The 57519-nt window shown below is 62.4% G+C and carries 55 protein-coding genes (1 of these 55 only partly in view); 47 read left to right on the top strand and 8 right to left on the bottom strand.

Features of this window, described 5'->3' with window-relative positions; genetic code table 11:
* From cyoE to VK792_RS12035, 10 genes are all read left to right on the top strand, one after another.
* On the top strand, window positions 1–699 hold the 3' portion of the coding sequence (gene cyoE, locus VK792_RS12080) for a heme o synthase (protein WP_326297762.1). Its footprint begins 255 nt before the window's first position; only the last 699 of its 954 coding nucleotides appear in the window; the start codon falls outside the window, past its left edge; the stop codon is at window positions 697–699.
* A complete protein-coding gene (locus VK792_RS12075) occupies window positions 696–860 on the top strand; it encodes a cytochrome c oxidase system small membrane protein (protein WP_326297761.1) in 165 nt (54 codons plus the stop codon). Before cyoE ends, VK792_RS12075 begins: the two co-directional genes overlap by 4 nt.
* Window positions 857–1438 (top strand): cytochrome c oxidase assembly protein, encoded by a 582-nt coding sequence (locus VK792_RS12070; RefSeq protein WP_326297760.1) that lies wholly within the window; start codon window positions 857–859, stop codon window positions 1436–1438. The genes VK792_RS12075 and VK792_RS12070 overlap by 4 nt, the downstream gene beginning before the upstream one ends.
* Before the next feature lie 26 nt (window positions 1439–1464).
* Complete coding sequence (locus tag VK792_RS12065; protein WP_326297759.1) at window positions 1465–2271, top strand: cytochrome c oxidase subunit 3; 807 nt, start codon at window positions 1465–1467, stop codon at window positions 2269–2271.
* A gap of 156 nt (window positions 2272–2427) precedes the next feature.
* Window positions 2428–3105, top strand: coding sequence for an SURF1 family protein (locus VK792_RS12060; protein WP_326297758.1), 678 nt, complete (start codon window positions 2428–2430; stop codon window positions 3103–3105).
* 5 nt (window positions 3106–3110) lie between these two features.
* Window positions 3111–4499, top strand: coding sequence for a threonine synthase (gene thrC, locus VK792_RS12055; protein ID WP_326297757.1), 1389 nt, complete (start codon window positions 3111–3113; stop codon window positions 4497–4499).
* Window positions 4496–5758: a M16 family metallopeptidase gene (locus VK792_RS12050; protein WP_326297756.1), complete on the top strand. Its 1263-nt coding sequence runs from the start codon at window positions 4496–4498 to the stop codon at window positions 5756–5758. Before thrC ends, VK792_RS12050 begins: the two co-directional genes overlap by 4 nt.
* The gene (locus tag VK792_RS12045) at window positions 5758–6342 is read left to right on the top strand and encodes a GNAT family N-acetyltransferase (protein WP_326297755.1); all 585 of its coding nucleotides are present in this window, start codon (window positions 5758–5760) and stop codon (window positions 6340–6342) included. Before VK792_RS12050 ends, VK792_RS12045 begins: the two co-directional genes overlap by 1 nt.
* A gap of 61 nt (window positions 6343–6403) precedes the next feature.
* Window positions 6404–7222 (top strand): MBL fold metallo-hydrolase, encoded by an 819-nt coding sequence (locus tag VK792_RS12040; RefSeq protein WP_326297754.1) that lies wholly within the window; start codon window positions 6404–6406, stop codon window positions 7220–7222.
* A 52-nt stretch (window positions 7223–7274) separates the two neighbouring features.
* Window positions 7275–8702: an FAD-binding oxidoreductase gene (locus VK792_RS12035; protein ID WP_326297753.1), complete on the top strand. Its 1428-nt coding sequence runs from the start codon at window positions 7275–7277 to the stop codon at window positions 8700–8702.
* Between the two features lie 119 nt (window positions 8703–8821).
* Here VK792_RS12035 and VK792_RS12030 read toward each other — a convergent pair whose 3' ends face one another.
* Window positions 8822–9637 (bottom strand): lytic transglycosylase domain-containing protein, encoded by an 816-nt coding sequence (locus VK792_RS12030; protein WP_326297752.1) that lies wholly within the window; start codon window positions 9635–9637, stop codon window positions 8822–8824.
* Between the two features lie 327 nt (window positions 9638–9964).
* Here VK792_RS12030 and VK792_RS12025 point away from each other — a divergent pair, with 327 nt between their 5' ends.
* The 13 genes from VK792_RS12025 (at window position 9965) to VK792_RS11965 (ending at window position 21312) form a co-directional block, all read left to right on the top strand.
* The gene (locus VK792_RS12025) at window positions 9965–10144 is read left to right on the top strand and encodes a hypothetical protein (protein WP_326297805.1); all 180 of its coding nucleotides are present in this window, start codon (window positions 9965–9967) and stop codon (window positions 10142–10144) included.
* Window positions 10145–10381: 237 nt separating this feature from the next.
* Window positions 10382–10561, top strand: coding sequence for a Flp family type IVb pilin (locus tag VK792_RS12020; RefSeq protein WP_326297751.1), 180 nt, complete (start codon window positions 10382–10384; stop codon window positions 10559–10561).
* Between the two features lie 238 nt (window positions 10562–10799).
* Window positions 10800–10979, top strand: coding sequence for a Flp family type IVb pilin (locus VK792_RS12015; protein WP_326297750.1), 180 nt, complete (start codon window positions 10800–10802; stop codon window positions 10977–10979).
* A 186-nt stretch (window positions 10980–11165) separates the two neighbouring features.
* Window positions 11166–12029 (top strand): Flp pilus assembly protein CpaB, encoded by an 864-nt coding sequence (gene cpaB, locus VK792_RS12010; protein ID WP_326297749.1) that lies wholly within the window; start codon window positions 11166–11168, stop codon window positions 12027–12029.
* A 204-nt stretch (window positions 12030–12233) separates the two neighbouring features.
* Window positions 12234–13664, top strand: coding sequence for a type II and III secretion system protein family protein (locus VK792_RS12005; protein ID WP_326297748.1), 1431 nt, complete (start codon window positions 12234–12236; stop codon window positions 13662–13664).
* Window positions 13665–13681: 17 nt separating this feature from the next.
* Window positions 13682–14338, top strand: a complete 657-nt coding sequence (locus VK792_RS12000; RefSeq protein WP_326297747.1) for an OmpA family protein — start codon at window positions 13682–13684, stop codon at window positions 14336–14338.
* Between the two features lie 291 nt (window positions 14339–14629).
* A complete protein-coding gene (locus VK792_RS11995; RefSeq protein ID WP_326297746.1) occupies window positions 14630–15880 on the top strand; it encodes a CpaE/TadZ family protein in 1251 nt (416 codons plus the stop codon).
* A 19-nt stretch (window positions 15881–15899) separates the two neighbouring features.
* Window positions 15900–17357, top strand: a complete 1458-nt coding sequence (locus VK792_RS11990; RefSeq protein ID WP_326297745.1) for a TadA family conjugal transfer-associated ATPase — start codon at window positions 15900–15902, stop codon at window positions 17355–17357.
* A gap of 3 nt (window positions 17358–17360) precedes the next feature.
* Window positions 17361–18332, top strand: coding sequence for a type II secretion system F family protein (locus tag VK792_RS11985; RefSeq protein ID WP_326297744.1), 972 nt, complete (start codon window positions 17361–17363; stop codon window positions 18330–18332).
* Window positions 18333–18342: 10 nt separating this feature from the next.
* The gene (locus tag VK792_RS11980) at window positions 18343–19383 is read left to right on the top strand and encodes a type II secretion system F family protein (RefSeq protein ID WP_326297743.1); all 1041 of its coding nucleotides are present in this window, start codon (window positions 18343–18345) and stop codon (window positions 19381–19383) included.
* Window positions 19384–19387: 4 nt separating this feature from the next.
* On the top strand, window positions 19388–19930 hold the full coding sequence (locus VK792_RS11975; protein WP_435404850.1) for a tetratricopeptide repeat protein: 543 nt from the start codon (window positions 19388–19390) through the stop codon (window positions 19928–19930).
* A 27-nt stretch (window positions 19931–19957) separates the two neighbouring features.
* Window positions 19958–20809: a tetratricopeptide repeat protein gene (locus tag VK792_RS11970; protein ID WP_326297742.1), complete on the top strand. Its 852-nt coding sequence runs from the start codon at window positions 19958–19960 to the stop codon at window positions 20807–20809.
* An 8-nt stretch (window positions 20810–20817) separates the two neighbouring features.
* A complete protein-coding gene (locus VK792_RS11965; protein ID WP_326297741.1) occupies window positions 20818–21312 on the top strand; it encodes a prepilin peptidase in 495 nt (164 codons plus the stop codon).
* 99 nt (window positions 21313–21411) lie between these two features.
* Here VK792_RS11965 and rpmB read toward each other — a convergent pair whose 3' ends face one another.
* The 3 genes from rpmB to meaB form a co-directional block, all read right to left on the bottom strand.
* Entirely contained in the window at window positions 21412–21702 is a 291-nt protein-coding gene (gene rpmB, locus VK792_RS11960; protein WP_326297740.1) for a 50S ribosomal protein L28, read from the bottom strand.
* A gap of 120 nt (window positions 21703–21822) precedes the next feature.
* A complete protein-coding gene (locus VK792_RS11955) occupies window positions 21823–22629 on the bottom strand; it encodes an alpha/beta hydrolase (protein WP_326297739.1) in 807 nt (268 codons plus the stop codon).
* Window positions 22626–23606 carry a methylmalonyl Co-A mutase-associated GTPase MeaB gene (gene meaB / locus VK792_RS11950; protein ID WP_326297738.1) on the bottom strand — a complete coding sequence of 327 codons (981 nt, stop codon included), beginning with the start codon at window positions 23604–23606 and terminating at the stop codon, window positions 22626–22628. The genes VK792_RS11955 and meaB overlap by 4 nt, the downstream gene beginning before the upstream one ends.
* Window positions 23607–23722: 116 nt before the next feature.
* On the opposite strand from meaB, the gene hrpB reads away from it, so the two are divergent.
* The 5 genes from hrpB to gnd all read left to right on the top strand — a co-directional run bounded on the left by hrpB (window position 23723) and on the right by gnd (window position 31110).
* Window positions 23723–26167 carry an ATP-dependent helicase HrpB gene (hrpB, locus tag VK792_RS11945; protein WP_326297737.1) on the top strand — a complete coding sequence of 815 codons (2445 nt, stop codon included), beginning with the start codon at window positions 23723–23725 and terminating at the stop codon, window positions 26165–26167.
* 54 nt (window positions 26168–26221) lie between these two features.
* Entirely contained in the window at window positions 26222–27145 is a 924-nt protein-coding gene (locus VK792_RS11940) for a bifunctional helix-turn-helix transcriptional regulator/GNAT family N-acetyltransferase (RefSeq protein ID WP_326297736.1), read from the top strand.
* 242 nt (window positions 27146–27387) lie between these two features.
* Window positions 27388–28557, top strand: coding sequence for an aspartate aminotransferase family protein (locus tag VK792_RS11935; protein WP_326297735.1), 1170 nt, complete (start codon window positions 27388–27390; stop codon window positions 28555–28557).
* A gap of 79 nt (window positions 28558–28636) precedes the next feature.
* The gene (argF, locus tag VK792_RS11930) at window positions 28637–29563 is read left to right on the top strand and encodes an ornithine carbamoyltransferase (RefSeq protein ID WP_326297734.1); all 927 of its coding nucleotides are present in this window, start codon (window positions 28637–28639) and stop codon (window positions 29561–29563) included.
* A 146-nt stretch (window positions 29564–29709) separates the two neighbouring features.
* Window positions 29710–31110 carry an NADP-dependent phosphogluconate dehydrogenase gene (gene gnd, locus VK792_RS11925; protein ID WP_326297733.1) on the top strand — a complete coding sequence of 467 codons (1401 nt, stop codon included), beginning with the start codon at window positions 29710–29712 and terminating at the stop codon, window positions 31108–31110.
* A gap of 102 nt (window positions 31111–31212) precedes the next feature.
* Here gnd and truA read toward each other — a convergent pair whose 3' ends face one another.
* Entirely contained in the window at window positions 31213–31980 is a 768-nt protein-coding gene (gene truA / locus VK792_RS11920) for a tRNA pseudouridine(38-40) synthase TruA (protein ID WP_326297732.1), read from the bottom strand.
* A 114-nt stretch (window positions 31981–32094) separates the two neighbouring features.
* Between truA and VK792_RS11915 the strand changes: the two genes are divergently transcribed.
* The 9 genes from VK792_RS11915 to VK792_RS11875 all read left to right on the top strand — a co-directional run bounded on the left by VK792_RS11915 (window position 32095) and on the right by VK792_RS11875 (window position 43094).
* On the top strand, window positions 32095–33510 hold the full coding sequence (locus tag VK792_RS11915) for a YcjX family GTP-binding protein (RefSeq protein WP_326297731.1): 1416 nt from the start codon (window positions 32095–32097) through the stop codon (window positions 33508–33510).
* A complete protein-coding gene (locus VK792_RS11910) occupies window positions 33507–33953 on the top strand; it encodes a GNAT family N-acetyltransferase (protein WP_326297729.1) in 447 nt (148 codons plus the stop codon). Before VK792_RS11915 ends, VK792_RS11910 begins: the two co-directional genes overlap by 4 nt.
* On the top strand, window positions 33950–34957 hold the full coding sequence (locus VK792_RS11905) for a YcjF family protein (protein ID WP_326297728.1): 1008 nt from the start codon (window positions 33950–33952) through the stop codon (window positions 34955–34957). The genes VK792_RS11910 and VK792_RS11905 overlap by 4 nt, the downstream gene beginning before the upstream one ends.
* A gap of 93 nt (window positions 34958–35050) precedes the next feature.
* Window positions 35051–37795, top strand: coding sequence for a DUF2339 domain-containing protein (locus VK792_RS11900; protein ID WP_326297726.1), 2745 nt, complete (start codon window positions 35051–35053; stop codon window positions 37793–37795).
* Window positions 37796–37862: 67 nt separating this feature from the next.
* Window positions 37863–38582, top strand: a complete 720-nt coding sequence (locus VK792_RS11895) for a VIT1/CCC1 transporter family protein (RefSeq protein ID WP_326297724.1) — start codon at window positions 37863–37865, stop codon at window positions 38580–38582.
* A 248-nt stretch (window positions 38583–38830) separates the two neighbouring features.
* Complete coding sequence (ileS, locus tag VK792_RS11890; RefSeq protein WP_326297722.1) at window positions 38831–41737, top strand: isoleucine--tRNA ligase; 2907 nt, start codon at window positions 38831–38833, stop codon at window positions 41735–41737.
* 192 nt (window positions 41738–41929) lie between these two features.
* Window positions 41930–42421 carry a histidine phosphatase family protein gene (locus VK792_RS11885; RefSeq protein WP_326297721.1) on the top strand — a complete coding sequence of 164 codons (492 nt, stop codon included), beginning with the start codon at window positions 41930–41932 and terminating at the stop codon, window positions 42419–42421.
* Window positions 42421–42654 carry a DUF3253 domain-containing protein gene (locus VK792_RS11880; RefSeq protein ID WP_326297720.1) on the top strand — a complete coding sequence of 78 codons (234 nt, stop codon included), beginning with the start codon at window positions 42421–42423 and terminating at the stop codon, window positions 42652–42654. Before VK792_RS11885 ends, VK792_RS11880 begins: the two co-directional genes overlap by 1 nt.
* The gene (locus VK792_RS11875; RefSeq protein ID WP_326297718.1) at window positions 42642–43094 is read left to right on the top strand and encodes a methylated-DNA--[protein]-cysteine S-methyltransferase; all 453 of its coding nucleotides are present in this window, start codon (window positions 42642–42644) and stop codon (window positions 43092–43094) included. Before VK792_RS11880 ends, VK792_RS11875 begins: the two co-directional genes overlap by 13 nt.
* On the opposite strand, the gene VK792_RS11870 is transcribed toward VK792_RS11875, so the two are convergent.
* Entirely contained in the window at window positions 43095–43928 is an 834-nt protein-coding gene (locus tag VK792_RS11870; protein ID WP_326297717.1) for a prephenate dehydratase, read from the bottom strand.
* A gap of 135 nt (window positions 43929–44063) precedes the next feature.
* Between VK792_RS11870 and VK792_RS11865 the strand changes: the two genes are divergently transcribed.
* The 5 genes from VK792_RS11865 to VK792_RS11845 all read left to right on the top strand — a co-directional run bounded on the left by VK792_RS11865 (window position 44064) and on the right by VK792_RS11845 (window position 50528).
* A complete protein-coding gene (locus VK792_RS11865; RefSeq protein ID WP_326297716.1) occupies window positions 44064–44579 on the top strand; it encodes a c-type cytochrome in 516 nt (171 codons plus the stop codon).
* A gap of 210 nt (window positions 44580–44789) precedes the next feature.
* Complete coding sequence (locus VK792_RS11860) at window positions 44790–46640, top strand: extracellular solute-binding protein (RefSeq protein WP_326297715.1); 1851 nt, start codon at window positions 44790–44792, stop codon at window positions 46638–46640.
* A 13-nt stretch (window positions 46641–46653) separates the two neighbouring features.
* Window positions 46654–47739: a microcin C ABC transporter permease YejB gene (locus VK792_RS11855; protein WP_326297714.1), complete on the top strand. Its 1086-nt coding sequence runs from the start codon at window positions 46654–46656 to the stop codon at window positions 47737–47739.
* A 3-nt stretch (window positions 47740–47742) separates the two neighbouring features.
* Window positions 47743–48936 carry an ABC transporter permease gene (locus VK792_RS11850; protein WP_326297713.1) on the top strand — a complete coding sequence of 398 codons (1194 nt, stop codon included), beginning with the start codon at window positions 47743–47745 and terminating at the stop codon, window positions 48934–48936.
* Complete coding sequence (locus VK792_RS11845; protein WP_326297712.1) at window positions 48933–50528, top strand: ABC transporter ATP-binding protein; 1596 nt, start codon at window positions 48933–48935, stop codon at window positions 50526–50528. The genes VK792_RS11850 and VK792_RS11845 overlap by 4 nt, the downstream gene beginning before the upstream one ends.
* 47 nt (window positions 50529–50575) lie before the next feature.
* Here the strand turns inward: VK792_RS11845 and hemN are convergent, their stop codons facing one another.
* A complete protein-coding gene (gene hemN, locus VK792_RS11840) occupies window positions 50576–51931 on the bottom strand; it encodes an oxygen-independent coproporphyrinogen III oxidase (protein ID WP_326297711.1) in 1356 nt (451 codons plus the stop codon).
* 64 nt (window positions 51932–51995) lie between these two features.
* Between hemN and fnrL the strand changes: the two genes are divergently transcribed.
* A complete protein-coding gene (gene fnrL, locus VK792_RS11835) occupies window positions 51996–52742 on the top strand; it encodes a transcriptional regulator FnrL (protein WP_326297710.1) in 747 nt (248 codons plus the stop codon).
* 76 nt (window positions 52743–52818) lie between these two features.
* On the opposite strand, the gene VK792_RS11830 is transcribed toward fnrL, so the two are convergent.
* Entirely contained in the window at window positions 52819–53658 is an 840-nt protein-coding gene (locus tag VK792_RS11830; RefSeq protein WP_326297709.1) for a universal stress protein, read from the bottom strand.
* Between the two features lie 197 nt (window positions 53659–53855).
* Here VK792_RS11830 and ccoN point away from each other — a divergent pair, with 197 nt between their 5' ends.
* The 4 genes from ccoN to ccoP are packed head-to-tail and all read left to right on the top strand — an operon-like array spanning window position 53856 to window position 57296.
* Window positions 53856–55469, top strand: coding sequence for a cytochrome-c oxidase, cbb3-type subunit I (gene ccoN, locus VK792_RS11825; protein ID WP_326297707.1), 1614 nt, complete (start codon window positions 53856–53858; stop codon window positions 55467–55469).
* Between the two features lie 14 nt (window positions 55470–55483).
* Entirely contained in the window at window positions 55484–56212 is a 729-nt protein-coding gene (gene ccoO, locus VK792_RS11820; RefSeq protein ID WP_326297706.1) for a cytochrome-c oxidase, cbb3-type subunit II, read from the top strand.
* Between the two features lie 9 nt (window positions 56213–56221).
* A complete protein-coding gene (locus tag VK792_RS11815; protein WP_326297704.1) occupies window positions 56222–56392 on the top strand; it encodes a cbb3-type cytochrome c oxidase subunit 3 in 171 nt (56 codons plus the stop codon).
* 13 nt (window positions 56393–56405) lie between these two features.
* Window positions 56406–57296: a cytochrome-c oxidase, cbb3-type subunit III gene (ccoP, locus tag VK792_RS11810; RefSeq protein ID WP_326297703.1), complete on the top strand. Its 891-nt coding sequence runs from the start codon at window positions 56406–56408 to the stop codon at window positions 57294–57296.
* Window positions 57297–57519: the final 223 nt, after the last annotated feature.

The following is a 57519-nucleotide window of genomic DNA, read 5'->3' as shown; positions in this document are numbered from 1 at the left end:
CGCCGCACGCAAAAGCGCCCGATCCCTGCTGGCAAGGTCCAGCCGGGCGAGGCGCTGGCTCTGGGCCTGGCGCTGTCGGGGTTTTCGGTCATGTTCCTGGGTCTCGCCGCCAATTGGGTGGCCGGGGGGCTGCTGGCTTTCACCATATTCTTTTACGTGGTCATCTACACGATGTGGCTGAAGCGCTGGACGCCGCAGAACATCGTGATCGGCGGTGCCGCCGGGGCGTTTCCCCCGATGATCGGCTGGGCCGTGGCCACTGGCGGGATCAGTGTCGAATCCGTGCTGATGTTCTGCCTGACCTTCATGTGGACGCCGCCGCATTTCTGGGCGCTGGCGCTGTTCATGCGCAACGACTATGACGACGCCAAGGTTCCGATGCTGACCGTGACCCACGGTCGCCGCGCGACCCGCATCCATATTCTCGTCTACACCCTTTTGCTGGCCGTTCTGGCTGTCGGGACCGCCTTCACATCCATCGGCGGGCCAGTCTACCTGGCTGTGGCCGTGGTGCTTAACGCGCTGTTCGTCAAAGGTGCCGTGCAAATCTGGCGCCGGAACGAAGACGACAGCGAGGCCGACAACTTTGCCATCGAAAAGCGGTTCTTCAAGCTGTCGCTTCTGTATCTTTTTGCGCATTTCGGCGCGATCCTGCTGGAAGCCGGGCTGGAACGCTTTGGCATGGGAGGCTGGGCATGATTTCCCATCAACATGAAATCCACCGTCGCCGTCACGGTCGCAACGTGGGCGTCGCCCTGTTGCTGGCAAGCTTCATTGTACTGGTCCTTGGCCTGACTGTGGTCAAAGTGACCCGTGGCGGCTTTGAACGGATTGGAACGACACAGGAGCAAAGCCAGTGAAAAACCTGTCCGGACCACAGAAAACCGTCGCTCAAACTGTCGGCGTCGTTGTCATCATGGGATCGCTCGCCTGGGCATCCGTGCCGTTCTATGACTGGTTTTGTCGCGTCACCGGTTTTGGTGGCGCAACAAACGTGGCGGATGCCGGCAGCGACGTAATCCTCGACCGCGAAATCACCATCCGCTTCGATGCGTCGAAGGAACGTGACTTTCCGTGGGAATTCAAACCCGTCGTTCGGGAAATGACCCTGCGCATCGGCGAAACGGGGCTGGCCTTCTACGAGGCGTATAACCCGACGGACAAGCCGGTCGCCGGTTCGGCCAGCTATAACGTCACGCCCTACGAGGCAGGCGGGTTCTTTTATAAGATCCAGTGCTTCTGCTTCGAAGAGCAAATCCTGATGCCGGGTGAGCGCGTCCAGATGCCGGTGACTTTCTATGTCGATCCCGAAATCGTCGACGACCGCGACGCGAAGTACACCAAGCACATTACCCTGTCTTACACCTTCCACCAGATCGACTTGCCCGAAGAGGTTCAGGCCGGACTGAAGGTGGAGCAGGACAAAACCGTCAACTGACGCCAGCCAACGAGGGAACCAATTACATGGCGCATGCGAAAAACCACGATTATCACATTCTGAGCCCCTCCATCTGGCCCTTCCTGGGTTCGGTGTTCGCGTTCATCATGCTGTTTGGAGCCGTAAAGCTGTTCCACGGGTCGGCCCCGTGGATCTTCCTGATTGGCTTTGTCGGCGTCCTGTACGTGATGTTTGGCTGGTGGTCGGAAACCATTGCCGAAAACCAAGCCGGCGATCATACCCCCGTGGTGCTGATCGGCCTGCGCTATGGCTTCATCCTGTTCATCATGTCCGAGGTCATGTTCTTCGCCGCATGGTTCTGGAGCTTCTTCAAGCACGCCATGTACCCGATGAACCCCGACGGCCTGAGCCCGGCGATCGACGGCGTCTGGCCGCCTGCCGGGATTGAGACGTTCGACCCTTGGCACCTGCCGCTGATCAACACCCTGATCCTGCTGTGCTCAGGCGCCGCTGCGACGTGGGCGCACCACGCACTGGTTCACGAAAACAACCGCAAAGACATGGTCTCCGGTCTGGCCATCGCCGTTGTTCTGGGCCTGATCTTTACCGTGTTCCAGGCTTATGAATACAGCCACGCCGCGTTCGGTTTTGCCGGCAACATCTACGGCGCGAACTTCTTCATGGCGACCGGGTTCCACGGTGCGCATGTGATCATCGGGACGATCTTCCTGTTCATTTGCATGCTGCGCACGATGCGCGGACATTTCACCCCCGAAAGCCACCTCGGCTTTGAAGCGGCGGCGTGGTACTGGCACTTCGTCGACGTGGTCTGGCTGTTCCTCTTTGCCGCGGTCTATATCTGGGGCGGCTGAGCCGAACACAGAATAACAACAGGAAACGCGCGAACACTGACGCCCCGCCAACCTGGCGGGGCGTTTTTTATAAGGCTCCGCGACCGCAAGGCGGTTGAAGCCCGCCCCTTGGGTCGGGTAAAGCGGGCCAGATAACACGCGACCCGAGGCACGCAATTGAAACGCATCCTAGCCCCCCTGCTCTTCGGCCTGATCGGCGCCGGAATTCTGGTCTGGCTGGGAACATGGCAGATTCAGCGGCTGGCTTGGAAGCAGGGCATCTTGTCTGAGATCGAAAGCACGATTTCCGGTGACCCGATCCCCCTGCCCGCGCAGCCCGCCCCCGAAAACGACCGTTACAAGCCGGTCAACCTGACCGGCACCATCGGCCCAGGGGAACTGCATGTGCTGATGTCGATCAAGCAGGTCGGCGCAGGGTTCCGCATCATCGCGCCGCTGACGCTGGACGATGGCCGCAAGGTCCTTCTTGACCGCGGTTTCGTCCCAGTCGAGGACAAGACCAAGACGCGCCGTATCGGCCAAGTGACCGTCAGCGGCAACCTCCACTGGTCAGACGACCGTAACAGTTCGACCCCCGACAACGATGTGAACAAGAACATGTGGTTCGCCCGCGACCTTGACCAGATGGCCGCGCAACTGGGCACCGAACCCGTGCTGATCGTCGCGCGCCGCGAAACCCCGGCCGATCCCGGCCTGCGCCCGGTGCCGGTCGACACGGCCGGCATCCCCAACGATCACCTGCAATACGCCATCACCTGGTATTCGCTGGCCGTGGTGTGGCTGATCATGACCGCCTATTTTATCCGGCGGACGCTGAAACCCAAGGAGGCCTGAGGCCCATGCGTTACATCTCGACCCGCGGAAAGGCCCCGGTTCTGAGCTTTGAAGAGGCGATGCTGTCCGGGCTTGCGCGTGACGGCGGCCTCTATGTTCCGGAAACCATCCCGCAGATGAGCGCCGAGGATATCCGCGCCCTGCATGGCCTGCCCTATGAAGACGTCGCGTTCCGCGTCATGCGCCCCTTCATCGGCAACGGGTTCACTGACGAGGTGTTTGCCGACCTGATCGCCAAGGCCTATGCCGGGTTCGGCCATGGCGCACGCGCCCCGTTGGTGCAACTGGCGCCGGGGCATTTCCTGCTGGAGCTGTTCCACGGGCCGACGCTGGCGTTCAAGGATTTCGCCATGCAATTGATCGGTCAGTTGTTTGAAGAGGCGCTGACCCGCCGTGGCGAGCGCGTCACCATCGTCGGCGCAACCTCGGGCGATACCGGGTCGGCCGCAATCGAGGCGTTCAAGGGGCTGGACGCGGTGGATGTGTTCATCCTTTACCCGCATGGCCGCGTGTCCGAGGTTCAACGCCGCCAGATGACCACGCCGTCTGAATCGAACGTGCACGCGCTGGCGCTGGACGGGCACTTCGACGACTGCCAGGCCCGCCTGAAGGACATGTTCAACGATTTCACCTTCCGGGACGCGGTGCGCCTTGCCGGGGTGAACAGCATCAACTGGGCGCGGGTTCTGGCGCAAGTCGTCTATTACTTTTCATCCGCCGTGTCCTTGGGTGCCCCGGACCGCAAGGTCAGCTTCACGGTGCCCACCGGCAACTTTGGCGATATCTTCGCAGGCTACATCGCCAAGCGCATGGGGCTGCCCATCGACAGGCTGGTGGTCGCCACGAACCAGAACGATATCCTGCACCGCTGCCTGTCCTCGGGCGACTACGCCACGTCCGAAGTGCACCCGTCGATTTCGCCGTCGATGGACATCCAGGTCTCGTCCAACTTCGAACGTGCGTTGTTCGATGCCTATGGCCGCGATGGCAGTGCGGTGGGGCAACTGATGGACGAATTGAAATCGGGCGGCTTCAAGGTCTCTCAAGGCGCACTTCAAGCGCTGCGCGACCAGTACGACAGCGGCCGCGTCAGCGAAGAAGAAACGCTTGCCATGATTGCAGAAGCCAACGCCACCATGGGCGAGCTGCTGTGCCCGCATTCCGCCATCGGCGTGAAAGTGGCCGAGGACCTGCGCGATCCGGCCGTGCCGATGATCACGTTGGCCACCGCCCACCCGGCGAAATTCCCCGATGCCGTCGAACAGGCCAGCGGCATCCGCCCGCCCCTTCCCCCGCGCATGGCAGACCTTTATGACCGGCCAGAGCGCGTGACGCAGGTCGCCAACGACCTGACTGCACTGGAAACCCTGATCAGAGAGCGTATCGCGAAGTGACAGTTGACCTGACCACGCTGGACAACGGTTTTCGCATTGTCAGCGAACACATGCCGGGGCTCCAATCCACTGCCATCGGCGTTTGGGTAACCGCAGGCGGTCGTCACGAACGGCCAGAACAGAACGGGATCGCCCATTTCCTTGAACACATGGCATTCAAAGGCACCGCGTCGCGCAGCGCCTTGCAAATCGCCGAAGCGATCGAGGACGTGGGCGGCTATATCAACGCCTATACCTCGCGCGAGGTGACCGCCTATTACGCCCGCGTTCTGAAAGACGACGTCGCGCTGGCGCTGGACGTGATATCCGACATCTTGCTTAACCCGGTCTTCGACCCCCGAGAAATCGAAGTCGAGCGTCACGTGATCCTTCAGGAAATCGGCCAGGCGCTGGACACGCCCGACGACGTCATCTTTGACTGGCTTCAGGCCCGTGCCTATCCCGACCAGCCGCTTGGCAAGACGATCCTTGGCGAGGCCGGCAACGTTCGTGGCTTTGGACGGGATGATCTGGCCAGGTTCGTCGCAGAACACTATGGCCCCGGTCAGTTGATCCTGTCGGCCGCCGGGGCTGTCGATCATGACCAGATCGTTGCCCTGGCGAAGGAAACCTTCGGCAACATGACGGCGCGAGACGACGCCAAGGTTGAACAGGCCCGGTTTGTGGGGGGCGAAACCCGCCGTGACAAGGCGTTGGAACAGGCCCATGTGGCCCTTGCCTTCGAAGGGCCGGGCTATCGTGATCCGGATTTCTATACCGCGCAGATCTATGCCGTGGCACTTGGTGGCGGCATGTCCAGCCGGCTTTTCCAGGAAATCCGCGAGAAACGGGGCCTGTGCTATTCGATTTTCGCGCAAACGGGTGCCTATGCCGATACCGGTATGACAACGATCTATGCCGGCACCGGGGCCGAAGATCTTGGAAACCTCATCAACCTGACGTTCGACGAACTGAAACGTGCGACCGAGGACATGGCCGCGGCCGAGATCGACCGCGCGCGCGCCCAGATGAAAGCCGGTTTGCTGATGGGGTTGGAAAGCCCGTCAAGCCGGGCGGAGCGGCTGGCGCGGATGATCCAGATTTGGGGCAAGGTCCCGCCGATCGAAGAAACCGTCGCCCGGATCGATGCCGTTACTGCCGACGGCGTGCGCGCCTTCGCCGATCACATTGCCCGTACAGCCCCGATGGCAATGGCGCTTTATGGTCCGGTTTCCGGTGCGCCTGATCTGGACGATTTGCTGGGGCGCCGGGTAGCCTGATGATCCTGAAACGGCGCAAACTGCGGCTGGACACCGACCGTCTGGTCTTGCGTCCGCCGCAACATGGCGATTTTAATGCCTGGGTGGCGCTGCGCATGAACAGCACCGATTTCCTGACCCCATGGGAACCCACCTGGGCCGATGATCACCTGAGCCGACGGGGCTTCACCAACCGCGTTTACTGGGCCAACCGTGCGATTGCCGGCGGTACCGCGGTGCCACTGTTTCTGTTCCACCGCGATGATGAAAACCTTGTCGGTGCGATCACGCTGGACAATATCCGCCGTGGTCCCGCGCAGGCGGGTACGCTGGGCTATTGGATCGGCGAACCCTATGCCCGGCGCGGCTATATGAAAGAGGCCATTGAGGCGATGGTTCACCACGCCTTTGCCCGTATGGACCTGAGCCGGATCGAGGCCGCCTGCCTGCCGGAAAATGTCGCCTCTCGTGGTTTGCTGGAACGCAGCGGCTTCAAATACGAAGGCGTTGCCCAAAGCTATCTTCAAATCAACGGTCGCTGGCGCACCCACGTGCTCTATGCCGCGCTGCGGATGGACCGGCGCGGGCGCACGCAAGTCGGGTGACACGGCTCTTGAGGCAAAGCTGAATCGAGCTAACATCTTTTTTGTAAAGATGGAGATGCCGATGCTGAGACTTGCCATTGCCCTGATCTGCGCCGCAACGCTGACCCATGCGCAGGACCGCCGCCCCAGCCATTGCATCGCCATCGCCGATGCCGCGCCGGGTCTGCGATATCTGCACAAGGCCGCTTGGACCGACCCACTTCCAGACTATACCGTCCGCCTGCACTACATCGCCCACGCATCATTCTTGCTGCAAACACCCGGCGGCCTCAGCGCGGTCACCGACTATGCCGGCAGCGTCGGGCCAACGCGGTTCGTTCCCGACGTGGTTACAATGAACCACGCCCATGAAACCCACTGGACCAGCGCCCCCGACTCGCGCATCCCCCATGTCCTGCCTGGCTGGGGCGCCTTTGGCGAAGGCATCGAACATCACCTCGACCTTGGCGAAATGCTGATCCGCAACGTGTCAACCGACATTCGTTCAGGCTTTACCGGGGCGGAAACCCGAGGCAACTCGATCTTCATCTTCGAAGTCGCCGGGCTGTGTATCGGCCACCTTGGCCACCTGCACCACGAACCCACACCGGAACAGTATGCCGCAATCGGGCGGCTGGATGTTGTCATGGTGCCGGTTGATGGCGGCTATACGCTTGACGTTGGCACGATGACGCGGATTGTGGAACGGCTGCGGTCCTCTGTTGTGATCCCCATGCACTGGTTTTCCGACAGGGCGCTGGGGGTATTCCTTGATGGCGTGAGCGACGTGTTTGCCATCGAGCGTGTCGACGGCAACGACATCGAACTTTCCCTGCGCACCCTGCCGAAACGTCCCACGGTGATGGTGCTGCGCCCACGCTGGTTGTCCGACCGGGGTTGAGCGCGCTGCTCTGTTGCGCCACAAGGATGCCACCCAGCGAACGGAGTGACCCATGGCGCTTGCCCCCGCCCAGGATGCCTTTGCCCAGTCCCTTGCCCGACACCTGCCCGCGGACACCCTGCGCCCCGCCGAGCCGCGCTATCTGGAAGAGCCGCGTGGCAAGTGGCATGGGAACGCAGCCTGGGTCGCCCTGCCCCGCTGCACCGACGACGTCGCAACGATCATCCGCGCCTGCGCCACAGCCCGTGTCGGCGTGATCCCCTATGGCGGCGGCACCGGGCTGGTCGCTGGACAAGTGAAACCTGATGGTCCCTTGCCACTGATCCTGTCGCTGGAACGCATGAACAAGGTCTTGGGGGTCTATCCCGAGGAAAACACCTTGATCGCGCAGGCCGGGGCGATTCTCGCCGATGTGCAGGCGGCGGCCGCAGACCGGAACCGGCTGTTTCCACTGTCGCTCGCCTCCGAAGGGTCCGCCCGCATCGGTGGGCTGCTCGGCACCAATGCGGGCGGCGTGAACGTGCTGCGCTATGGCAATGCGCGCGACCTCTGCCTGGGGCTGGAAGCAGTGCTGCCTGACGGCCAGGTCCACCACGGATTAAAGCGGCTGCGCAAGGACAACACCGGTTATGACCTGCGCAACCTTCTCATCGGTGCCGAAGGCACGTTGGGCGTGATCACCGCCGCCACGTTGAAACTGTCGCCCGTCCCCGCGGCGCAAGGCACCGCGTTCTTGGTGGTCAATGACCCCGCGGCCGCGCTCAGCCTCCTCTCACTCGCCCGGGATCACATCGGCGACGGGATCAGTGCATTTGAACTGATATCGGGAGTGGGCCTCGACTTCCTGGCCGAAAAACTGCCCGATCTCCGCCGGCCCTTCCCGGAAAACCCGCGCTGGATGGTGCTGATCGACCTCGGCCTGTCGCTGGGTCAGGACCCGCACACCGCACTCGAAAATCTGTTCGAAGCCGCATTGGCCGCAGGGCTCGTCAGCGATGGTCTGATCGCCCAGTCGGAAGCCCAGCGTCAGGATTTCTGGCGTGTGCGCGAAGACATCCCCACCGCGAACCGCATGGTCGGCGCGATTGCCAGCCACGACATCTCGCTTCCGTTGGGTGCCGTGGCAGACTTCATTGCGACTGCCCGCGAACGGCTGAAACCGCTCGGCCCGTTGCGGATCAACTGTTTCGGCCACCTCGGGGACGGCAACCTGCATTTCAACCTTTTTCCGCCAAAGGGCACGGCCCGTACCGCCTTCCTGCACCTTGCCGAAGACGGCTCGCGCATCCTGCACGAACTTGTGCACGCCACCGGCGGCTCGATCAGCGCCGAACACGGCATCGGTCGGCTCAAGGCCTCCGATCTTGAACGCTATGGCGATCCGGCGAAACTGTGGGCCATGCGCACGATCAAGACCGCACTCGACCCGCTGGGCATCATGAACCCCGGTGCGGTACTACGCCAGACGGCAACCACCTGATCCAATCCCTTGTCTTTTGTTTCACAAATACCTCGGGGGTATGGGGGCAGAGCCCCCATGCGCCTTTGCCATGCAAAGGCGCATCGGTCGGATCGGGCACAGCCCGATCCGAAACCGCGTCAGTTGCCTGCCAACTGGAACACGCATCCATCGCTGATCAGTTGCGGCGGCGTCTTGCACAGCCCCTTGGCCACCTTGAACGCCGCCAGCACCTTGGGCACATAGTCGCGCGTTTCGGTAAAAGGCGGCACCCCGTCATGCTGGGCGATGGAATTCTCCCCGGCGTTGTACCCTGCCAGCACAAGGATCGGATCGCCGTCGAATTTTTCCATCAGGAAGTCCAGAAACCGAACACCGCCTTGTATGTTCTGAGCGGCGTTCAGCGAATCCGACACACCAAAACGGGTCGCCGTCGCCGGCATCAACTGCATCAACCCCTGCGCCCCGGCTTTGCTGACCGCATCGGCTTTCCCCGAGGATTCGACCGAGATCACCGCAAGCGCCAAAGCCGGTGAAACCCTTGTGCCCACCGTGGCCAACAGGATTTCGCGGCCATAGGTATCGGCAATCTCGTGAAGACCCTGCAACCGGGGTGCGCGGACACCGAGCCCGGAAGGCGGGTTTCCCAGCCGGATCAAGGCCGGTTCCAGACGCCCGGGCCCAGTTTCCGACAAGGCCGGCGACACCGTTTGCCAAAACCATGCATAGCTGCCCCCTGGCGAAGACGGCGCCAAGGCCGCGGCCTGCACGGCCTGGCTGGCGGCTGCGGGCGCCGCGGGCTGCGGCGCGATCTGAACCGTGATGCGTTGTTTGGCTCCCTTGCCGGGCGGTTTCACCCGCTTGGCCGAGAACGTCGGGAAGGGTTTGGGCGCTTCAGCCGCCACCGGCAACGCCAGTGTGGCGGCCAGGAAAGCCGCGATCAAGAATTTCTGCATGTCTGTGCCTGCCTCTGGCTTCTTTTTTGCCAATACTCGCACAATCCCAAGCGTTCGGTAAATCTGTTGCCACAACAGAAATGAAAAACGTGGCACATTCGCCTGAACTCGTGCAGAAGAGATATTTTTGTTATTTCTTTTCAGAATCTTACGCCATTCTCCCGCAGAAATTCCTTACGTTCTCAAATTGATCCATTCACGCCAAAATACCGCCTCAAACCACTGGCTATATCGCTACATGCCGCAACGGTCGTGCTGCTTGAGCTATTCGACACCCCGACGCGGTAACGAGTGAGCAAACGCATGAACACCTACGGAGACAAGACCATGATCAAGTTCATCAAAAACTTCCGTCACGACGAAGACGGCGCCGTGACCGTTGACTGGGTCGTGCTGACCGCAGCCGTTGTTGGCCTGGCAATCACCGCCTATTCGACCATCGAACGGCAGTCGAACCGCCTGATCCGCGCCGCAGCTGGCGCCGTGGCCGCAGAAAACGATTTCTGAGATCACGCCTGAAAGAATTCACAGGAAGCGGCCCTTCGGGCCGCTTCTTTGTTTTCAAAGCTTCTGCAATTTGTTTCGCAAAACACTCTAATTGCACGGAAAATTCCCGCAATACGCCCCAATCCCGCCAGAATTGGCTGCGAAACATGATCCTGCGCCGCAACGGACCAATGCGATGGCACAGCCTCCTGCGCGGTAACGAGTGAGCAAAACACGTACATCTACGGAGACAAGACCATGATCAAGTTCATCAAAAACTTCCGCAAGGACGAAGACGGCGCCGTGACTGTTGACTGGGTCGTTCTGACCGCAGCCGTGGTCGGCTTGGCAATCACCGCCTATTCGACCATCGAACGCCAGTCGAACCGCCTGATCCGCGCTGCAGCTGGCGCCGTGGCCGCGGAAAACGATTTCTAAGATCGCCTTTCGGTACGATCTTGCAAAACGGCCCCTTGGGGCCGTTTTGTCGTTCCTGCAGCCAGGTTGTGGACAGACTGTTTCCACGAATGCGGACAATTTAGCCTATTCGTCCAAATTCGTTCCGCAATTCCGCCTCTTTTCAGCACCAACTTGTTTCCATCTCAGCGTCCGGGACGAGGAGCGAGGCCCGTCGCAATGACGTGGAAACCCAAAGTACGCCAATGGAGACAAGACCATGATCAAGTTCATCAAAAACTTCCGCCACGACGAAGACGGTGCCGTGACCGTTGACTGGGTGGTTCTGACCGCAGCCGTTGTTGGACTGGCAATCGCCGCCTATTCGACCATCGAACGTCAGTCCAACCGCCTGATCCGCGCCGCAGCTGGCGCGGTGGCAGCGGAAAACGATTTCTGATCTTCACGCCAAGAAACGCAACACGGCCCGATCAGTGCCGTGTCGCAGCTTCTGACACACTCAGGACGTTCTCAAACAATTGCCCGCATCTTGGCCCATGGAGGACAGAATTGCCCGGCATCCTGACGTCAGTAGCAACGTGAAACAGATGCGCCCCAGGCGCACGGCCGAAAGTGAGGTAAGGTTATGCGACTGATTTTCGGATTGGTCCTTCTTGTGGGTGTCGCCCTGGCAGGTGGCGCGGTCTATATGGCGCAGACATATGTCGGGTCGTACCAGGCAGCGCTGGAAGCAGAGCGCAACAAGGACGGTGAATATGTGCCGTTGGTCGATATCTATGTCGCCAACCGACAGATCAGCTATGGCGAGCCGATCAAGCCCGAAGATGTGAAGCTGATCCGCTTCCCGAAAGAATCGCTGCCGGCCGGCGTATTCTCGAAAAACCGCCCCCCCTTCTCGGAAGGCGAGGCACCGCGTATTGCACTGCGCAAGATGGAAATCAACGAACCGCTGATGGCTGTCAAGCTGAGCGAACCGGGCGCGCCGACCGGCCTTGCTGCCCGCCTGGAACGTGGGCAACGCGCCTTCACCATTGAGGTCGATACCTCGAACGGGATGAGCGGAAGCATCCGCGTCGATGACCGGGTCGAAGTCTATTGGACCGGCCAGCCGCCCGAAGACGAAAATGGCAACGGCGGTCGCAATGACGTCACCCGCCTGATCGAAAGCGGCCTGCGGGTGATCGCACTGGACCAGAACGCCGATGCCTCTGATCCCAGCGCGGTGATGGATGCCCGCACGGTGACCGTGGCAGCCACGCCGAAACAGGTTGCATCGCTGGCGCAGGCCCTGCAGACCGGCCAGCTGACGCTGTCGCTGATGGGCACCAACGACGAGGCCGTGACCCACGCCGTCGAGGTCGACCAGCGCGATCTCCTGGACATGGAAAAGCCAGTGCAGCAGGTTCAGGTCGAAAAACCGCGCGTCTGCACCATGCGCACCCGCAAGGGTGCCGAGGTGGTCGAAACGCCGATCCCCTGCACAAACTAATGCGATTACAACAACTTGTCCCCGCCACCGCAGGAATTCCGGTGGCGGGACAATTCGTTTTGAACTTCGCCTGTTGCCATTGGCCCACATAAAGCAAGAACGCGAAGCCATTGATTCTTGCAAAAAAATTGAAATTGACGCAGGATCGTCAAAAGAGTGGGCAAAAAGACCCGCAGCAGAGGCGTGATCGGAGAGGCAGGTCACATGAAATTCGACGGTTTTCTTAAGGCGGCCCTTACGGGTCTTATCCTTGCGTATACTCCTATTGCTGCGGGTCCGGTGGCTGCCGAAACGCTGCGGGTTGTCCGGGGCAACCTTTCGTCCACGCTGAACGTCCCGATGAATCGGGCGGTGGTGGTCGAAGCGGATCAGCCTTTCGCGGAACTCAGCATCGCCAATCCAGAAATCGCCGACATCTCTTCGCTGTCGGATCGCTCGATCTATGTCCTGGGCAAAACCCCCGGCATCACGACGCTCACGATCCTTGACGGCAACGGTCGGCTGATCACCAACGTCGACGTCCGCGTTGCCGCCGACGTGACCGAGTTCAAGGAGCGCTTGCGTCAGATCCTGCCGGGCGAAAAGATCGAAGTGCGCACCGCCAACGATGGCATCGTTCTGTCCGGCACTGTATCGAGCACGCAAAAGCTCCAACGCGCGCTGGATCTTGCTGAGCGCTATGCTCCGGACCGGGTGTCGAACCTGATGACGGTGGGCGGCGTTCAACAGGTGATGCTGAAGGTTCGTTTTGCCGAGATGCAGCGCTCTGTGTCGAAATCGCTGCAAACGTCGCTGGCCACCGCCGGCACCTTGACCGGCAGCGGCAACGGCCTGGAAATCGGCACCGGCAACGCAACCGCCAATGCCGCGGGGGATTCGGTTGCCACCAAACTCGGGCCGAGCTCGACAGCGGGGGGCGCGATCCTGTTCGGCTTCAACGCCGGCGGGCTCGAAGTTGGGATCTTGCTGGAAGCGCTTGAATCCAAAGGCGTCGTGCGGACCCTGGCCGAGCCGAACCTGACAGCGCTTTCCGGGCAGGAAGCCAAGTTCCTGGCCGGCGGGGAATACCCGGTACCCGCACCGCAAAGCGATGGCACCATCAGCATCGAATACAAACCCTTCGGGATCGAGCTGAACTTCGTTCCGCGGGTCATCGATGGCGATCTGATCAACCTGGAAATGGAAGCAGCGGTTTCGTCGATCGACTCGGCCAACGGGATCGACTTCAACAACCTGCGTGTCGATGCGTTCAAAAAGCGCAAGACCTCGACAACGGTTGAACTGCGAGATGGCGAAAGCTTTGCGGTCGCCGGCCTGTTGCAGGACGATTTTCTTGACAATTCTTCGCAAATTCCGTGGCTTGGCGACATCCCGGTCCTTGGCTCCCTGTTCCGCAGCGCCGACTACCAGCGCCAGCAGTCGGAGCTTGTGGTGATCATCACACCGCATCTTGTGACACCCACCCGGGGCGAGGCGCTTTCGCTTCCGACCGATCGGGTCACGCTGCCGTCGGAAAAGGATCTGTTCCTGTTCGGGCGCGTGACCGGCGATTCCCGCAAACCGGCGGCCAAGGGCGCCGCGGGCGAAGTTGCCAAGCAGGACTTCAGCGGGTCCTATGGCTATGTGATGGACTAAGAATGATGCGGGGGCACATGACACATAAACTGATGTTTTCGGTCAGCGCGCTTGCGCTGCTGACCGCCTGCACAAACACTGATCCGATCTATTCCCAGTTCCACTGGGAAGCCGGGTCGACCGTCGACAATGGCGAATTCGGCAACGCCACGATGAACAACACCCAGCTGATGACCGGCGAAAAGAGCTATACGCTCGACTTGGCCAAAAGGTTCGCGTCAGAGATTCATTCGACCGTCAACTTCGCCTTCAACAGCGCGCAGCTGGATGCAGAGGCCACTGCAGTGTTGCGCCAACAGGCCGACTGGATCCGCCAGTTCCCCGAGGTCCGCTTCCGCGTCTATGGTCACACCGACCTTGTCGGCTCGGCCGCCTATAACAGGAACCTTGGTCTGCGCCGCGCCAATGCGGTGGTGAATTATCTCGTGTCCCAAGGCATCAGCCGCTCGCGCTTGGAGGCTGTTGTCTCCTACGGCGAGACTCAGCCGCTGATCGTGACACAGGGCCGCGAACGCCGGAACCGCCGGACCGTAACCGAGGTATCCGGCTTCGTCAAAAGCCATCCGTCGGTTCTGGACGGCAAATATGCCGAGGTCATCTATCGCGAATACATTGCAAGCGCGGTGCCAGCACAAACGATTCAAGGCACCACCACCGCAAACAGCGACGGCTAAACCCAGACAAAACCTGGAAAAACAAAGGCGCCCTGATCACTGGGGCGCCTTTTGTCTTGCGGCGTCACCCCCTCCGGCGGGGTCACTGTCCGCCATCGGATCGTCCGGCAATACCGCACAATTTCGGTTTTTTGGTCCAAATGTTGCCTACATTCTAGACCAGTTTCAGGTGTGAGGAAAACCTGTGTGACCGACTCGGATCCGCGACATCCGTAGCACCGAAACGAGCGCAACGCGCGTTTCACCGAGTGTGAAGTCGGACATGTGCAGGCAGTAAAGGACGTGAGGCTTATGACGAGTAATTCTTCGAATATTGCGGACCCCGCACCGATCCTGGCCTGCACCATCTGTCGGGACGTGCAGAATTTCGATCTGTTGATCGAAGACATGGAAGCGGTGATGGGTGAGGCCTGGGGCGACCTTGGCTTCGAGGAAGCCTTTGTCTTCCTTGGCCAGGAAGAAGCCGATGCGCTGGAATTCGTTGCCATGGCGATCGACGATGTCGACGAAGAAAACCTGACCCAGCTGAGCCAGATCATCGCCGCCGCCAAGGCACGCGGGGTCAACGTGATCCTGATTGCCGAAGATGTATCCCCCGCTGCCCTGCACCAACTTCTGCGTGGTGGTGCCGATGAATTTGTCCCCTATCCCCTTCCCGAAGGCGAACTGGCCGCAGCGGTGGACCGCCTGCGCGCCCGCGACGTTGCCCCGCCGGCCCCTGCCGTTCACGCGCAACCCGGCGCGCAATTGAGCAAGAAAAACGACGGCAACGGCGCCATCATCGCCGTGCAGGGCCTGGCCGGTGGCTGCGGCACGACGACCATGGCCGTGAACCTTGCCTGGGAACTGGCCACCGTGGACAAGAAGGCCAGCCCGCGGGTCTGCCTGATTGACCTTGGTCTGCAATTCGGATCGGTCGCGACCTATCTTGACCTGCCCCGCCGCGATGCCGTGTTCGAGCTGCTTCAGGATATCGAGAACATTGATGAAGACAGCTTTGGCGGCGCGCTGGTCGGGTTCGAGGACAAGATGCAGGTGCTGACTGCACCGGCCGATATCCTGCCGCTCGACATGATTTCTCCGCAGGACGTGAACGCGATCCTCGACGTGGCCGCCAGCCACTTTGACTATGTCGTTGTCGACATGCCGTCGACGCTGGTGCAATGGTCCGAGGTGCTACTGGACCGTGCGTCGGTCTATTTCGCGATGATCGAACTGGATATGCGCTCGGCCCAGAACACACTGCGCCTGCGCCGGGCGCTGGAATCGGAAAACCTGCCGTTCGACAAGATCCGGTTCGTGCTGAACCGGGCGCCAAAATTCACTGACCTGCAAGGCAAGAGCCGGGTCAAGCGTCTGGCCGACAGCCTTGGCATCGCCATTGACGTGCAATTGCCCGATGGCGGCAAGGCGGTTCTTCAAGCCTGCGACCACGGCCTGCCGCTGGCCAGCCAGGCGTCCAAGAACCCGCTTCGCAAGGAAATCTCGAAAATCGCCGGATCGCTGCACGCCTTCGGCGAAAGCCAGTCCGAAGCTGCTTGAGTAAAGAGGCAACCTCCTGATGTTCTCACGTTACCAAAAGTCCAAGGGACCGGTTGACAGCCCGAAAAAGGCCGGGTCGGTGGCAGCAATTGCCGCAGAACTGGCCGAAGCGCCCAAGCCCAAGATGGCCCGCAAGGCACCGCCCAAACCCAAGGATGACCCGATCGCGGCAGAGCCCAAGCGCGGCGACCGCGAGCAAAAGCGTAAAGACAAGATCAACGAACTGAAGCTTGAGCTGCATCGCGCTCTGCTGGAAAACCTGAACCTTTCCGCGCTGGAACAGGCATCGGAATCCGACCTGCGCCGCGAAATCGCCGAGATCACGACCGAAACGCTGGAAACCAAGGGTGTCACGCTGAACCGCGAGACCCGCAACATCCTGCACGATGAACTCTATGACGAAGTGAAGGGCCTTGGCCCGCTTGAAACGCTTCTGAAAGACGAAACCATCAGCGATATCCTGGTCAACGGTCCGAAACAGATCTTCGTGGAACGCAGCGGCAAACTGCAACTGTCTGATGTCGTCTTCAAAGATGAAAAGCACCTGCTGCGGATCATCGACAAGATCGTGTCTGCCGTGGGCCGCCGAGTCGATGAATCGAACCCCTATGTCGACGCGCGTCTTGCCGACGGCTCGCGTTTCAACGCCATGGTGCCTCCGATCGCTGTCGATGGCTCTCTGGTGTCGATCCGGAAATTCAAGAAAGACAAGCTGGGCATCGACGACCTGGTAAGATTCGGTGCCTTTACCGAAGAAATGGCGGTCTACCTTCAGGCCGCGGTGTCGACCCGTCTGAACGTCATCGTGTCCGGCGGGACGGGTTCGGGTAAGACGACCACGCTGAACGCCCTGTCGTCCTTCATCGACGACAGCGAACGCATCCTGACGATCGAAGATACCGCCGAACTTCAACTGCAACAGACCCATGTGGGCCGGATGGAAAGCCGCCCGCCAAACGTCGAAGGCAAGGGCGCGGTCACCCCGCGCGACTGCCTGAAGAACGCGCTGCGGATGCGTCCGGACCGGATCATCGTGGGGGAAACCCGCGGTGAGGAAGTGATCGACATGTTGCAGGCCATGAACACCGGCCACGACGGGTCCATGACCACGATTCACGCCAACAGCGCCCGCGACGGTGTCAGCCGTCTGGAGAACATGATCGCCATGGCCGGCATCGAAATGCCGCTCAAGGCGATGCGGTCCCAGATCGCGTCGGCTGTGCACCTCATCGTGCAGGCCAGCCGTCTTCAGGACGGCACCCGCCGCATGACCTCGATCACCGAGATCACCGGCATGGAAGGCGAAGTCATCTCGATGCAGGAAGTGTTCAAGTTCCAGCGCACCGGCCTCACGCCGGACAACAAGATTATCGGTTATTTCACGGCAACAGGCGTGAGAAGCCACTTTTCAGAGCGGTTCCGGATGTGGGGCTACGATTTGCCTGCCTCGATCTTCGAACCCATGGTTATGGAGTAACGAATGGGCGCGATCGGAATCGAACCGTTTATCTATCTGGGCATCTTCGTCGGCGTTCTGGTTCTGGTCGAGGGTGCCTATCTGGTCTTCTTTGGCAAGTCGATCAGCTTCAACAAGCGTGTCAACCGACGCCTTGAAAAACTGACAGAAGGGCAGCGTCGTGAAGACGTGCTGCGCCAGCTCCGCAAGGAGATGGACCAGCACATGGACAGCCAAACCATCCCGCTCTACTCGCTGTTGTCGGACAAGGCGCAGAAAGCCGCGATTGCGTTCACGCCAAAGCAGCTGATCATGATCATGGTCCTTGTCAGCGCATTTGCGTTCATGGGCCTGACCATCGGCACTCAGGCCAGCGTGGCTGTCAAGGCGCTGCTGGGCGTTGCGATGGGCGTCGGCGGCGTGTTCATGTGGGTCAGCCACAAGGCGAAGAAACGCATGGGCATGATCGAAGAACAACTGCCTGACGCGGTTGAACTGATGGTCCGGTCGCTACGCGTGGGGCACCCGTTCTCTTCTGCGATCTCGATTGTGTCCAAGGAAATCCAGGACCCGCTTGCCACCGAATTCGGTGTCATTGCTGACGAGGCAACCTATGGCCGCGACGTGGGTGAAAGCCTGAAACACATGGCCGAACGCCTGGACATGCAGGATTTGCGTTTCCTTGCGGTCGCAGTGGCGATCCAGCAGCAATCGGGGGGCAACCTGGCAGAAATCCTGGAAGGTCTGGCCAAGGTGATCCGCGCCCGGTTTCGCCTGTTTCGCCGGGTCAAGGCAATCACCGCCGAGGCACAATGGTCGGGCAAGTTCCTGTCCGGTTTCCCGGTGGCGGCGCTCGTCTTCATCCAGATTTTCAAGCCCGGCTACTATGACGGGGTCAAGGACCACCCGTGGTTCATTCCCGCCTGTTTCGTTGTGGGTATCATGCTGACGTTGAACCTGCTGGTGATGCGCCATCTCGTGAACATCAAGGTCTGAGGGGGCAACCATGGAAACGTTCCAGGCAATCAGCTTCATGCTGACCGACATGCTGGGCCCGATGGGCCCGCTGATTGGGTTCGGCGGCTTCGGTGCCTTCATGCTGCTGGCCGCGATTCCACTTTTGATCGGTGGCAAGAAAGACCCGCTTGATCGCATCAAGCAGGAATCGATTCGCATGGGCGTTGGTCCTGCCGGCGGCAAGAGCAAGATGGTCCTGCGCGACAAGGGCGGCAACGGGCGGCTGAACAAATACGCCGCGATGCTCACGCCCGAAGACGAAGGTCAGATGACCGAGATGCGCCAGAAGATGATGAAGGCCGGATATTCGTCCCGCGACTCCGTCGGTATGTTTTTCCTGGCGCAGTTCGGGCTCGCCATTGGCGGGCTGGTACTTGGCGTGTTCTATCATTACGTCCTGACCGATGCGGCAAATGCCACCACGCAACAGACCATGACGCATATCCTTGGTCCGCTTGTCGTGGGCTACATGGCACCGAAATACTGGCTGACCAAGCGCACCGCAAAACGGCAAGAGGAAATCACCGACGGTTTCCCCGACGCGCTGGACATGATGCTGGTCTGTGTGGAAGCGGGCCAGTCCATGGACCAGGCCATTCTGCGCGTTGCGATGGAACTGAAGGCCTCTTACCCCGCGCTGGCCGACGAATTCCAGATGGTCGCGAACGAGGTCAAGGCCGGCAAGGACAAGACCAGCGTCCTGAACGACATGGGCGAACGCTGTGGCGTTCAGGATGTGTCGTCTTTCGTGACCGTGCTGAACCAGTCGCAGACTTTCGGCACTCCAGTCGCCGACGCGCTGCGGGTCTATGCCGCGGAAATGCGTGACAAACGAGTCATGCGCGCCGAAGAAAAGGCCAACAAGCTGCCGACGAAGATGACTTTGACCACCATGATGCTTACCGTTCCGCCATTGCTGATCATCCTCGTGGGTCCTTCCGCGGTGGGGATCACCAAAATGGGCGACATTGGTGGCGGAAACAGTGCGCAAGTGGACTTGGAAAAGAACGACTCCGACGGCGATCTCTAAACTGCTGCTGGCTTTGACGCTGGAATTGGCCGCCTGCTCACCGGGCGGCCTTTCCACGCGTGGCGATCAGGTCTATGCCCCGTCGCTGGACCCGCGCGGCGAAGAGGTGGACCAGTTGCTGGTCGGTCACCGCCTGATGGCTGCGGGCCAGCATGAACTGGCGCTCGAGGCCTTTACCCGCGCCGCTGGTGCACAAGGCCTGACTGGCGAAGTGTTGTCGGCGCTCGGCAGCGCGAACCTTGGCCTTGGCCGGCTGAACCAGGCTGAAAAGCTGTTGCGCCGCGCCGTCGAGAAAGAGCCGGACTGGCCCGAGGTCTGGAACAACCTCGGCGTGGCGCTGATGGAGCGTGGCAAAACTGCCGAAGCCGAACAGGTCTTCAAACGCGCCTATGCACTAGACAATGGCCAAAATGATTCGATCCGTGATAACCTGCGATTGGCTCTCCAAAAACTGGATGAAACCGTGTATGATGAGCCACAAGAAAAAGAATACAAACTGGTGCGCCGCAGCAGCAGCGACTACTTGATCAGGCGCGCCGGATCGTGAGGCAGAGCAGTAAAAGGACGCAGCAACATGCGCCACCCCATCCTCGTTTCCCTGTGTGCGGCCAGCACGTTGCTTGTGGCAGCTTGTGACAAGTCCGGTGATGTCGAACGCAAGTTGCAGGACGTGAACGTCGTCGACGAAACCAACCTCAACGACGTAATGTTGACGGTGGCCGACCCGAACGAAGCGGTCAGCTATTTCCAGCGCGCCCTGCGCACCCATCCCGACCGGATCGATTTGATGCGCGGGCTTGCTTATTCGTTGATCCGCGCCAAGCGGACCGAGGAAGGCGCGGTGGCCTGGGCTAAGGTTGCCGACCACAAAGACGCCACCAACGAAGACCGGGTCGAACTGGCCGATGCGTTGATCCGCGCCAACCAATGGGACCGCGCTCAGCAAGTGCTGACCGCCATTCCGCCAACCCATGAAACGTTCAAGCGTTACCGGCTGGAAGCGATGATTGCCGACAGCCAGAAGGATTGGAAAAAGGCCGACAGTTTCTATGAAACGGCCGTGGGCCTGACCACCAAACCGGCGTCTACCCTGAACAACTGGGGCTATTCGAAACTGACCCGGGGCGACTATCCCGGCGCGGAACGCCTGTTCAGCCAGGCGATCCGGCAGGACACCACGCTTTTCACCGCCAAGAACAACCTTGTTCTGGCACGCGGGGCGCAGGGCAACTACTCGATGCCGGTGATGCCGATGACACAGGTGGAACGGGCGCAACTGCTCTACACCATGGGCCTGTCGGCGGTGAAACGGAACGACGTGGAGATCGGCAAGGGCCTGTTCCGCGAAGCTATCGAAGCCCACCCGCAGCACTTCGAAGCCGCGGCCCGCAGCCTTGAAGCGCTGGAAGCCAACGTCGGGGGCTAAGGCACACCATGGCCCTGTCCCCAAGCGCGGCGCTGTGGTTCCTGCCCTTCGTGCTGCCGATCTGCCTCTATGTCTGTTACACCGACATGTCGCGGATGAAGATCACCAACCGGGCCGTGATGGTCTTGATCATGGTATTTGCCATCGTCGGGCCACTTGTACTGCCTTTTGATACCTATCTGTGGCGCTACGCGCATCTGGGCGTGGCACTACTGGCTGGGATCTTGTTGAATGCCGCCGGGGCAATGGGGGCTGGCGATGCCAAGTTCATCGCGGCCGCAGCCCCCTTCGTGAACCTCGGCGACCTGCCGTTTCTGATGATCCTGTTTTCGATCACCCTGATCGTCGCTTTTGTCACCCACCGGGTGGTCCGTGCGTCACCACTGCGGCAGTTGGCCCCAAACTGGGCCAGTTGGACCAGTGGAAAACGCTTCCCCATGGGTCTGGCCCTTGGCGGGACGCTGGGTCTGTACCTGACATTCGGGGCCTTGCAGGGGCTGTAAGCTTGCAGACCGGGATCGCACCCGCACCAATTTCACAGCGGAAACACAAAAGCCCCGGTCAACAGACCGGGGCTTTGCATAACGTCAGAGACGGAAAGATCAGGCCTGAGCAGCCTTCGCCTTGGCGATTTCTTTCTTGGTCTTCAGCGCGTTGGCCGACAGCTCGCTGTCCTTGGCTTTTGCCAGGAACGCGTCCAGACCACCCCGGTGATCGACCGAGCGCAGCGCGTGCGCCGAGATACGCAGCTTTACGCCACGACCCAGCGTTTCGGACTGCAGCGTCACGTCGTTCAGGTTCGGCAGAAAGCGACGCTTGGTCTTGTTGTTGGCGTGGCTGACGTTGTTGCCAGTCATCGGGCCTTTACCGGTCAGTTCGCACACACGCGACATGGGACTATCCTCGTCTTTGGCTCTGGGCGAAAGGACATGCCCTTCGCGAATATCAAAGGGCGCCGCTTTGCAGCGCCCGGAATCTGGTTTGCTGGCTCATAAGGAACCCCGCGCCGCGCGTCAAGACCCGGAGTCGTCCGTACCTTGCGAAAGCTGGGCTGCCTGCAACAAAACCCTGTCTGCAAGGGACTTTCGGCCGTGTCGGCGGGCCAACTCCGCCAGATGCCGCCAATAGCTTTCACTGTTTTTCCGGGCTTTGCGGTGCCGTCGAACGATGGCCGCCGAATCCGGTGTGCCAGACAAAAGTCGGCCTCGCAGCCAGTTGAAGTCGCCCGCCTGCATCAACGGTCGCGACGCCGGATGCCCGCCACAGCCCAACCGTGCCAACCGCATGTGCGGGAACACGCCTGCGATCAGGAGGGCGTTGAAAAGATCGTTGCGCTTGAACGGGTCGAACAAGATTGCCCCGGCCAGTTCTGATCCTCTTGCAGACAGATCCCCCAGTTCCGCATCCCAGCCCCGGCTTTCCTTATGATACCGACGATCGAACCGTACATGTTGCTTGGCGATCGAGTATTGCGGAGAAATCGCCAGTGCCGCGTTCAACGACAGCGCACGGGCAAAACGCAGCACGCCGTACCCGCCCATCGAGAACCCCATCGCAACGCGGCGGTCATAGCGCGCAGCCAATTCTGCCAATGCCGCTTCCAGCGCTTCGGTTTCGGCGTTGATGAACCAGTCGTTCCAACGCGATTGAATGTGTAGATGCGCAAAACCGCGCCGCAGGAAGAACTGGATCGGCGCCTTATGCTCGAACCCGCCGGGCTGGCCGATGCGCTGCCGGAAACTGACAAACAGCTGCCCCGCCCCCGGATCGGTCAGCGTGGCGCGCAGCAACTCGCCGTCGAAGATCGGCGTATCGCTCATCCGTGCATCTGGACGTCCAGCAGGCGCTGTGCCTCTTCGGCGGCGGCGGTCGTGCTGATCTCTCCGCGCTCGACTTGCGCGGCCAGCGACAACAACAGCCCCTTGACCGGTTCGCGGTCCAGCCGCGCCAGAAGGGCATCGCGCACCTCGGCCTCGAACCAGTGCCGGGCCTGTTCCGCCCGGCGCCTGCCCCAATGGCCGTGATCGCGCCGCCAGTCCGCCAGCGCCTGCATCTCGGCCCAGGCCTTTTCCAGCCCGGCCTCTTCCAGCGCCGAAACGGTCAGCGCCTTAGGAAAGCCTTCGGGGTCCTGTGGTCGCTTGCGCAGCAGGCGCAGCGCCCCGGCATAATCGGCGCAGGTCCGGGTCGCGGTGGCCTTCAGCTCTCCATCCGCCTTGTTGACAAGGATGATGTCCGCCATCTCCATGATGCCGCGCTTGACCCCCTGCAATTCGTCGCCGCTCGCAGGCGCCAGCAACAGAAGGAAAAGGTCGGCCATCTCGGCCACCATGGTTTCGGACTGGCCGACACCCACGGTTTCGATCAGCACCACGTCGAAACCCGCAGCCTCGCAAAGGGCAATCGCCTCTCGGGTGCGGCGGGCGACGCCGCCCAGCTGGCTTTGCGACGGCGACGGGCGGATGAAGGCGCGGGGATCCCGGCTCAGCCGCTCCATGCGGGTCTTGTCCCCCAGGATCGACCCGCCTGACCGGGCCGAACTGGGATCGACCGCCAGGACCGCCACGCGCAGCCCCTGCGCCGTCAACATGCAGCCAAACGCCTCGATAAAGGTGGATTTTCCGACGCCCGGCGTGCCCGACAGCCCGATGCGCTGTGCCTGTCGACCCGCGCACTTGAGGTCCTCCAGCAACAGGGTGGCCTGCGCCCGATGATCGGCCCGAGAGCTTTCGACCAGCGTGATCGCCCGCGCCAGCGCCCGTCGATCCCCTGCCAGCACCCGTTCCGCCATGTTCTGCATCGTCCGCACCCCGTCTTGCTGTTCCGGCTTTCTGCATGGGCACAGGCCGGGTGTCCAGTGCAACTGGCCGCGCTTGGGTTCTGGACGCGCCCGCGGCACTTGGCGATAAGGGGCCCGTGAGCCAGACCCTACCCATCGACAGCGCCCTGCCCGGGCTGATCGCCGCCCTGCGCGACGCGGGCCGTGCCGTGTTGCAGGCGCCCCCCGGCGCGGGCAAGACAACCCGCGTGCCGCTGGCCCTGCTGAAGGCCGGGCTGACCCCGGGCCGCATCGTCATGCTGGAACCGCGCCGGCTGGCCGCCCGTGCCGCCGCCGAACGCATGGCGCAGACGCTGGGGGAAAAGCCCGGCGAAACCGTGGGCTATCGCATCCGGGGAGAGGCCCGCACCGGTCCAAACACGCGGATCGAGGTCGTGACCGAAGGCATTCTGACCCGGATGATCCAGTCCGACCCGGAATTGACCGGCGTCGGCGCGGTACTGTTCGACGAATTTCACGAACGGTCGCTGAACGCCGACCTGGGCCTTGCGCTGTGCCTTGAAATCGCGGGCGCACTGCGCGACGACCTGATCCTTGTCGCCATGTCCGCCACGCTGGATGCCCAACCGGTGGCCGACCTGATGAGCGCACCGGTGGTCACCTCCGAAGGCCGCAGTTTCCCGGTCGAAACCCGCTGGCTGCCGGCGCCGATCGCCAAGACCCAGCGGTTTGAAAACGCGCTCGCCGATTTGGTGACGCTGGCCGCGGCCGAAACCGAGGGCGGCATCCTTGTCTTCCTGCCCGGCGAGGGCGAGATCCGCCGGACCGAGGCGCTGTTGAAATCCCGCCTGCCCAAGGGTCACCTGATCCGGCCGTTGTACGGCGCCATGGAGTTTGCCGCCCAACGCGCCGCGATCCAGTCCGAAACCGAAGGGCGGAAGGTGGTGCTGGCCACCTCCATCGCCGAAACCTCTCTGACGATCGAGGACATCCGCGTCGTGATCGACGGCGGCAAGGCGCGGCGCGCGCGGTTCGATCCCGGATCTGGCATGTCGCGGCTGGTCACAGAGCGGGTCACCCGCGCCGAGGCGACCCAGCGCGCGGGCCGCGCGGGCCGGGTCGCACCCGGCGTCGCCTATCGTCTGTGGACGAAGGGAGAGGAAGGCGCGCTGTCCCCCTTTCCGCCCGCCGAAATCGAGGCAGCCGACCTGGCCGGTCTGGCGCTGGAACTGGCCCTTTGGGGCGCACGGGCGGGCGACCTGCCGTTCCTGACCCCGCCGCCCGAAGGTGCGCTGGCCGAGGCACAGGCGCTTTTGCGGATGCTGGGCGCGCTGGATGCCCAGGGCCTGATCACCGCCCACGGCCGGACACTTGCCGCGCTGCCGCTGCACCCGCGCCTGGCCCATATGCTGGCCAGTGCCGGGCCGGAGGCCGCCCCCCTGGCCGCGCTGTTGAACGACCGCGATCCGGTGATCAGCGCGCCCTGTGACCTGTTGCTGCGGCTTCACGCGCTGACCGATCCGCGCCGGTTCACCGAAAGCCGCCCTTACGCCCTGAACCGCCCCGCGCTCGAGCGTATCCGGGCCGAGGCCAAGCGGCTCGGCCGTTCTGCCGGTACGGCACGCGAACCGCTTGGCCCCGCAGCCATGGCCGCGCTGGCCTATCCCGACCGGATTGGCCTGCGCCGCAAAGGCGATGCCGCGCGCTACCAGCTGTCGGGCGGCAAGGGCGCAGTGATGGCCGATAGCGATCCGCTGGCCAGTGCCCGGCTGGTCGTCGTCACCGACACCGACGGCAACCCGAGAGAGGCGAAGATCCGGCAAGCGATCCAGATTGGCGAAGCCGAGATCCGCGCACTTTACGCCGACCAGATCACTTGGACCGACGCCTGCGAATGGTCCAGGCGTGACCGCCGCGTGGTGGCCAGGCAACAGGAACGGTTCGGCGCCATCGCGCTGGATGACCGTATCTGGAAAGACGTGCCCGACGATGCGGTCGCCCGCGCCATGCTGGACGGAGTGCGCGATCTGGGGATCACCCTGTCGGATGCCGCCCGCCGCTTCACCGCCCGTGTCGCATTGGCGCGCGACGCGGGTCAGGACCTGCCTGACATGACCATTCCCGCGCTGCTGGAAACGGTCGAGGACTGGTTGCTGCCCTACCTGTCGGGGGTGAAAACCGCCGAGCAGTGGAAACGCTTCGACCTGCTGCCCGCCTTGCGCGCGATGCTGGATTGGGCCCAGATGACGACGCTCGACAGCCTCGCTCCCGCACATTTCACCACGCCGCTAGGGCGCCAGATCCCCATCGATTATTCCGGCGAAGCGCCCGAAATCACCCTGCGTCTGCAAGAGATGTTTGGCCAGACCACCCACCCCACCGTGGGCAGACAGCCGCTGCGCGTGACGCTGCTGTCCCCCGCCCAGCGCCCTGTGCAGACCACGATGGACCTGCCCGGCTTCTGGTCCGGCAGCTATGCAGACGTGCGCAAGGACATGCGCGCGCGCTATCCCAGACACCCCTGGCCCGAGGATCCGACGCAGGCCGACCCGACCCTGCGCGCCAAGCCGCGCGGCAGTTGACGCAAGGGGCCCCGGCGCATATGTTGACCAAGTCAACACAAGGACCGCGCAGACATGTCTGACCCCCAGATCGAGGCGTTTCGGGCCTTCAACCGGTTTCACACCCGCCTGATCGGTGTCCTCAACGAACATCTGCTGAACAGCCCCTACGGGCTGCCGCAGGTTCGCGTGCTCTACGAAATCGCCCATGCCCCCGCCGATAACCCGCCCGCCGCCGCCGACCTGGCCGATGCGCTGCGCATGGACCGTGGCCACCTGAGCCGCGTGCTGAGCGCGCTGGAACGGGACGGGCAGATCACCCGCGCGCCCGACCCCTGCAACGCCAAACGCCTGCGTCTGACCCTGACCGATGTCGGGCACGACACGGCAACCAAGCTCGCCGCCGCCTCGGCCGCGGAAATCGGCGCGCTGCTTGCGCCGCTCGGCCCTGCCGAACGCACGCAACTGACCGCCGCCATGGCAACGATCCGCCGCCTGCTGGGCGACACCGACCTGCCAAACAAGGTGATCCTTCGCGCCCCCGAACCGGGCGATCTTGGCTATATCACCCACGCGCAGGCCCGACTCTATACACAGGAATACGGCTGGAACGACCGGTTCGAGGCGCTGGTGTCGCGCATCACCGCCGATTTCACCGAGAATTTCATCCCCGGTCGCGAACGTTGCTGGATTGCCGAACGCGACGGGCAGATCGTCGGATCGGTCTTCATCGTGCAAAAGGACGAACGAACCGCCAAGCTGCGCCTGCTCTACGTCGACGCCTCCGCCCGCGGGCTCGGCCTTGGCCGCCGCCTTGTCGAGGAATGCCTGACGTTTGCACGCGCGGCGGGCTACAGCCGTATCTTCCTGTGGACCAACGATGTGCTGGTCGCGGCGCGCGGGCTGTATCAGTCGCTGGGGTTCGAACTGACCGGGGAAGTGCCGCATTCCGATTTCGGCCCGCCGATGAACGGCCAGACCTGGGAACGCGACCTGTGACCCAAGCCCCCGGACTGCAGGGCCCCGTCCGATCGCCGGTCCCGCCGCGAAAACCGCTGGACTTTTCGCGCGGTCCGCGTATGAAACGCGGCATGAAACTCGCGCCGATCCTCCGACGACCCGTCTGACCCCCGTGCCCTATCCGGCACGGCCTTCGCGCGTTTTTCCGCCCCCTTCCTACAGTTCTTGACATGGCCCGCCGGTGCTTGGCACAGCTTGGGCTTCCTTCAAAGGGTTCCGACATGATCTCTTCCGTTCTGCCCACCTATTCCCGCGCGCCGCTTCATTTCGTGAAGGGCGAAGGCTGCTGGCTGATTGAAGAGGACGGCCGCCGCTTCCTCGACATGGGGGCCGGCATCGCCGTGAACTGCCTCGGCCACGCCCACCCGGCGCTGGTTGCGGCCCTGACGGAACAGGCCAACAAGATCTGGCACCTGTCGAACCTCTACGAGATCCCGCAACAGCAGGAACTCGCTGACAAGCTGGTCGCGGCCACCTTTGCCGACACCGTGTTCTTCACCAACTCCGGCACGGAATCCTGCGAACTGGCGGTCAAGATGGCCCGCAAGTACTGGTACGAAAAAGGCCAGCCGGAAAAGACCGACATCGTGACCTTCACCGGCTCGTTCCACGGCCGGTCCTCGGCCGGTATCGCCGCCGCCGGGTCGGAAAAGATGATCAAGGGGTTCGGCCCGATCCTGCCCGGGTTCATCCATGTGGACTGGGCCGACCATGACGCGCTCACCGCCGCGATCACCGACACCGTGGGCGCGATCCTGATCGAACCGGTTCAGGGCGAAGGCGGCATCCGCCCCCTGCCCGACCAATGCCTCAAGGGCCTGCGCGACCTCTGCGACGAAAAGGGCATCCTGCTGATCCTCGACGAGGTACAGTGCGGCATGGGCCGGACCGGCAAGCTCTTCGCCCATGAATGGGCCGGGGTCGAACCCGACATCATGATGGTGGCCAAGGGCATCGGCGGCGGCTTCCCGCTGGGCGCCGTGCTCGCCACCGAAGAGGCCGCCAGCGGCATGACCGTGGGCACCCATGGCTCGACCTACGGCGGCAACCCGCTGGCCTGCGCCGTGGGCAGCGCGGTGATGGACCACGTCGCCGATCCCAACTTCCTGGCCCAGGTCAACCGCGTCGCGGGCACCCTGCGCCAACGGCTCGAAGGTCTCGTCGCCGCCCACCCGGATGTCTTCGAAGAGGTGCGCGGCAGCGGCCTGATGCTGGGCCTCAAGTGCCGCAAGCCAAACGCCGACGTGGTCAAGGTCGGCTATGCCGTGGAACTGATCACCGTGCCCGCGGCCGACAACGTCATCCGCCTGCTGCCCCCGCTCACCCTGACCGAGGACGAGGCCGCCGAGGCCGTCAACCGCCTCGACGCCGCCGCGCAAAGCCTCTCCTGATCATCATCTTGCTTCAAATATCCCGGGGAGCGCGAGGGGCTGGCCCCTCGCTCCCTCCCCCAGCCGCAAAGACCGACGCATGAACCACTTCCTCGACATCCACACCACCGACAAATCCCAGCTTCGGGCCATCATCGAACAGGCCCGCGCGATGAAGACCGCCCGCGACGGCCAGCCCAAGGCCACGCCCGACGTCGAACAGCCGCTGGCCAATCACATGGTCGCCCTGATCTTCGAAAAGCCCTCGACCCGCACCCGGGTCAGCTTCGATGTCGGCGTGCGCCAGATGGGGGGGCAGACCATGGTGCTCTCCGGCAACGACATGCAACTGGGCCACGGTGAAACCATCGCCGACACCGCCCGCGTACTGTCGCGCTATGTCGACCTGATCATGATCCGCACCTTCGACGAAACCGTGCTGCACGAGATGGCGGAATATGCCGATGTTCCCGTAATCAACGGGCTGACCGACCGCACCCATCCGTGCCAGATCATGGCCGACGTGATGACCTACGAGGAACACCGCGGCCCGATCGCTGGCAAGAAAGTGGTCTGGTCAGGGGATGGCAACAACGTCTGCGCGTCCTTCCTGCACGCCGCCGCGCAGTTCGGGTTCGATCTGACGTTTACCGGCCCGGTGCAACTTGACCCGGAAATGGAATTCGTGGGCCTTGCCCGCAACGCTGGCGTTTCGGTCACCATCGAACGTGACCCGGACAAAGCTGTCGAGGGGGCCGACCTTGTCGTGACCGACACCTGGGTCAGCATGCATGATGCGCAATCCGCCCGTGAACGCCGCCACAACATGCTGCGCCCCTATCAGGTCAACGCCGACCTGATGGCCAAGGCCAAGCCCGATGCGCTGTTCATGCACTGCCTGCCCGCGCATCGCGGCGAGGAAGTCACATCCGAGGTCATGGACGGCCCGAATTCGGTGATCTGGGACGAGGCCGAGAACCGTCTGCACGCACAAAAGGCGATCATGCGCTGGTGCGTCGGCAAGTGACATCTCGCGCCGCCCGGTCCTGTTGATCGGGCGGCGAGCAACTTTTTTTCCGCCAGTGGACCAACACAGCGCCTGTTCATCCCTGCACCTTGCAGCCGGGGGCGACGAGCTTACCTTCAGTTGCACACAGCGACAGGAGGCACCCCATGACATCCCCGCAAATCGGCATCTACGGCCTGGGCACCATGGGTGCGGCGCTTGCGCTGAACATGGCCGAAAAGGGTATTGCGATTGCGGTGTCAAACCGTTCGGCCAAGGGCGTCGCGGACTTTATGGATCGCGCAGGTCCGCTGGCCGAGCGCGTGTCGGCCAGCGATGATCTTTCCGCGCTGGTTCAGGCTTTGCCACAACCGCGCACGCTGCTGGCAATGATCCCGTCGACCGGGCCGATGGATGCGTTGCTGGACGACCTGATCCCTTTGCTGAGCCCCGGCGACACGGTGATCGACGCTGGCAATGCCGATTTTCACGACACTCGCCGCCGGACACACCGTCTGGCCGAACACGACCTGCATTTTGTCGGCATGGGCGTGTCCGGTGGGGAAAACGGTGCACGCAACGGTCCCTCGATGATGGTTGGCGGCTCGGATCACAGCTGGCGGCATCTGCGCCCGGTGGTCGAGGCGATTGCCGCGCGATACAACGGCGCGCCCTGCGTCGCCCATCTTGGCCCGGATGGTGCGGGGCATTTCGTCAAGACTGTGCACAACGGCATCGAATATGCCGACATGCAGATGATCGCCGAGGTCTATGACCTGATGAGAAACGGCATGGGGCAGGAGCCGGCGCAGATCGGTCAGCACTTCGCGCGCTGGAACGACGGCCCGCTTGGCTCTTACCTGTTCGAGATCACGGGCACGCTGTTGCAGGCGGCCGACCCGAAGACAGGCAAGCCCATGGTCGACGTGATCACCGATTCCGCCGGACAAAAGGGCACCGGGCGCTGGACCGTGATCGAGGCGATCAAGCTTGGCCAGTCCGCCAACATGATCGAGGCTGCCGTCGCCGGACGGGCATGGTCTGCCGAACGCGCTGTTCGGCAGGATGCCGACGCGACATTCGGGGCCGCCCGCAACCCGATCGACCTGGACGCCGCAAGGCTGGAACCCGCGCTGCTGGCCGCGCGGGTTCTGGAGTACGCTCAGGGGTTTCGCATTCTTGCGGCGGCATCTACCGAATACGACTGGCAACTTGACCCCGGTACGATCGCCCGGATCTGGCGCGCGGGCTGCATCATCCGGGCAAAGACGCTGGACGATATCGCCCAGGCGTTCGACGACGGCCCCCCGCATGGCGAATTGCTGCTGTCATCACGGTTCTCGGAGGTGCTGGACCGCGGCATCCCGGCGTTGCGGAAGGTCGTGGGTCAGGCCGTCCTGGCCGGCCATCCCGTGCCGGTCCTGTCAGCGGCGCTGGCGTGGTTCGACACCATGCGTCAGGGTCGCGGCACCGCCAGCGTGATCCAGGCGCAACGCGATTTCTTCGGGCGGCACGGGTTCGGACGCGTGGATGCAGAGGGTGTTTTTCACGGTCCCTGGTGGGGGTGACACCGATTGAGCGGTGTCGTTTTCGCCTGCGGCAAAAACGACCCGCGCGGGGGTTCCACCCCCACACCCCCGAGGTATTTGGAAAACCAAAGACGACAAAGGTCAGGCGAAAGGATCGACCGGATAGCCGACGCCGACCAGATAGAGGCCCTGCGGCGGGCAGACCGGGCCACAGGCGGCGCGGTCTTTTGCCTCCAGCGCCTGGCGGACGTCTTCGGGGGACCAGCTGCCCGCGCCAACCCGTTCCAGCGTGCCGACGAAACTGCGAACCTGGTTGTGCAGGAAGCTGCGGGCGCGCACGTCGAAACGGATCTCGGGACCGGCGGCGGTGTCGTGGCGGCTGACCGCGAGCCGGTCGAGCGTCTTGACCGGGCTGTCGGACTGGCACTGCACGGACCGGAAGGTGGTGAAATCGTGCCGGCCCAGCAGGTGGTTGGCGGCATCCTGCATGGCGTGCACGTCCAGATCGTGGCGCACGTGCCAGACCTGCCCGACCTCGAGCGTCAGGGGGGCGCGGCGGATCAGGATGCGGAACAGATAGCGCCGTTCCAGCGCCGAGAACCGGGCGTGCCAGTCATCGGCCACCCTTGCCGCGGCGACAATCGCCACCGGCGCGGGCTTCAGGTGGTGGTTGAGCGCTTCGGACAGGCGGAACGGGTCCCAGTCCTTGTCCATGTCGCACTGGGCGACCTGTCCGCGGGCGTGCACCCCGGCATCGGTCCGACCGGCGGCGGCAATCGTATGGGCGCGGGGTTCGAGCCGCGCCAGCGCCGCTTCGATCGCAGCCTGGACCGACGGCTGGTCGGCCTGCCGTTGCCAGCCCGCGAACGGGCCGCCGTCATATTCCACCTTGAGCGCGTATCTGGGCATATCCGCCCCTTAACCTGACGAAATGCCCCCGACAATCCCCCCTGTCGCCACTGGCGGGCGGGCGGCAGGGTGACTATCTTGGACCCGCAGGACATCGGGCAGGAGGCCGGACCCTTGGTGATATCAGCGCTTGCCGACACGCTGGCCCGCAGCGTGGAAAGCGTGACAGACGGCGTTTCCGGCGCCCTGTTCGAACCGGTGATCCGGCTGGGGGTGACCGGGCTTGCGCGGTCGGGCAAGACGGTGTTCATCACCTCGCTTGTCGCCAACCTGATGGACCGGGGGCGGATGCCGCAGCTGGTGGCGGCCGCCGACGGGCGCATCACCACCGCGTTCTTGCAACCGCAACCAGATGTAACGCTGCCCCGGTTCGAGTATGAATCCCACCTTGGCGCGCTGACGTCGCCCACGCCGCACTGGCCGGACAGTACGCGCACGGTGTCGGAACTGCGCCTGTCGCTGCGGGTCAAACCCGCGGGGCTGTTGTCGGGGCTTCAGGGGCCGCGCACCGTCCACCTGGATATCGTCGATTATCCCGGCGAATGGCTGCTGGACCTTGGCCTGCTGGACAAGAGCTTTGCCCGGTGGAGCGAAGAGGTCCTGTCGCGGCTGGAAACCCGGCCCGAAGGCGCCGCCTATCTGGCGCAGGCCAAGGCAGAAGATGCCGCTGCGCCGCTGGACGAGGTACGCGCCCGCACCTTGGCCGATGCCTTCACCGCTTACCTGACCACGGCGCGCAACGCGGGCTATTCCGATTGCACGCCGGGGCGGTTCCTGTTGCCGGGCGATCTGGCAGGCAGCCCGGTGCTGACCTTTGCGCCGTTGCCGCCGCTGACCGGGCTGTCGCGCAAGTCGCTGTGGCGAGAGATGGAGCGACGCTACGACGCCTATAAATCCCGCGTCGTGAAACCCTTTTTCACCGAGCATTTCGCCCGCATCGACCGGCAGGTGGTTCTTGTCGATGCGCTTGGCGCGATCCATGCCGGGCCGCGGGCGGTCGAGGACATACGGCAGGCGATGGCCGATATCCTGCAGGCGTTCCGGCCGGGCGGAAACGCGTTCCTGTCGCGGCTGTTTCTTGGGCGGCGCGTCGAAAAAATCCTGTTTGCCGCCACCAAGGCCGACCACCTGCACCACACCCAGCACCCCCGCCTGACCGCGATCATGGAGGCGCTGGTGCGCGATGCCCGCGACCGGGCGCGGTTTGCCGGGGCGAAGACGCAGGCAATGTCGCTGGCGTCGCTCCGGGCCACGGTCGAACAGACGATCACCCATGACGGGCAGACGCTGGATTGCGTGCGCGGCACGCTGCTGGACAGCGGCAAGCAGGCGGCGTTTTACCCCGGCGAACTGCCAGATGACCCGGCGCACCTGCTGGCGCCCGCGCGGGAAGGTGCGGACAGCTGGCTGGATCGCGACTATCAAATCATGCGCTTTGCCCCTGCCCCGCTGACGCTGAAACCCGGCGAAGGCCCACCGCACATAAGGTTGGACCGCGCCGCGCAATTCCTGATCGGGGACAGGCTGTGACCGTGACGCTCAGGCAGGCGGCACCGCTGGACGCCGGGGCGGTGGGGGCGATCCTGTCGGGGTTCGTCGACGATACGCCCTGGATGCCGCGCATCCACACCCGTGCCGAGGAACTGGCCCATGCCGACGACCTGATCGGGCGCGGCTGGGTGACGGTGGCGGAACAGGCCGGGGACGTCGTGGGGTTCATCGCCCGTGCCGGGCACGCGATCCACGCGCTTTACCTTGTGCCACGGATGCAGGGACAAGGCATCGGCACCGCGCTTTTGCGGACGGCGCAACGACAGGCGCCGCGGCTGGAACTGTGGACCTTTCAGGCCAATGACGGGGCGCAGCGTTTCTATCACCGCCACGGGTTCCGCGCCGTGGAACAGACCGATGGCGCAGGCAATGACGAAGGCCTGCCCGATATCCGTTTCATCTGGGAAAGGCAGCCGTCATGACTGATCGCAAAGGCCCCGTGCTGATCGAGATTGAGGACACACACACCGCCCCCGGCCCGTCCGAGGCACCGCCGGTCCCGGACACCGAATTGCCCGCCCCCAAAGGCCAGGCCATGGCGACTGTGGCCGCGCTGACCGGGCGACCGCCGTCGCGGCTGGCACGTTGGTTCTGGTCGCTTCTGGTGGGCCTGATCGGCACCTTTGCTTCGATCGCGGCGTGGAATTTCGTCACCGGGCTGATCGCCTCGACCCCGATTCTGGGCTGGGCGGTGGCGGTGCTGGTGGCACTTTTCGTACTGGTTGTCCTTTTGATCGTCCTGAAGGAGCTGTCGGTCTTTGCCCGGCTCAGCCGGATCGACGCGCTGCATCGGCAGGCCGAGGCCGCCATCGTGTCCGAAGACCTGGCCGAGGCGCGCAAGGTCGTAGCCGGGATCGAGAAGCTCTATGCCGGGCGCGACGACACCCGCTGGGGGCGCGAAAAGCTGGCCGAACGGCAGGGCGACATGTTCGACGCCAAGGCCCTGCTGGAACTGGCCGAGGCCGAGGTCCTGACCCCGCTCGACATCGCCGCCCGGCAAGAGGTCGAGACCGCGGCCCGGCAGGTTGCGACCGTCACCGCGCTGGTTCCCATTGCGCTGGCCGATGTGTTCACCGCGCTGGGGGCCAACATCCGCATGATCCGCCGGATCGGCGAAATCTATGGCGGCCGGTCCGGCACATTGGGCAGTTGGCGTTTGCTGCGCGCGGTGATGTCGCATCTGGTGGCCACCGGTGCGGTGGCTGTCGGCGATGACATGCTGGAACCCTTCCTGGGCGGTGGCCTGCTGGGCAAGCTGTCGCGCCGCTTTGGCGAGGGGCTGGTCAATGGCGCCCTGACCGCCCGGGTCGGTGTCGCGGCGATGGAGGTTTGCCGCCCCCTGCCCTTTACCCGGCAAAAACGCCCGTCGGTCCGCGGAATCGTAAAAACCGCCCTGACAGGTCTGTTTTCCAAAAGCACCGGGTAACCGCGAATCCACGCAGTCCGGTTTTCCTGTCCTGACAAACGCTTGCGCCGCGGTATGATCCCCGCAGGGAAGACACAGGAAGGGAACGGGCCGATGGATGCCATCCTTGTCGTGGTCGCCATGGCCATCGTGGCGGTGCCGGTCTTGCTGGTCGGTGTTCTGGTTGCACAAGCCCGGCTGCGCAAGCGGGTCGATCAGGCCGAACGGCAGATCACAGCCCTTGTCTATGCGCTTGAAAATGCAGGCACAGGCACGGAACACCCACCGACGACAGCGCAGCCGGCCAAGACGTTCAAGGCCGCGACAGAGCTGCCCAAAGACAGCGGGCCGCCCGACACGCTTCCGGCCCGAGACGTGCCCGCTGCTGCAAAAGGTCCCCAACCCTGGGCCAGCCGCAGCCCGGTCACGCCGCGACCGGTCACGCCGGAACCGCCCAAGGCCATTGTCGCCCGCCGTGACTCTGGTGCCTGGTTCGGCAAATGGCTGCGCGACAACTGGTTTTACGCGATTTCCGCCGTATCGCTGGCGCTGGCGGGGATTTTCCTTGTGCAATACGGCATGGAACAGGGCTACTTGCCGCCGCTGGCCCGTGTCGTGGCCGCTGCGTTGTTCGGCCTGATTCTGGTCTCGGCCGGAGAGGTCATCCGCCGACGTTTCGGCGATGGCGAAGAGGCCACAACCGCTTACCTGCCCTCGGTCTTTTCGGGTGCCGGGATCGTTTCGCTATTCGGCGCTATCCTGGCTGCGCATCTGCTTTATGCGCTGATCGGGCCAGAGGCCGCGCTGGCCGGGATGGCCTTGGTGGCGTTGTCGGCGCTGGTGCTGGGCTGGTTCCATGGCCCGCTTCTGGCGGCTGTCGGGGTCGTTGGTGCCATGGCCGCGCCCTTCCTGATCGGCGGAGCGTCCGAAGCGGTTCACTGGCTCTACCTCTATTTCGGAATCGTGGCACTGGTCGGGCTGGGCATTGACTCGGTGCGCCGCTGGGCCTGGGTGTCTGTGTTGACGCTGGTCCTGGCCTTTGCCGCCGGGTGGTTGCTTTATATTTCGCACCTGGATCTGCAAATGGCCTTTGCGCTTTATGCCGCGGCGCTGGTGGTTCTGTCGGTTCTGATCCCGGCACGCAGCCTGTTGCCGGATCAACAGGGAGGCCTGGTCTTGTGGGCGCTTTTGCGTGGCAAGCCCAAGGACGGTTGGCCGATCTTCCCGGTTCGTCTGTCCTTTGCCAGCCTGCTGGCGGCGACGTTGATCCTTTGGATCGTCGCGTCGGAAGGCACGACCGACGTATTCTGGCTGGTCTTCACGACGCTCACGGCGCTGGCCACCGCGTTTGCCTTGGCATCAGTCCGCGCACCCGCTTTGCAGGACCACATCCTTGCCCCGGCCGGGGCGATGTTGGTCCTGGCAAGCTGGGGCCAGACTGCGCGCAAGGTCTTTCCCGTTGCCCCGGATCCTGCGGAGGTGCCGGCCCCCCCGATGGCGCTGGAACCGTCGGTGATCCTGGCGCTGGCGACGGTTGTGACCGTCGCGGCGGGGTGGCGCAGCCTTGCCGGCGGGTCATTGCGGCTGGGCTGGGCAATCGTGGCGGCAGTCTTTGCCCCGGCCATGGCAGTGGCGCTGGAAATGGTCTGGAAACCGGCGCTTCAGATTGGTCCCTACCCCTGGGCGCTGCACGCCGCGGGGCTGGCGGCGCTGATGACGTTGTTTGCCGAGCGGTTTTCCCGGGTGGATGGCAAGGACAGACTGCGCGCCTCGATTGCCGGCCTTTCAGTACTGGGCTGTCTGAGCTTTGCGCTGGTGATCGTGCTGTCGAACGTCGCGCTGACCATCGCGATTGCGGTGGTGGTGCTGGCCGCGGCCGCGCTCGATCGCAAATTCGACCTGCCCCTGATGACATTGGCAATATCCATCGGCGTCGTTGCCATCGGCTATCGGCTGGTGATCGATCCCGGCATCGACTGGGCGCTTGGGGCCGGCTGGGGCAATTTCAGCCTGGCCTATGGCGGGGCGCTGGCGGCGTTGGTTGCCGCGCTGGCCGCGCTGCCGGGCGATCGCCCGACAGCCCGGGTGATGCTGGACACCGGCATGTGGTCGGCAGGGGGCGTGGGCCTGTCACTGGCGCTGTTCCGCCTGATCGAGGAACGGATCGGGTCCAGCCACACCGAAGATCACTGGGCGCTGGGGCTTTATGCGTTGATCTGGCTGGTCCTGGCACTGGTGCAGGTGCGGCGTGCCGATCTTGGCGGCTGGCTGCGCAAGCTGCGACTCGGGTTGGCGGCGGTGTTCGGACTATTGTCGGCGTTGGTGATGGGGCTTGCGCTGACACTGGCGAACCCGCTGTTCAATACGGGAACCGTTTACGGCTGGCCGGTGCTGAACACGCTGAGCGTGGCCTACCTGTTGCCGGCACTGGCGCTTCTGGCCGGGGCCGCTTGGGTGCGGCGGATGCCTTTGCTGTCGCGAAGTTTTTTTGGCCTGGGTCTGGCGCTCGGGGGCTTCTGGCTGGCGGTGACGATCCGCAACTTCTGGCAGGGCAACATGGCGATGGCGCTGTGGAAAGATGTCGGCCAGCCAGAGCTTTACACCTATACCGTGGCGCTGCTGATCCTTGGGGCCGGGCTGTTCTACCAGTCCCTGGCGCGCGGGTCCGATCATTTGCGCCGCGCCGGGCTGGTGATCATCGGGCTTGCCGTGGGCAAAGTGTTCTTTGTCGATATTTCTGGGCTGACCGGGCTGATGCGGGTGTTTTCGCTGCTGATCCTGGGGCTTGGGCTGGCGGGTCTGGCCTGGTTGAACCGCTGGGCGCGGGCGCGGCACGCCCCGCCAGAGACCGCGGAGTAGACTGAATGGCTTGCCCCCCAAGCGCCCAGCGGCGATGAAGGGACGACCTGCGCGCGAAAGGCCGAAGATGCCCGATCCCCTTCCAGAACATGGCCATTCCCAGGCCGAGGTCGAACGCCGCATCGGCGCGCCGCAGGGGCGCGGGTATCTGCGCGACATCGTCTACGGCGCGATCGACGGGTCCGTCACGACTTTCGCCATCGTCGCCGGGGTCGCCGGAGCGGGGCTGTCGCCGCTGGTGATCGTGGCCCTGGGGCTGGCCAACGTGCTGGCAGACGGGTTTTCGATGGCGGCGGGCAACTATTCCGGCACCAAGGCCGAGCTGGACGATATCCGACGCCTGCGCCAGGTCGAAGAGCGCCATATCCGGCTTGACCCGGACGGTGAACGCCGGGAGGTGCGCCAGATTCTGCGTATGAAGGGGCTGTCGGGGCAGGCGCTGGAGGATGCCACCGACCAGATCTGCGCCAACACCGAAACCTGGGTCCAGACCATGCTTGAGGGCGAATACGGGCTTTCCGCTGTCGACCCGCATCCGATGCGCGCTGCGCTGGCGACGTTCGGGGCCTTTCTTGTCGCCGGGATGATCCCGCTTTTGCCCTTCATCCTGTCGGTGCCCGATGCCTTGCGCTGGTCGACGCTGATGACCGGCGTGACCTTTTTTGCCATCGGTGCCTACAAAAGCCACTGGTCGCTCGCGCCGTGGTGGCGGTCGGGGCTGGAATCGCTGGCCATCGGCGGCGTCGCGGCGGGGCTGGCCTATGGAGTGGGAACGCTGTTCCAGTAGCGAGGACCGGCAACGTCCGCGCCTGCCCCTGTCGCGGCGAACGAGTATTTTTGGAAAGATGAAAGGCCAGTGGCTTTACGCTTGGAACGCGCGCGCCTATAAGCGCCGGCATGATGCACCGTTTCGCGATCATCATTCGAATTACATGCCCGGCGCTCTGAAAGTACGAGCCGCCGGGACAAGGCGTATGGAAAACCGCGCCGCCCTTACCCACCCTGCCTCTTTGATGATTTCCAAGGACACATGAGATGTGCGCCGAGACGCCTGACTACAAAGACACCCTGAACCTGCCAAAAACCGATTTCCCGATGCGCGCGGGCCTGCCCAAGCGCGAACCGGAATGGCTGGCCCGTTGGGAGCAGATCCGCATCTATGACCGACTGCGGGAAAAAGCCGAAGGCCGCCCGCCCTTCGTGCTGCATGATGGCCCGCCCTATGCCAACGGTCACCTGCACATCGGTCATGCGTTGAACAAGATCCTCAAGGATTTCATCGTCCGCAGCCAGCAGATGCTGGGCCGCGAAGCGCGCTATATCCCCGGCTGGGATTGTCATGGCCTGCCCATCGAATGGAAGATCGAGGAACAGTATCGCGCCAAGGGCAAGAACAAGGACGAGGTCGACGTGGTCGATTTCCGCCAGGAATGCCGCAAGTTCGCCGAGGGCTGGATCGACATCCAGCGCGCCGAGTTCAAGCGCCTGGGCGTGACCGGCACCTGGGACAAGCCGTACCTGACGATGGATTTCCACGCCGAACGGGTGATCGCCGAGGAATTCATGAAGTTCCTGATGACCGGCACGCTGTACCAGGGATCGAAGCCGGTGATGTGGTCGCCGGTCGAAAAGACCGCGCTGGCCGAGGCCGAGATCGAGTATCACGATCATAAATCTCACACGATCTGGATGCCGTTCCGGGCTGTAAACGGTGCGGGCGATCTGGTGGGCGCCAAGGCGGTGATCTGGACGACCACGCCCTGGACCATCCCGTCGAACAAGGCCGTCGCCTTTAACCCGTCGATCCAGTACGGCCTGTACGAAGTGACCGCTACGCCCGACGAATGCTGGGCCACGGTGGGCGACCGTTATCTGCTGGCCGACAAGCTGGCCGAGGAGGTGCTGACCAAGGCCCGGCTGGAGCCCGGCCAATGGACCCGCCTGCGCGACGTGTCCGCCGACGAGTTGGGCGCGCTGACGCTTGCCCACCCGTTTGCCGGGGCCGACGGCGCCAAAGGGTTCTGGGACTACGACGTTCCGATGATCGACGGCGACCATGTCACCGACGATGCGGGGACCGGGTTCGTGCACACCGCGCCCAGCCACGGGGCCGACGACTACGAGGCCTTTATAAAACGCAACTGGATCGACCGGATGACCCACAACGTCGGCGAGGAATCGGAATTCCTGCCGCATGTGCCGTTCTTTGCCGGGCTCAAGGTGCTGGATCACAAGGGCAAGGAAGGCAAGGCCAACACGACTGTGATCGACAAGCTGGTCGAGGTTGGCGGGCTGATCGCGCGCGGGCGCATCACCCACAGCTATCCGCATTCCTGGCGGTCGAAGGCCCCGGTGATCTATCGCAACACCCCGCAGTGGTTTGCCGCCATCGACCGCAAGGTGGGCGACGGGCAGGACGACTACGGCGAAACGATCCGCGAACGGGCGCTGACCTCGATCAACGAACTGGTGAAATTCACGCCCATCTCGGGCCAGAACCGCCTGCGGTCGATGATGGAAGTGCGCCCGGACTGGGTGCTGTCGCGCCAGCGCGCCTGGGGCGTGCCGCTGACCTGCTTTACCAAGAAGGGTGCGCTGCCGACGGATGCCGATTTCCTGCTGCGCGACGAAACCGTCAACGCCCGCATCGCCGAGGCGTTCGAGGCCGAAGGCGCGGATGCCTGGTACAAGCCCGGGGCCAAGGACCGGTTCCTGGGCAATGTGGTGAACCCCGATGACTACGATCAGGTGTTCGACATTCTGGATGTGTGGTTCGACAGTGGCTCGACCCACGCCTTTGTGCTGCGCGACCGCGAGGACGGCAGCGACGACGGGCTGGCCGATCTGTATCTGGAAGGCACCGACCAGCACCGGGGCTGGTTCCATTCGTCCATGCTGCAGGCCTGCGGCACTCGGGGCCGCGCGCCCTATCGCGGCGTGCTGACCCACGGGTTCACGCTGGACGAGAAGGGCAACAAGATGTCCAAATCCCTGGGCAACACCGTGGCCCCCGAGGATGTGACCAAGCAATACGGTGCCGATATCCTGCGCCTGTGGGTGGCGCAGTCGGATTACACCGCTGACCTGCGCATCGGGCCGGAGATCCTGAAAGGCGTGGCCGATGGCTATCGCCGCCTGCGCAACACCATGCGGTATCTGCTGGGGGCAGTTTCGGCCTTTACCGAGGACGATCGCGTCGCGCCCGAGGAGATGCCGGAACTGGAACGCTGGGTGCTGCACCGGCTTGCCGAACTGGATCACAAGGTCCGCACCGGGTATGACGCCTATGATTTCCAGGGCGTGTTCCAGCAGTTGTTCAACTTCTGCACGGTGGACCTGTCGGCCTTCTATTTCGACATCCGCAAGGACGCGCTCTATTGCGATGGCGATACGCTGAACCGGCGCGCGGCACGGACGGTGATGGACATCCTGTTCCATCGCCTGACCACCTGGCTGGCACCGATCCTGGTGTTCACCATGGAGGAAGTCTGGCTGGAACGGTTCCCGGGCGAGGCGTCGTCGGTGCATCTGGTCGATATTCCCGACACGCCCAAGGACTGGCTGAATGAACCGCTGGCCGAGAAATGGGCGCGGGTGCGCCGCGCCCGCCGCGTGGTGACGGCCGCGCTGGAGGTGCAGCGCACCGACAAGGTGATCGGCGCCAGCCTCGAGGCGGCGCCGGTGGTCCATGTCCGCGACGCCGATACGCTGGCGGCGCTGAAATCGGTGGCGTTCGAGGATGTCTGCATCACCTCTGACATCGCGCTGACCGGCGACCCGCTGCCGAACGAAGCGTTCCGCCTGCCCGAGGTCGAAGGCATCGGCGTGGTGTTCGAAAAGGCCGAGGGCGATAAATGCCAACGCTGCTGGAAAATCCTGCCGGACGTGGGACACCATGCCCACCCGGGCACCTGCGGGCGCTGCAACAGCGCGCTGGGTTAAGATCGGAAGGCCGGGCAAACTGCCCGGCCTTTTTCGTTGCAGATCATCGCGCAGGAGAGGGTGGTGCACTGCGTTTGTGCCAAAATCGCGCCCGGTACCGCTGTTGCATCGCGACGCCTCCAAAGAACTACGGGGATTGCCCGAATACCCCTACCCCGCCTATCCTGTTCCGACCGAAACGGAGGGGGCGTCATGCAAAGACGTGCATTTGTGATCCTTGGCGCAGCATTTCTGGCTGGCTGCGCTGCGGGCACGCCGGGATCTGTCAGGCTGCGGCCTGGTACCACGCTCTACATCGTGCGCCATGGCGACCGCGAGGGCGAAGACCTGACCGCAAAGGGCCGGCAACGGGCACAGGCGCTTGTCGGAGCACTGGAGGGCATGGCGCTTGACGCGATCTATGCCCCCGGCATCAAGCGGAACCTGGACACGGCGAGCCCGATCGCCGCCGCCCGGGGGCTGGAGGTGATGCGCCGCCCACAGGAAAACCCGACCGCACGCCTTGCGCGCGAAGCGGCGGGAAAAGCGGCCCTTTGGGTCGGCAATAAGGGAAACATCACGGCTATCTGGGACGGGCTTGGCCTTCCCGATCCCGCACCGCTGAACTATGGCGATCTGGCCATCGTGCGCGCAGATGCCACCGGGGGCGTGACCGTTGAACGCCGGGTCTTTGGCCCCAAGTGATGCGCGATGATGACATCGCGGGGGTGCTGATGGCCCTGGCCGAGGCGCGTGGGCCAGACAAGACATTCTGTCCATCAGAAGCCGCCCGCAGACTGGCAGATGACTGGCGCCCGTTGATGCCCCACATTCGACGCGTGGCGGCCACCCTGCCCCTGACGGCCACGCAAAAAGGGACCAAGGTCGACCCACAAACCGCGCACGGCCCGATCCGGTTGTCCAAATGCCCAGACTGACCGTTTCCTCTCCGCTCGGAGACCTGACCGTAACCGAAGACGGGGGAGCGATCGTCGCGCTGTCCTGGGAAACCGGAGGAACGGACGGCACGCCCGTGTTGACCACCGCTGCGCAGCAGCTGAGCGAATATTTCGCAGGGCAACGACAGGTGTTTGACCTGCCTTTGCGCGTCAGGGGATCGGATTTTCAGAGGGCGGTCTGCGACCGGATGGCGGCCATCCCGTTTGGCGACACCGTCACCTACGGCGACATCGCAGCGGCGCTTTCGGCACCGCCGCAAGCGGTGGGACAGGCCTGCGGCGGCAACCCTATCCCGGTGATCATTCCCTGCCACCGGGTTCTGGGGGCAAACGGGCTGGGCGGGTTTTCCGGTGCAGGCGGCGTGGAAACCAAGGTGTGGCTGTTGCGCCACGAAGGCGCGGCAGGCCTGCTGATCTGATCAGTCGCGGCGCGGATCGCGGGGGTAGACGCCCAGAATTTCCAGCATCGAGGTGAAATATTCCAGTTCTTCCAGCGCACGCTTCACATTCTCATCGTCGGGATGGCCTTCAATGTCGGCATAGAACTGCGTTGCCGTGAACGACCCGCCCACCATGTAGCTTTCAAGCTTGGTCATGTTGACGCCATTGGTCGCGAAACCGCCCATCGCCTTGTAAAGTGCCGCGGGAAGGTTGCGGACCTGAAAGACAAAGGTGGTCATCATGCCATGATCGCCCCGGCGGGTCAGATCGGGTTCCTTGCCCATGATCAGAAAACGTGTGGTGTTGTGCGCGTGGTCTTCGATGTGGCGGGCCAGAATGTGCAGGCCATTGATTTCGGCGGCAAGATCTGACGCCAACGCCCCGGCGGTGCGGTCCTCTGACTTGACGATTTCGGCAGCCGCACCGGCGCTGTCAGCGGCGGCTTCACCCCGGATGCCATAGCGCGACAGAAAATCCGCCGCCTGCGGCAACAAAACAAGGTGGGCACGCACGACCTCCAGATCCTCAATCTGGACCCCTGGCAACGCCATCAGGCTGATGTGGACGCGCACAAACGCTTCGTCGACAATGCGAAGACCGCTTTCGGGCAAAAGGCGGTGGATGTCGGCGACGCGGCCATAGGTGGAATTCTCCACTGGCAGCATCGCCAGATCGGCCCGGCCGGTCTGTACCGCGCCGATCACCTCTTCGAAGGTGCGGCAGGGCAAAGCTTCCATTCCGGGGCGGGCATTGCGGCAAGCTTCATGGCTGTATGCCCCAAGTTCCCCTTGGAAAGCGATCCGGTTGGTCATGGTCGTGGCCCGTTTTCTTGTCTTTTCAAGCGCGAAAACTGCGCCCGAACGTATCGATCGGGCTTCTATACCTTGCCTTGTCCAATGGGAAGCCGTAGAAGCCCAAGCGGAGAGATTCAAACGGATACGCGAGCCATGTTCGACACGATGACGATGACCAAGGTCCTCGGGGGTTTCTGCGGTGCGCTGCTGATTTACCTGTTGGGCAACATGAGCGCCGAGGCGCTGTATCACGTTGGTGGCGAAGGCCACGGCGAAGAGCACGCACAGGGTTACGTGATTGCAACCGCAGACGAAGGCCCGAAAGAAGAAGCCCCGCAAGTCGATTTCGCCACGCTGATGGCATCGGCTGACGCGGGCAAAGGGGAAAAAGTGTTCGGCAAGTGCCGCGCCTGCCACAAGATTGACGGCAACAACGCAACCGGTCCGCACCTGGACGGCGTTGTGAACCGCGCGATCGACTCGGTTGACGGTTTCAACTATTCCGGCGCGCTGCTTCAGGTCGGGGAAACCTGGACCCCGGAAAACCTGTTCCACTTCCTGAAAAAACCGAAGGAAGCGGCGCCGGGCACCACCATGGGCTTTGCCGGCCTGCCGAAAGACGCAGATCGCGTCAACCTGATCGCCTACCTGGAAACGCTGGGCGGCTGATCGGCCCATCACCTTGCGTGGATTTCGAACCGCTGCCCGAAAGGGCAGCGGTTTTTCTTTGGGCTCACAGGGAATTGCCCGAAGATTACATTTTCTCAACTTGAATATGGGCACCGGCGCCTTTTAGCTTATCTTAGGAAAAACTGCGGGCGAACCGTTGTGCGGAGGGAGCTTATGGAGAAACGACAGATGCAGATGACAAGGTCGCTGATGCGAAACAGTCTGATCGCGGCAATCATGGCCCTTGGGGTCGCACTGACGCCGCACCTGGCACAAGCGCAAGAGACCATCATCAGGGCACATAGCGTTTCCACCTTCGGAGAGCTGAAGTACCCGGCCGATTTCAAGCATTGGGATTACGTCAACCCCGATGCGCCCAAGGGCGGCACGTTTTCAACCTGGGGATTTGGCACCTTTGACAGCCTTACCCCCTATATCCTGAAGGGCAACGCCGCCGCGCTGTCTTCGGTGTTCTACGACACGTTGATGACCGGCAACCTGGAAGAGCCCGATGCGATGTACGGGCTGGTAGCGGAATCTCTGGAATACCCTGAGAACCGCGAATGGGTTATCTTTCACATGCGGCCCGAGGCAAAATTCCGTGACGGCAGCCAGGTCACCGCACATGACGTTGTTTTTTCTTACGAAATCCTGCGTGACAAGGGTACGCCGTCTTTCAAGACTACGTTCCAGTATTTCACCGGCGCCGAAGCTCTGGATGATTTCACGGTCAAGTTCACCTTCGACCCGGACGGCCCGCTGCGGGAACTGTTGATGACGGCGGCTGGCATTCCGATCCTGTCCAAAGCCTATTACGCCGACCGCGATTTCGCGGAATCGAGCCTCGAGCCGCCAATGGGGTCCGGTGAATACGATCTGCTAAGCGTCGATCCGGGCCGATCTGTCTCCTACAAGCGTCGCGACGATTACTGGGCCAAGGACCTGCCCGTCAGCATCGGCACCAACAACTTCGACATCCTGAAGGTCGAATATTTCGCGGACTACACCACCGCGTTCGAGGCGTTCAAAGGCGGTGCTTACGACTTCCGAGAAGAGTATTCATCCAAGGTCTGGGCCACCGGCTACGATTTCCCCGCGCTCGACAAGGGCTGGGTCATCAAGGAAAGCCTGCCTGACGGACGCCCGGCGGGCACGCAGGGTTTCTGGTTCAACCTGCGGCGCGACAAGTTTCAGGACCCGCGCGTGCGCGAAGCCATCGGCATGGCCTTCAACTTCGAGTGGTCTGACAAGTCGCTGTTCTACGGCCTTTACGAACGCACCGACAGCTTTTGGGAAAACTCCGACACCTTGCAGGCCGAAGGCATGCCGTCCGAGGCAGAACTGGCGATCCTTGAACCGCTGCGCGCGTACTTCCCGGAAACCGTGTTTACCGAACCGGCCTATGTTCCGGCTACGTCAGACCCCGACACGCTGGCCGACCGGCGCCTTTTGCGGCGCGCAGGCAGGCTTCTGGACGATGCGGGCTGGGTCGTGGGCGACGATGGCTTTCGCTACAAGGACGGACAGAAGCTGACGCTTGAGGTGCTGAATGACAGCCCCAGCTTTGACCGCATCATCAACCCTTACATCGAAAACCTGAACCGGCTGGGCATCGAAGCGACCGCCAACCGCGTCGATCCTGCAGAAGCCCAGGAACGCGAAAAGAACTTTGACTACGACATGGTCACTCAGCGCTTTTCAATGAGCCAGACCCCGGGGGACGAATTGCAGCAGATTTTCGGCTCTGCCAGTGCCAACACGCCCGGCTCGGTCAATGTTGCGGGCCTGTCGAATGAAGGCGTGGACAAGCTGATCCGCGTGATCGCCGACGCGCAGTCGCGCGAAGAACTCAACGTTGCCGTGCGTGCGCTTGACCGGGTTCTGCGCGCGATGCACATCTGGGTACCGCAGTGGTACAAGGGTGAACACAACATCGCCTATCTCGATGTCTATGAACGCCCCTATACCGACAATCCGCCGCCTTTGGCACTGGGCGAGATGTCGATCTGGTGGTACAGCGAAGAAAAAGCGCAAGCGCTCAAGGACGCCGGCGCATTCTGAGCAGGGCAAGACAATGGGCGCGTATATCCTAAGACGGCTGTTGCTGATCATTCCCACGTTGCTGGGCATCATGATCATCAACTTCACGCTGGTGCAATTCGTGCCGGGCGGCCCGATCGAACAGATCATCGCCCAGATCGAAGGGGACGGCGACGTTTTCCAGGGGATTTCCGGCGGCGGTGGCGAAGCCGGAGGCGGCGGCGGGGCGAGCGAAAGCGACTATGCCGGTGCCCGTGGTCTGCCCGCAGATTTCATCGCCGATCTGGAAAAGGAATTCGGCTTTGACAAGCCGCCGCTGGAACGGTTCCTCAACATGATGTGGAATTACATGCGGCTGGATTTCGGAGAGAGCTATTTCCGCTCGATCAGCGTGATCGACCTTGTGCTGGAAAAGATGCCGGTTTCCATCACGCTTGGCCTGTGGTCAACGCTGATCGCCTATCTCGTGTCGATCCCCCTCGGGATCCGCAAGGCAGTGAAGGACGGCTCTCCCTTTGACACCTGGACCAGCGGGGCGATTATCGTCGCTTATGCCATTCCGGGGTTCCTCTTCGCCATCCTGCTTTTGGTACTGTTCGCCGGCGGGTCTTATTGGAAAATTTTCCCCCTGCGCGGCCTGACAAGTGAGAATTTTGACGAACTTTCGATGATCGGAAAGGTCTTCGACTATTTCTGGCACATTACCCTGCCGGTCGTCGCCTCGACCATCTCGGCCTTTGCCACGCTGACGCTGCTGACCAAGAACAGCTTCCTTGACGAGATCAAGAAGCAATACGTGATGACCGCCCGCGCCAAGGGCTTGTCGGAAAGCCGCGTGCTTTACGGCCACGTCTTCCGCAACGCCATGTTGATCGTGATCGCCGGGTTCCCGGCCGTGTTCATCGGCGTCTTTTTCGGAGGCTCGGTGATCATTGAAACCATCTTCTCGCTCGACGGTCTGGGGCGGCTGGGGTTCGAGGCGGCTGTTGCCCGCGATTACTCCGTGGTCTTTGGCACGCTGTTCATCTTTGGCCTGATCGGGCTGGTTGTCGGGATCATTTCCGACCTGATGTATGTGGTCGTCGATCCGCGTATCGATTTCGAAAAGCGAGAGGGCTAATCCATGGGAACCCCCGCTCCTACCGATCCACAGTTCCTGCACCCGACCCCGCCGGCCATCCCCGCACCGAAAGAGCCACGCAAGCCGCGATGGCAGCTGTCGCCGCTGAACCAGCGCCGCTGGCGAAACTTCAAACGCAACCGCCGGGCGTTCTGGTCGCTTTGGGTGTTCCTGCTGATGTTCGGCCTGTCGCTTTGCGCGGAATTCATCGCCAACGACAAGCCAATCCTCGTCAGCTATCGCGGCGAATTCTACACCCCGATCTTCACTTTCTATCCGGAGACCACCTTTGGCGGCGATTTCCGGACAGAGGCTGCCTATCGCGACCCAGAGGTCCAGTGCCTGATCCGCACAGGTGGGTTGGAAGGGTGTTTTGACACCCCGCATTCCTTGATCGAAGCGGTGGACAACGGCATTTCGCCACCGGGCGGATTTTACAAAGGCTGGGCGCTTTGGCCCCCCATACCTTACAACTACAAGACCCCGGTGGATCGCCCCGGCGCGGCCCCCCTGCCCCCGAATGCCCAGAACTGGCTGGGCACCGATGACACCAAGCGTGACGTGGTTGCGCGGGTGATCTATGGCTTCCGCCTGTCCATCGTTTTCACCCTGATCGTGACGATCTGCGCCAGCGTGATCGGCATCATCGCGGGCGCGCTGCAGGGCTATTTCGGCGGCTTGCTGGATCTGATTTTCCAACGGGTGATCGAAATCTGGGGCGCCACACCGTCGCTCTATGTCATCATCATCATGTTCGCGATCCTGGGGCGCAGTTTCTGGCTTTTGATCATACTCACCATCCTCTTTGGCTGGACCGCGCTGGTGGGCGTGGTGCGGGCAGAATTTCTGCGCGCACGGAACCTGGAATACGTGCGTGCGGCCAAGGCGCTGGGGGTCAGCAACTGGACCATCATGTTCCGCCACATGTTGCCCAACGCCATGGTCGCAACGCTAACCTTCATGCCGTTCATCGTAACCGGCACGATCAGCACGCTGGCGGGCCTGGATTTCCTGGGCTTCGGCCTGCCATCATCGGCCCCGTCGCTTGGGGAACTGACCTTGCAGGCAAAACAGAACCTTCAGGCGCCGTGGCTGGGTTTCACCGCCTTCTTCGTCTTCGCCATCATGCTTTCGCTGCTGGTCTTCATCTTCGAAGGCGTGCGCGATGCCTTTGACCCGAGAAAGACGTTTTCATGAGTGCAACGCTGGAGGTGCGCAACCTGACGGTCGGTTTCCGGCAGGACGGCCGGGTCACGCAAGCCGTCAAGGGCGTGTCCTTCAATGTCGGGCGGGGGGAGACCGTCGCACTGGTGGGCGAATCCGGGTCCGGTAAGTCGGTGACGGCGCTTTCGACCGTGTCACTGTTGGGGGATTCCGCCGAAGTCGGGGGATCGGTGCTATATAACGGCGAAGAGATGATCGGCGCGAACGAGTCTGTGTTGCGCAAGGTGCGCGGCAACGACATCAGTTTCATCTTCCAAGAGCCGATGACCTCCCTCAATCCTCTGCACACGCTGGAAAAGCAGCTGGGCGAAAGCCTTGCGCTGCACCAAGGGCTGACAGGTGACGCGGCGCGGGCACGAATCCTCGAACTTCTGACCAAGGTCGGCATCCGCGACCCTGAAACCCGGCTGGGCGCGTATCCGCATCAATTGTCGGGCGGGCAGCGCCAGCGGGTGATGATTGCCATGGCCCTGGCCAACGGGCCGGACCTGCTGATCGCCGATGAACCGACCACCGCGCTGGACGTGACGATCCAGGCCCAGATCCTCGAACTTCTGGCAGAGCTGAAGCAGTCCGAGGATATGAGCCTTTTGTTCATCACGCACGACCTGGGCATCGTGCGCCGCATCGCGGACAGGGTCTGCGTCATGAAAAACGGGGAAATCGTCGAAACAGGGCCGACCGAAACCGTATTTGCAAACCCGCAGCACCCCTATACCCAGATGTTGCTGAGCGCCGAAAGCACGGGCCACCCCGAGCCGGTACGTCCGGGCGCAGAAGACGTGGTGATGACGGAAAACCTGCGCATCTGGTTCCCGATCCAGCGCGGGTTTCTGAAAAAAACCGTGGGCTATGTCAAAGCCGTGAACGAGGCCAATCTGTCTGTGCGCGCGGGCGAAACGCTTGGGATCGTAGGTGAATCCGGGTCAGGCAAGACGACGCTGGCGCTGGCGATCATGCGGCTGATCCACTCCGACGGCAAGATCACCTTTCGCGGATCCGATATTCGCAACTGGAAAACCCGGCAACTGCGCCGCTTGCGCAACGAGATGCAGATCGTGTTTCAGGATCCCTATGGCTCGCTCAGCCCGCGGATGACCTGCGAACAGATCATCGCCGAAGGCCTGAACGTGCACGGCAGCCCCGACGGTCGCCCGTTTCGCACGCTGGTCGAGGAAGTCATGACCGAGGTCGGGCTGGACCCGGCAATGATGCACCGCTATCCACATGAATTTTCCGGTGGCCAGCGTCAGAGGATCGCGATTGCCCGCGCGATGGTTCTACGGCCCCGTTTGGTGGTCCTCGACGAACCGACCAGCGCGCTGGACATGACGGTTCAGGTCCAGATCGTGAACCTGCTGCGCGATCTGCAACGCAAGCACGACCTGGCTTATCTTTTCATCAGCCACGACCTCAAGGTCGTGCGCGCGATGAGCCACAAGCTGATCGTGATGAAACAGGGCGATGTGGTCGAAGCTGGCGACGCCGAAAGCGTATTTGCAAACCCGCAAAGCACATATACCCGCACGTTGCTGGCGGCAGCGTTCGAAACACCAGGCGCATAAGCCCTGCGCCTGGCAAGTTTTTTGTCAAAGCAACGCCTGCATCCGGCTTAGATGGCAGAGCTGTGGCCGGCACGGCTCAGGTCGTAGGCGTCGAACACCCGCGCGATCATCCGGGTCAACGGGCGCGCCTCGGGCGGGATGAACAGCCCGGCATCGGTCACCGTCAGCAGGTTTTCGAAGTTGCTGTTCGCCTCGTTGAACATCGCCGTCAGCTTGGCAGGCGAAATGTCGTAGTCGCGGGTGATCTCTGCCGTCGACACGCTGAAATCGCACATCAGCGCCTCGATCAAACGTGCTCGCAACGCATCATCGCCGCCGAACGCGTGGCCTTTGGTGGTCGAGAACCGCCCCTCGCGGACCGCGGTTGTATACGCTGACGTGCTGGGCGCGTTCTGTGCATAGCCTTGCGGGAACTTCGAAATCGAGGACGCCCCAAGCCCGATCAGAACATCAGAGGTATCGTCGGTATAGCCCTGGAAATTCCGCCGCAACGTGCCGTTGCGTTGCGCCACTTCCAGCCCGTCGCCCTTGATCGCGAAATGGTCGATGCCGATTTCGGCGTAATTGTCCCACAGGAACAGGCGGCGCGCGGTTTCGAACAGGTCCAGCCGTTCGGTCGGCGTCGGCAGCGCGTCCGTCGGGATCATCTGCTGACGCTTTGCCATCCATGGAACATGCGCATAGCCGTAAAGCGCGACCCGGTCGGGCGCCAGCGACAGAAGCTTTTGCACAGATTCGGTGATCCGGGCCCGGCTTTGATGCGGCAGCCCATAAAGAATATCGGCGTTCAGGCTGTGCACACCCCTGTCGCGGATCAGGTCGACCGCACGCTTGGTGATGTCATAGCCTTGGATTCGGCCGATCACTTGCTGGATTTCCTGGTCGAAATCCTGAATCCCGATCGACGCGCGGTTCATCCCCGCGGCGGCCAGAACATCCAGCCGCTCGCCGTCCACTTCGTTCGGATCGATCTCGACGGAAAACTCTGCATTCTCAGCGAACTCTGCCACATTGCGAATCGCAGATGTAAGATCGCGCATCAGATCCGGGGTCAAAAGCGTCGGCGTACCCCCGCCCCAGTGCAGGCGTGACAGTTTGACGCCACTTGGCAAGTGCCTTTTCAGCAACGCCAATTCCGTTTTCAAGGTCTCGACATAGGCCGCCACAGGCGCGGCGGTTTGGGTCCCTTGCGTGCGGCAGGCGCAAAACCAGCACAGGCGCCGGCAAAAAGGTACATGTAAATATAGGGATATCGTGCCGTTTTCTGGAACGGCTTCGATCCAAGACGCAAATTCAGATGCCCCTACGGCATCGGAAAAATGCGGGGCAGTCGGATAGCTGGTGTACCTTGGCACTTTGGCGTCAAAGAGACCCAGCCGAGAAAGTTGTGTTCGCGTCACCATGCGCGTAGACTTATGAGGGTCAGGCAAGCGCGACATTGACCCAGATCAACACCGAAGATTGAAAATGCTGAACGAACGATCCTTAGCCATCACGCAAGAGTGCCAGGATTGCCCGATCCGTCACCGAGCGGTCTGTGCCCGGTGCGAGAGCGATGAGCTCGAGCGACTGGAAGAGATCAAGTATTACCGCAAGTTCGAAGCGGGTCAGACCGTTATCTGGTCTGGCGACCGAATGGATTTTGTCGGGTCCGTGGTGTCGGGCATCGCCACGCTGACGCAAACCATGGAAGACGGCCGCACCCAGATGGTCGGCCTGTTGCTGCCCAGCGACTTTGTCGGGCGTCCCGGCCGCAATACCGCAGCCTACGACGTGGTGGCGACCACAGACATGGTGATGTGCTGTTTCCGCAAGACTCCGTTCGAAGAAATGATGTCGCGGACACCGCACATTGCCCAACGGTTGCTGGAAATGACCCTGGACGAACTGGATGCGGCGCGCGAATGGATGCTGGTCCTCGGGCGCAAGACCGCGCGCGAGAAAATCGCCTCTCTGCTGACGATCATCGCCCGGCGCGATGCGTCGCTCAAGCTGAATACGATTGACGGGCCGCTGGTGTTCGACCTGCCGCTGACCCGCGAAGCGATGGCCGACTATCTTGGCCTGACGCTGGAAACGGTCAGCCGCCAGATCTCGGCACTCCGCAAGGACGGCGTCATCTCTCTGGAAGGCAAGCGCCACGTCACCGTCCCCGATTTCAACCGTCTGCTGGACGAAGCCGGCGACGATGCCGACGGTGGCATGTTCGCCTGACGGGCTGGGACGCAGGACCCTGAACACACAAAAGGCGGGCCTCGGCCCGCCTTTGTTCTTTCACAAGACTCGCAGCTCAGTGCGCCATGAACACCGGAAGCTTGGCGTTTTCCAGCATGTTGCGGGTGGCCCCGCCAAGAATCGCTTCGCGGAACCGGGAATGACCATAGGCCCCCATCACCATCATGTCCGCGTCCACATCTTCGACATGGCGGCACATCACGTCAGAGATTTTCGGCAAGGTCTTGGACAACACGTCCACCTCTGCCTTGACGCCATGACGAGCCAGGAATTGCGACAGCTGGCCACCGGGGTCGGACCGGTTGGGGCCATGCTGCGGCGGGTCGATGACCACGACGTGCACACGATCGGCCACTTTCAGCAGCGGCAGCGCGGCGCGCACCGCAGTCAGGGCCTCGGCGCTTTCGTTCCAGCCGACGACAACCCGCTTCGGGGCACTTTCGGGCACCACGTCATCAGGCACCACCAGAACCGGGCACTGGCCTTCGAACATCGCGCCTTCGATCACCGGTTCCAGTTCGACTCCGTGACCGCCGCCATAGGGCTTGGGCAGGATCGTCAGATCGGCAAACCGCGCACGGCCCGCGACATGGCGACCGATATCCGCCAGTTGTGCCACGCCCTCTTCCAGCGACCAGCGGCACCCCGAGCGGTCCAGCTGTTCGCGCGCTTCCTCAGCCAGTTTCTTGGCGTCTTCGGTGGCGCGGGACAGGGTTTCCTGCAGCACCATCGCATTCGCGCCGGCGTAGTAATATCCGGTCTGTGTGCGATCGACGCCGAAACACAAAACATCCAGATGCGCATCCATCGCCAAAGCGACTGTGGATGCGTGGTTGATCGTGCTTTTCAGTAACTTGGGGTCAGTGACCACGGTCAGCAGCGTCTTGTAAGCCATGTTTGGCTCCTTTGCAGTCGGTTCCTCTTTGCACATTAAATGCAGATTCCCTACTACACTTTGACGCGGGTCAAAGCGCACACCCCAAAGCCTTGATGCAGATCAAGGATAGGGCAGACCGATCATCGCATTAAACTGCCAGTCTAAAACCGCCTGCGCGGACCACGAATCGTGCGGGTCAGACGAAGGGACGAAAAATGTTGAATTATATCAAGCTGATCGCGCTTGGTTTGGTTACGCTATTCGCAATGATGGCAGCCAATTACGCGCGCGATATGGCCTATATGGTCCACGCCATCATTGTGATGCTCGTGGCCGGTGGGCTGTTTATCTGGACACTGCGACGCACGGACGAACCGGTTCCGGCTGCGGAGCTGCAAAAAAGCTATCTGGACGGCGTCGTTCGTGCCGGCGTGATCGCCACTGCCTTCTGGGGCGTGGTCGGTTTCGCGGCCGGGACGTTCATCGCCAGCCAGCTGGCCTTCCCGTCGCTCAACTTTGATTGGGCGCAGGGCTATGCCAACTTCGGGCGTCTGCGGCCGCTGCACACCAGCGCCGTGATTTTCGCCTTTGGCGGGAACGCGTTGATCGCCACCTCGTTCTACGTGGTGCAGCGCACCTCGGCAGCCCGTCTTTGGGGCGGCAACCTGGCATGGTTCGTGTTCTGGGGCTATCAGCTTGTGATCGTGCTGGCTGCAACCGGCTACCTTCTGGGCGCAACCCAGTCCAAGGAATACGCAGAACCTGAATGGTACGTTGACTGGTGGCTGACCATCGTCTGGCTTGCCTATCTGGCCGTGTTCATCGGCACCATCGTGAAGCGGAAAGAACCCCACATCTACGTGGCCAACTGGTTCTACCTGTCCTTCATTGTCACCGTCGCCATGCTGCACGTGTTCAACAACCTTTCGATCCCGGTGTCGATCTGGGGGTCCAAGTCGGTTCAGGTCTTCTCGGGCGTGCAGGACGCCATGACCCAGTGGTGGTACGGCCACAACGCGGTGGGCTTCTTCCTGACCGCAGGCTTCCTGGGCATGATGTACTATTTCATCCCGAAACAAGCCGAACGTCCGGTGTTTTCGTACAAGTTGTCGATCATCCACTTCTGGGCGCTGATCTTCATCTACATCTGGGCCGGTCCGCACCACCTGCACTACACCGCGCTGCCTGACTGGGCGTCGACCCTGGGCATGGTGTTCTCGATCGTGCTGTGGATGCCGTCCTGGGGTGGCATGATCAACGGCCTGATGACCCTGTCGGGTGCCTGGGACAAGCTGCGCACTGACCCGATCATCCGGATGCTGGTGATCTCGGTCGGCTTCTATGGCATGTCGACCTTCGAAGGCCCGATGATGTCGATCCGCGCGGTGAACTCGCTGTCGCACTACACCGACTGGACCATTGGTCACGTGCACTCCGGTGCGCTCGGCTGGAACGGCATGATCACCTTTGGTGCCCTGTACTACCTCACCCCGCGCCTTTGGAACCGTGAGCGTCTGTACAGCCTTTCGATGGTGTCCTGGCACTTCTGGCTGGCGACCATCGGTATCGTGCTCTACGCCGCTTCGATGTGGGTGACCGGCATCATGGAAGGTCTGATGTGGCGCGAAGTCGACGCCAACGGCTTCCTTGTGAATGCCTTTGCCGACACCGTGGCAGCCAAGTTCCCGATGTATGTTGTCCGTGCGATGGGTGGTGGTCTTTACGTCACTGGCGCGCTGATCATGTGCTACAACCTGTGGATGACGGTGAAGCGCTCGCCGGCTGTTGAAGCCGACACCGCTGCCGCTCATGCCACTCCGGCCGAATAAGGAGGGCTTGGAAAATGGGTATTCTTGATAAGCACAAGATCCTTGAGAAGAACATCACGCTTCTCACGATCTTCGCCTTCTTCGTCGTGACCATCGGTGGTCTGGTGCAGATCGTGCCGCTCTTCTACCTCGACAATACGATCGAGAAAGTTGAAGGTATGCGCCCCTATACGCCGCTGGAACTGGCAGGCCGTGACATCTATGTCCGTGAGGGCTGCTATGTCTGCCACAGCCAGATGGTGCGCCCGATGCGCGACGAGGTCGAGCGTTATGGCCACTACTCGCTGGCAGCGGAGTCGATGTACGACCACCCGTTCCAGTGGGGCTCCAAGCGGACCGGGCCGGACCTGGCCCGTCTGGGCGGTCGGTATTCCGACGACTGGCATGTCGACCACCTGCGGAACCCGCAGTCCGTCGTGCCCGAGTCGGTGATGCCGAAATATGGCTTCCTCGAAGCCCGTCTGATCGACGGCGAATATATTGAGGATGTCATGTCGACGCACCGTTTCCTGGGTGTGCCTTACACCGATGAAATGCTCGAAAACGGTCAGGAAGACTTCGCCGCACAAGCAGACCCCGAAGGCGACTACGACGGTCTGCTGGAGCGCTATGGCGAAGACATCAACGTTCGCAACTTCGATGGCCAGCCGGGCATCTCGGAAGCGGACGCTCTGATCGCCTATCTGCAAATGCTGGGTACGTTGGTCGACTTCTCGACCTTCACGCCGGATGCGAGCCGTTAAGGGGGCGATATGGAAACCTATACGTTCCTGAGACACTTCGCTGACAGCTGGATGCTTCTTGCCCTGTTTGCCTTTTTTGTCGGTGTGGTGATCTTCGCCTTCCGGCCGGGCAGCAGCAAGACGTACAAGGATGTGTCCAACATCCCGTTCCGGCACGATGACAAACCCGCCGCGGATTGAGGAGGCCGGGAAAATGAGTGACGACAAGTCCAAAATGAAGATCAAGCCAGGTCACGACTACGAGACCACGGGCCATTCGTGGGATGGGATCGAGGAATACAACAAGCCTCTGCCGAAATGGTGGCTGTACATCTTCTATCTCTGCATCGTTTGGGGGATTGGCTACACCATCGCCTATCCCGCATGGCCGGGCATCAAGACCGCAACGGCCGGTGTGCTGGGTTGGTCCACCCGCGGCGACGTCGCCGAGGAGATTGCAACCCAGGAAGCCAAGCTGGCGCCGATCAACGAAAAGCTGGCTTCGGTCGAGCTGACCGAGATCGAAGCCGATCCGGAACTGCACAGCTATGCACTGAATGCCGGTGCCGCCGTGTTCCGGTCCTGGTGCGCACAGTGCCACGGTTCCGGTGCAGCAGGGAACAAGGGCTACCCGAACCTGCTGGACGACGATTGGCTGTGGGGTGGGTCGCTTGAAGACATCCACTACACCGTCACCGCCGGTATCCGGAACGAAGACACCGACGTGGACTATATCCGCCAGTCAGCCATGCCGGCCTTCGGTCGGGACGAACTGCTTGAGCCGGAACAGATCGACGCTGTCGTGAACTACGTCATGTCGCTGTCCGAAGCGCCCAAGGATGCGTCCAAGGTGGAAGAGGGCCAGGTTGTCTATGAAGAGAACTGCGCCTCTTGCCACGCCGAAGACGGCACAGGTGACCGTATCCAGGGTGCGCCGAACCTCGCAGATGCCATCTGGCTCTACGGTGGGGACTACGACACCCTGATGGAAACCGTGAACAACGCCCGTTACGGCATCATGCCGCCGATGGGCGGGGCCCAGTTGGAAGAGTGGGAAATCCGCGCTGTTGCCAGCTATGTCCATAGTCTTGGCGGTGGCGAATAAAAACTGAGTTTCCCTGCGGCGGGCAACCGCCGCAGGGTCAGCGCCGGTGCTCCGTCCTGTTCGCGCGTTTCCTGGAGCACCGGCGCCTTTAGCCACCTGAAACCGGGCTTTTTAGCCCGGTTTTTTTTGACGGAACGAAACCTTGCCCTAGTGGATTGAATCCAACATTTGGAACCCTCGATTTCTTGCGGCGATGATGTCGTTGGGGTCTGCCCGCCAAACG

Origin of the sequence: Mesobacterium hydrothermale, assembly GCF_035818635.1 — a bacterium.
Classification (GTDB): domain Bacteria; phylum Pseudomonadota; class Alphaproteobacteria; order Rhodobacterales; family Rhodobacteraceae; genus Mesobacterium_A; species Mesobacterium_A hydrothermale.
This window is presented reverse-complemented; position numbering and strand designations above follow the sequence as displayed.

Bases quoted from the DNA above. Each gene is read 5' to 3' on its own strand.
- ileS (WP_326297722.1), top strand. From the start codon at position 38,831: ATGTGCGCCGAGACGCCTGACTACAAAGACACCCTGAACCTGCCAAAA.
- VK792_RS12000 (WP_326297747.1), top strand. From the start codon at position 13,682: ATGACACATAAACTGATGTTTTCGGTCAGCGCGCTTGCGCTGCTGACC.
- VK792_RS11855 (WP_326297714.1), top strand. From the start codon at position 46,654: ATGGGCGCGTATATCCTAAGACGGCTGTTGCTGATCATTCCCACGTTG.
- VK792_RS11880 (WP_326297720.1), top strand. From the start codon at position 42,421: ATGCGCGATGATGACATCGCGGGGGTGCTGATGGCCCTGGCCGAGGCG.
- thrC (WP_326297757.1), top strand. From the start codon at position 3,111: ATGCGTTACATCTCGACCCGCGGAAAGGCCCCGGTTCTGAGCTTTGAA.
- ccoN (WP_326297707.1), top strand. From the start codon at position 53,856: ATGTTGAATTATATCAAGCTGATCGCGCTTGGTTTGGTTACGCTATTC.
- VK792_RS12040 (WP_326297754.1), top strand. From the start codon at position 6,404: ATGCTGAGACTTGCCATTGCCCTGATCTGCGCCGCAACGCTGACCCAT.
- VK792_RS11990 (WP_326297745.1), top strand. From the start codon at position 15,900: ATGTTCTCACGTTACCAAAAGTCCAAGGGACCGGTTGACAGCCCGAAA.
- fnrL (WP_326297710.1), top strand. From the start codon at position 51,996: ATGCTGAACGAACGATCCTTAGCCATCACGCAAGAGTGCCAGGATTGC.
- cpaB (WP_326297749.1), top strand. From the start codon at position 11,166: ATGCGACTGATTTTCGGATTGGTCCTTCTTGTGGGTGTCGCCCTGGCA.
- VK792_RS11875 (WP_326297718.1), top strand. From the start codon at position 42,642: ATGCCCAGACTGACCGTTTCCTCTCCGCTCGGAGACCTGACCGTAACC.
- VK792_RS11885 (WP_326297721.1), top strand. From the start codon at position 41,930: ATGCAAAGACGTGCATTTGTGATCCTTGGCGCAGCATTTCTGGCTGGC.
- argF (WP_326297734.1), top strand. From the start codon at position 28,637: ATGAACCACTTCCTCGACATCCACACCACCGACAAATCCCAGCTTCGG.
- meaB (WP_326297738.1), bottom strand. From the start codon at position 23,606: ATGCAGAACATGGCGGAACGGGTGCTGGCAGGGGATCGACGGGCGCTG.
- VK792_RS11940 (WP_326297736.1), top strand. From the start codon at position 26,222: ATGTCTGACCCCCAGATCGAGGCGTTTCGGGCCTTCAACCGGTTTCAC.
- VK792_RS11985 (WP_326297744.1), top strand. From the start codon at position 17,361: ATGGGCGCGATCGGAATCGAACCGTTTATCTATCTGGGCATCTTCGTC.
- VK792_RS11865 (WP_326297716.1), top strand. From the start codon at position 44,064: ATGTTCGACACGATGACGATGACCAAGGTCCTCGGGGGTTTCTGCGGT.
- rpmB (WP_326297740.1), bottom strand. From the start codon at position 21,702: ATGTCGCGTGTGTGCGAACTGACCGGTAAAGGCCCGATGACTGGCAAC.
- ccoP (WP_326297703.1), top strand. From the start codon at position 56,406: ATGAGTGACGACAAGTCCAAAATGAAGATCAAGCCAGGTCACGACTAC.
- VK792_RS11970 (WP_326297742.1), top strand. From the start codon at position 19,958: ATGCGCCACCCCATCCTCGTTTCCCTGTGTGCGGCCAGCACGTTGCTT.
- VK792_RS11935 (WP_326297735.1), top strand. From the start codon at position 27,388: ATGATCTCTTCCGTTCTGCCCACCTATTCCCGCGCGCCGCTTCATTTC.
- VK792_RS11980 (WP_326297743.1), top strand. From the start codon at position 18,343: ATGGAAACGTTCCAGGCAATCAGCTTCATGCTGACCGACATGCTGGGC.
- VK792_RS11995 (WP_326297746.1), top strand. From the start codon at position 14,630: ATGACGAGTAATTCTTCGAATATTGCGGACCCCGCACCGATCCTGGCC.
- VK792_RS11965 (WP_326297741.1), top strand. From the start codon at position 20,818: ATGGCCCTGTCCCCAAGCGCGGCGCTGTGGTTCCTGCCCTTCGTGCTG.
- hemN (WP_326297711.1), bottom strand. From the start codon at position 51,931: ATGGTGACGCGAACACAACTTTCTCGGCTGGGTCTCTTTGACGCCAAA.
- gnd (WP_326297733.1), top strand. From the start codon at position 29,710: ATGACATCCCCGCAAATCGGCATCTACGGCCTGGGCACCATGGGTGCG.
- VK792_RS11845 (WP_326297712.1), top strand. From the start codon at position 48,933: ATGAGTGCAACGCTGGAGGTGCGCAACCTGACGGTCGGTTTCCGGCAG.
- ccoO (WP_326297706.1), top strand. From the start codon at position 55,484: ATGGGTATTCTTGATAAGCACAAGATCCTTGAGAAGAACATCACGCTT.
- VK792_RS12065 (WP_326297759.1), top strand. From the start codon at position 1,465: ATGGCGCATGCGAAAAACCACGATTATCACATTCTGAGCCCCTCCATC.
- VK792_RS11905 (WP_326297728.1), top strand. From the start codon at position 33,950: ATGACTGATCGCAAAGGCCCCGTGCTGATCGAGATTGAGGACACACAC.
- VK792_RS12030 (WP_326297752.1), bottom strand. From the start codon at position 9,637: ATGCAGAAATTCTTGATCGCGGCTTTCCTGGCCGCCACACTGGCGTTG.
- VK792_RS12045 (WP_326297755.1), top strand. From the start codon at position 5,758: ATGATCCTGAAACGGCGCAAACTGCGGCTGGACACCGACCGTCTGGTC.
- VK792_RS11850 (WP_326297713.1), top strand. From the start codon at position 47,743: ATGGGAACCCCCGCTCCTACCGATCCACAGTTCCTGCACCCGACCCCG.
- VK792_RS11860 (WP_326297715.1), top strand. From the start codon at position 44,790: ATGCGAAACAGTCTGATCGCGGCAATCATGGCCCTTGGGGTCGCACTG.
- VK792_RS12075 (WP_326297761.1), top strand. From the start codon at position 696: ATGATTTCCCATCAACATGAAATCCACCGTCGCCGTCACGGTCGCAAC.
- VK792_RS12005 (WP_326297748.1), top strand. From the start codon at position 12,234: ATGAAATTCGACGGTTTTCTTAAGGCGGCCCTTACGGGTCTTATCCTT.
- VK792_RS11955 (WP_326297739.1), bottom strand. From the start codon at position 22,629: ATGAGCGATACGCCGATCTTCGACGGCGAGTTGCTGCGCGCCACGCTG.
- VK792_RS12020 (WP_326297751.1), top strand. From the start codon at position 10,382: ATGATCAAGTTCATCAAAAACTTCCGCAAGGACGAAGACGGCGCCGTG.
- VK792_RS11830 (WP_326297709.1), bottom strand. From the start codon at position 53,658: ATGGCTTACAAGACGCTGCTGACCGTGGTCACTGACCCCAAGTTACTG.
- VK792_RS11895 (WP_326297724.1), top strand. From the start codon at position 37,863: ATGCCCGATCCCCTTCCAGAACATGGCCATTCCCAGGCCGAGGTCGAA.
- VK792_RS12035 (WP_326297753.1), top strand. From the start codon at position 7,275: ATGGCGCTTGCCCCCGCCCAGGATGCCTTTGCCCAGTCCCTTGCCCGA.
- VK792_RS11870 (WP_326297717.1), bottom strand. From the start codon at position 43,928: ATGACCAACCGGATCGCTTTCCAAGGGGAACTTGGGGCATACAGCCAT.
- VK792_RS12025 (WP_326297805.1), top strand. From the start codon at position 9,965: ATGATCAAGTTCATCAAAAACTTCCGTCACGACGAAGACGGCGCCGTG.
- VK792_RS12015 (WP_326297750.1), top strand. From the start codon at position 10,800: ATGATCAAGTTCATCAAAAACTTCCGCCACGACGAAGACGGTGCCGTG.
- VK792_RS11815 (WP_326297704.1), top strand. From the start codon at position 56,222: ATGGAAACCTATACGTTCCTGAGACACTTCGCTGACAGCTGGATGCTT.
- truA (WP_326297732.1), bottom strand. From the start codon at position 31,980: ATGCCCAGATACGCGCTCAAGGTGGAATATGACGGCGGCCCGTTCGCG.
- VK792_RS11900 (WP_326297726.1), top strand. From the start codon at position 35,051: ATGGATGCCATCCTTGTCGTGGTCGCCATGGCCATCGTGGCGGTGCCG.